55 protein-coding genes and 1 pseudogene are annotated in these 49,738 nt (G+C 63.3%); 26 read left to right on the forward strand and 30 right to left on the reverse strand.

Annotation, left to right across the window (positions count from 1 at the left end; all coding sequences use genetic code 11):
• Nucleotides 1-422: 422 nt before the first annotated feature.
• Nucleotides 423-1,355: a LysR family transcriptional regulator gene (locus PMN64_RS16975; protein WP_411781440.1), complete on the reverse strand. Its 933-nt coding sequence runs from the start codon at nt 1,353-1,355 to the stop codon at nt 423-425.
• A gap of 114 nt (nt 1,356-1,469) precedes the next feature.
• Here PMN64_RS16975 and PMN64_RS16980 point away from each other — a divergent pair, with 114 nt between their 5' ends.
• Together PMN64_RS16980 and PMN64_RS16985 are read left to right on the forward strand one after the other, a co-directional pair.
• Nucleotides 1,470-1,796 (forward strand): hypothetical protein, encoded by a 327-nt coding sequence (locus PMN64_RS16980; RefSeq protein ID WP_304496302.1) that lies wholly within the window; start codon nt 1,470-1,472, stop codon nt 1,794-1,796.
• Nucleotides 1,797-1,842: 46 nt separating this feature from the next.
• The gene (locus PMN64_RS16985; protein ID WP_304496303.1) at nt 1,843-2,316 is read left to right on the forward strand and encodes a hypothetical protein; all 474 of its coding nucleotides are present in this window, start codon (nt 1,843-1,845) and stop codon (nt 2,314-2,316) included.
• 69 nt (nt 2,317-2,385) lie between these two features.
• On the opposite strand, the gene PMN64_RS16990 is transcribed toward PMN64_RS16985, so the two are convergent.
• Nucleotides 2,386-2,775, reverse strand: a complete 390-nt coding sequence (locus PMN64_RS16990) for an invasion associated locus B family protein (protein WP_411781441.1) — start codon at nt 2,773-2,775, stop codon at nt 2,386-2,388.
• On the reverse strand, nt 2,685-3,017 hold the full coding sequence (locus PMN64_RS16995; RefSeq protein WP_411781442.1) for a hypothetical protein: 333 nt from the start codon (nt 3,015-3,017) through the stop codon (nt 2,685-2,687). The genes PMN64_RS16990 and PMN64_RS16995 overlap by 91 nt, the downstream gene beginning before the upstream one ends.
• A gap of 294 nt (nt 3,018-3,311) precedes the next feature.
• Here PMN64_RS16995 and PMN64_RS17000 point away from each other — a divergent pair, with 294 nt between their 5' ends.
• Nucleotides 3,312-3,776 (forward strand): GNAT family N-acetyltransferase, encoded by a 465-nt coding sequence (locus PMN64_RS17000; protein WP_069275393.1) that lies wholly within the window; start codon nt 3,312-3,314, stop codon nt 3,774-3,776.
• Nucleotides 3,777-3,861: 85 nt separating this feature from the next.
• Complete coding sequence (locus PMN64_RS17005) at nt 3,862-4,896, forward strand: AI-2E family transporter (protein WP_304496305.1); 1,035 nt, start codon at nt 3,862-3,864, stop codon at nt 4,894-4,896.
• Here PMN64_RS17005 and PMN64_RS17010 read toward each other — a convergent pair.
• The gene (locus PMN64_RS17010; protein WP_369525534.1) at nt 4,893-6,611 is read right to left on the reverse strand and encodes a metallophosphoesterase family protein; all 1,719 of its coding nucleotides are present in this window, start codon (nt 6,609-6,611) and stop codon (nt 4,893-4,895) included. The genes PMN64_RS17005 and PMN64_RS17010 overlap by 4 nt on opposite strands.
• 238 nt (nt 6,612-6,849) lie before the next feature.
• Nucleotides 6,850-7,989, reverse strand: coding sequence for an epoxide hydrolase family protein (locus PMN64_RS17015; RefSeq protein WP_411781443.1), 1,140 nt, complete (start codon nt 7,987-7,989; stop codon nt 6,850-6,852).
• Nucleotides 7,990-8,179: 190 nt separating this feature from the next.
• Here PMN64_RS17015 and PMN64_RS17020 point away from each other — a divergent pair, with 190 nt between their 5' ends.
• On the forward strand, nt 8,180-8,635 hold the full coding sequence (locus PMN64_RS17020; protein ID WP_304496308.1) for a hypothetical protein: 456 nt from the start codon (nt 8,180-8,182) through the stop codon (nt 8,633-8,635).
• A 9-nt stretch (nt 8,636-8,644) separates the two neighbouring features.
• On the opposite strand, the gene PMN64_RS17025 is transcribed toward PMN64_RS17020, so the two are convergent.
• The 5 genes from PMN64_RS17025 to xoxF5 all read right to left on the reverse strand — a co-directional run bounded on the left by PMN64_RS17025 (nt 8,645) and on the right by xoxF5 (nt 13,903).
• Nucleotides 8,645-9,598, reverse strand: a complete 954-nt coding sequence (locus PMN64_RS17025; RefSeq protein WP_411781444.1) for a hypothetical protein — start codon at nt 9,596-9,598, stop codon at nt 8,645-8,647.
• A gap of 137 nt (nt 9,599-9,735) precedes the next feature.
• Nucleotides 9,736-10,299 (reverse strand): S-(hydroxymethyl)glutathione synthase, encoded by a 564-nt coding sequence (gfa, locus tag PMN64_RS17030; RefSeq protein WP_018272871.1) that lies wholly within the window; start codon nt 10,297-10,299, stop codon nt 9,736-9,738.
• A 33-nt stretch (nt 10,300-10,332) separates the two neighbouring features.
• Complete coding sequence (locus tag PMN64_RS17035; RefSeq protein ID WP_411781445.1) at nt 10,333-11,442, reverse strand: S-(hydroxymethyl)glutathione dehydrogenase/class III alcohol dehydrogenase; 1,110 nt, start codon at nt 11,440-11,442, stop codon at nt 10,333-10,335.
• A gap of 50 nt (nt 11,443-11,492) precedes the next feature.
• Nucleotides 11,493-11,975: a c-type cytochrome, methanol metabolism-related gene (locus tag PMN64_RS17040; protein ID WP_411781466.1), complete on the reverse strand. Its 483-nt coding sequence runs from the start codon at nt 11,973-11,975 to the stop codon at nt 11,493-11,495.
• A 122-nt stretch (nt 11,976-12,097) separates the two neighbouring features.
• Nucleotides 12,098-13,903, reverse strand: coding sequence for a lanthanide-dependent methanol dehydrogenase XoxF5 (gene xoxF5, locus PMN64_RS17045; protein WP_304496310.1), 1,806 nt, complete (start codon nt 13,901-13,903; stop codon nt 12,098-12,100).
• A gap of 420 nt (nt 13,904-14,323) precedes the next feature.
• Here xoxF5 and PMN64_RS17050 point away from each other — a divergent pair, with 420 nt between their 5' ends.
• The gene (locus tag PMN64_RS17050) at nt 14,324-15,298 is read left to right on the forward strand and encodes a helix-turn-helix domain-containing protein (protein WP_016847804.1); all 975 of its coding nucleotides are present in this window, start codon (nt 14,324-14,326) and stop codon (nt 15,296-15,298) included.
• A 30-nt stretch (nt 15,299-15,328) separates the two neighbouring features.
• A complete protein-coding gene (locus PMN64_RS17055) occupies nt 15,329-15,742 on the forward strand; it encodes a YkvA family protein (protein WP_304496311.1) in 414 nt (137 codons plus the stop codon).
• On the opposite strand, the gene PMN64_RS17060 is transcribed toward PMN64_RS17055, so the two are convergent.
• Complete coding sequence (locus tag PMN64_RS17060; protein WP_411781446.1) at nt 15,739-17,103, reverse strand: histidine kinase; 1,365 nt, start codon at nt 17,101-17,103, stop codon at nt 15,739-15,741. The genes PMN64_RS17055 and PMN64_RS17060 overlap by 4 nt on opposite strands.
• Nucleotides 17,104-17,284: 181 nt before the next feature.
• Between PMN64_RS17060 and PMN64_RS17065 the strand changes: the two genes are divergently transcribed.
• A complete protein-coding gene (locus PMN64_RS17065) occupies nt 17,285-17,905 on the forward strand; it encodes a response regulator transcription factor (RefSeq protein WP_016847801.1) in 621 nt (206 codons plus the stop codon).
• Nucleotides 17,906-17,935: 30 nt separating this feature from the next.
• Nucleotides 17,936-18,775, forward strand: a complete 840-nt coding sequence (gene fghA, locus PMN64_RS17070; RefSeq protein WP_411781447.1) for an S-formylglutathione hydrolase — start codon at nt 17,936-17,938, stop codon at nt 18,773-18,775.
• Nucleotides 18,776-18,923: 148 nt separating this feature from the next.
• Here the strand turns inward: fghA and PMN64_RS17075 are convergent, their stop codons facing one another.
• Entirely contained in the window at nt 18,924-19,439 is a 516-nt protein-coding gene (locus tag PMN64_RS17075) for a DUF3280 domain-containing protein (protein WP_411781448.1), read from the reverse strand.
• 156 nt (nt 19,440-19,595) lie between these two features.
• On the opposite strand from PMN64_RS17075, the gene PMN64_RS17080 reads away from it, so the two are divergent.
• The 6 genes from PMN64_RS17080 (at nt 19,596) to PMN64_RS17105 (ending at nt 24,476) form a co-directional block, all read left to right on the forward strand.
• On the forward strand, nt 19,596-20,777 hold the full coding sequence (locus PMN64_RS17080) for an ABC transporter substrate-binding protein (protein ID WP_411781449.1): 1,182 nt from the start codon (nt 19,596-19,598) through the stop codon (nt 20,775-20,777).
• Nucleotides 20,778-20,782: 5 nt separating this feature from the next.
• The gene (locus PMN64_RS17085; protein ID WP_304496316.1) at nt 20,783-21,760 is read left to right on the forward strand and encodes a YVTN family beta-propeller repeat protein; all 978 of its coding nucleotides are present in this window, start codon (nt 20,783-20,785) and stop codon (nt 21,758-21,760) included.
• Nucleotides 21,757-22,578, forward strand: a complete 822-nt coding sequence (locus PMN64_RS17090; protein ID WP_028340101.1) for an ABC transporter ATP-binding protein — start codon at nt 21,757-21,759, stop codon at nt 22,576-22,578. The genes PMN64_RS17085 and PMN64_RS17090 overlap by 4 nt, the downstream gene beginning before the upstream one ends.
• The gene (locus PMN64_RS17095) at nt 22,575-23,423 is read left to right on the forward strand and encodes an ABC transporter permease (protein ID WP_411781450.1); all 849 of its coding nucleotides are present in this window, start codon (nt 22,575-22,577) and stop codon (nt 23,421-23,423) included. The genes PMN64_RS17090 and PMN64_RS17095 overlap by 4 nt, the downstream gene beginning before the upstream one ends.
• On the forward strand, nt 23,420-24,037 hold the full coding sequence (locus PMN64_RS17100; RefSeq protein WP_411781451.1) for a hypothetical protein: 618 nt from the start codon (nt 23,420-23,422) through the stop codon (nt 24,035-24,037). The genes PMN64_RS17095 and PMN64_RS17100 overlap by 4 nt, the downstream gene beginning before the upstream one ends.
• Nucleotides 24,038-24,179: 142 nt before the next feature.
• On the forward strand, nt 24,180-24,476 hold the full coding sequence (locus PMN64_RS17105; protein WP_411781452.1) for a copper-binding protein: 297 nt from the start codon (nt 24,180-24,182) through the stop codon (nt 24,474-24,476).
• Nucleotides 24,477-24,507: 31 nt separating this feature from the next.
• Here PMN64_RS17105 and PMN64_RS17110 read toward each other — a convergent pair whose 3' ends face one another.
• Together PMN64_RS17110 and PMN64_RS17115 are read right to left on the reverse strand one after the other, a co-directional pair.
• Nucleotides 24,508-25,062, reverse strand: coding sequence for a PQQ-dependent catabolism-associated CXXCW motif protein (locus PMN64_RS17110; RefSeq protein ID WP_411781453.1), 555 nt, complete (start codon nt 25,060-25,062; stop codon nt 24,508-24,510).
• Entirely contained in the window at nt 25,059-25,934 is an 876-nt protein-coding gene (locus PMN64_RS17115) for a substrate-binding domain-containing protein (RefSeq protein ID WP_411781454.1), read from the reverse strand. The genes PMN64_RS17110 and PMN64_RS17115 overlap by 4 nt, the downstream gene beginning before the upstream one ends.
• Before the next feature lie 167 nt (nt 25,935-26,101).
• Between PMN64_RS17115 and PMN64_RS17120 the strand changes: the two genes are divergently transcribed.
• Both PMN64_RS17120 and PMN64_RS17125 read left to right on the forward strand, forming a co-directional pair.
• Complete coding sequence (locus tag PMN64_RS17120; protein WP_028340095.1) at nt 26,102-27,028, forward strand: quinoprotein relay system zinc metallohydrolase 2; 927 nt, start codon at nt 26,102-26,104, stop codon at nt 27,026-27,028.
• A gap of 43 nt (nt 27,029-27,071) precedes the next feature.
• Nucleotides 27,072-27,896 (forward strand): quinoprotein dehydrogenase-associated SoxYZ-like carrier, encoded by an 825-nt coding sequence (locus tag PMN64_RS17125; RefSeq protein ID WP_028340094.1) that lies wholly within the window; start codon nt 27,072-27,074, stop codon nt 27,894-27,896.
• A 124-nt stretch (nt 27,897-28,020) separates the two neighbouring features.
• Here PMN64_RS17125 and PMN64_RS17130 read toward each other — a convergent pair whose 3' ends face one another.
• Entirely contained in the window at nt 28,021-28,362 is a 342-nt protein-coding gene (locus PMN64_RS17130; protein ID WP_371852187.1) for a hypothetical protein, read from the reverse strand.
• Between the two features lie 149 nt (nt 28,363-28,511).
• On the opposite strand from PMN64_RS17130, the gene PMN64_RS17135 reads away from it, so the two are divergent.
• From PMN64_RS17135 to PMN64_RS17150, 4 genes are read left to right on the forward strand one after another with little or no spacing between them, the layout of a single operon-like run.
• Nucleotides 28,512-29,444 (forward strand): ABC transporter substrate-binding protein, encoded by a 933-nt coding sequence (locus tag PMN64_RS17135; RefSeq protein WP_411781467.1) that lies wholly within the window; start codon nt 28,512-28,514, stop codon nt 29,442-29,444.
• A 2-nt stretch (nt 29,445-29,446) separates the two neighbouring features.
• Entirely contained in the window at nt 29,447-30,184 is a 738-nt protein-coding gene (locus PMN64_RS17140; RefSeq protein WP_028340091.1) for an ABC transporter permease, read from the forward strand.
• Nucleotides 30,174-30,884 carry an ABC transporter ATP-binding protein gene (locus PMN64_RS17145; protein WP_028340090.1) on the forward strand — a complete coding sequence of 237 codons (711 nt, stop codon included), beginning with the start codon at nt 30,174-30,176 and terminating at the stop codon, nt 30,882-30,884. Before PMN64_RS17140 ends, PMN64_RS17145 begins: the two co-directional genes overlap by 11 nt.
• Nucleotides 30,885-30,924: 40 nt before the next feature.
• Entirely contained in the window at nt 30,925-31,278 is a 354-nt protein-coding gene (locus PMN64_RS17150; protein WP_028340089.1) for a hypothetical protein, read from the forward strand.
• 5 nt (nt 31,279-31,283) lie between these two features.
• On the opposite strand, the gene PMN64_RS17155 is transcribed toward PMN64_RS17150, so the two are convergent.
• The 4 genes from PMN64_RS17155 to PMN64_RS17170 all read right to left on the reverse strand — a co-directional run bounded on the left by PMN64_RS17155 (nt 31,284) and on the right by PMN64_RS17170 (nt 33,563).
• Nucleotides 31,284-31,520 carry a hypothetical protein gene (locus PMN64_RS17155; RefSeq protein WP_411781455.1) on the reverse strand — a complete coding sequence of 79 codons (237 nt, stop codon included), beginning with the start codon at nt 31,518-31,520 and terminating at the stop codon, nt 31,284-31,286.
• Nucleotides 31,521-31,637: 117 nt separating this feature from the next.
• The gene (locus tag PMN64_RS17160) at nt 31,638-32,522 is read right to left on the reverse strand and encodes a hypothetical protein (protein ID WP_411781456.1); all 885 of its coding nucleotides are present in this window, start codon (nt 32,520-32,522) and stop codon (nt 31,638-31,640) included.
• Nucleotides 32,523-32,748: 226 nt separating this feature from the next.
• Nucleotides 32,749-32,829 (reverse strand): pyrroloquinoline quinone precursor peptide PqqA, encoded by an 81-nt coding sequence (pqqA, locus tag PMN64_RS17165; RefSeq protein ID WP_009031067.1) that lies wholly within the window; start codon nt 32,827-32,829, stop codon nt 32,749-32,751.
• Between the two features lie 335 nt (nt 32,830-33,164).
• Entirely contained in the window at nt 33,165-33,563 is a 399-nt protein-coding gene (locus tag PMN64_RS17170; RefSeq protein ID WP_028340086.1) for an EF-hand domain-containing protein, read from the reverse strand.
• 195 nt (nt 33,564-33,758) lie between these two features.
• Here PMN64_RS17170 and PMN64_RS17175 point away from each other — a divergent pair, with 195 nt between their 5' ends.
• The 4 genes from PMN64_RS17175 to PMN64_RS17190 all read left to right on the forward strand — a co-directional run bounded on the left by PMN64_RS17175 (nt 33,759) and on the right by PMN64_RS17190 (nt 37,191).
• Nucleotides 33,759-34,004, forward strand: coding sequence for a hypothetical protein (locus PMN64_RS17175; RefSeq protein WP_411781457.1), 246 nt, complete (start codon nt 33,759-33,761; stop codon nt 34,002-34,004).
• Between the two features lie 223 nt (nt 34,005-34,227).
• The gene (locus PMN64_RS17180) at nt 34,228-35,892 is read left to right on the forward strand and encodes a methanol/ethanol family PQQ-dependent dehydrogenase (RefSeq protein ID WP_038379118.1); all 1,665 of its coding nucleotides are present in this window, start codon (nt 34,228-34,230) and stop codon (nt 35,890-35,892) included.
• A gap of 76 nt (nt 35,893-35,968) precedes the next feature.
• Nucleotides 35,969-36,256 (forward strand): c-type cytochrome, encoded by a 288-nt coding sequence (locus PMN64_RS17185; protein WP_050999374.1) that lies wholly within the window; start codon nt 35,969-35,971, stop codon nt 36,254-36,256.
• Nucleotides 36,253-37,191: a substrate-binding periplasmic protein gene (locus tag PMN64_RS17190; protein ID WP_411781458.1), complete on the forward strand. Its 939-nt coding sequence runs from the start codon at nt 36,253-36,255 to the stop codon at nt 37,189-37,191. The genes PMN64_RS17185 and PMN64_RS17190 overlap by 4 nt, the downstream gene beginning before the upstream one ends.
• A 12-nt stretch (nt 37,192-37,203) precedes the next feature.
• Here PMN64_RS17190 and PMN64_RS17195 read toward each other — a convergent pair whose 3' ends face one another.
• The 11 genes and pseudogenes from PMN64_RS17195 to PMN64_RS17245 form a co-directional block, all read right to left on the reverse strand.
• Entirely contained in the window at nt 37,204-38,112 is a 909-nt protein-coding gene (locus PMN64_RS17195; protein ID WP_304496327.1) for a flagellin, read from the reverse strand.
• 16 nt (nt 38,113-38,128) lie between these two features.
• Nucleotides 38,129-39,904: a flagellar hook-associated protein FlgK gene (flgK, locus tag PMN64_RS17200; protein WP_411781459.1), complete on the reverse strand. Its 1,776-nt coding sequence runs from the start codon at nt 39,902-39,904 to the stop codon at nt 38,129-38,131.
• A gap of 27 nt (nt 39,905-39,931) precedes the next feature.
• Nucleotides 39,932-40,387, reverse strand: a complete 456-nt coding sequence (locus tag PMN64_RS17205) for a hypothetical protein (RefSeq protein ID WP_028340079.1) — start codon at nt 40,385-40,387, stop codon at nt 39,932-39,934.
• 19 nt (nt 40,388-40,406) lie between these two features.
• Nucleotides 40,407-40,658, reverse strand: a complete 252-nt coding sequence (locus tag PMN64_RS17210) for a hypothetical protein (protein WP_411781460.1) — start codon at nt 40,656-40,658, stop codon at nt 40,407-40,409.
• Nucleotides 40,658-41,940 (reverse strand): annotated as a pseudogene (gene flgE, locus PMN64_RS17215) (flagellar hook protein FlgE). The gene PMN64_RS17210 and the pseudogene flgE overlap by 1 nt, the downstream one beginning before the upstream one ends.
• A 19-nt stretch (nt 41,941-41,959) precedes the next feature.
• Entirely contained in the window at nt 41,960-42,619 is a 660-nt protein-coding gene (locus PMN64_RS17220; protein ID WP_411781461.1) for a flagellar hook assembly protein FlgD, read from the reverse strand.
• A 237-nt stretch (nt 42,620-42,856) separates the two neighbouring features.
• Nucleotides 42,857-43,363, reverse strand: coding sequence for a hypothetical protein (locus PMN64_RS17225; protein WP_411781462.1), 507 nt, complete (start codon nt 43,361-43,363; stop codon nt 42,857-42,859).
• A gap of 101 nt (nt 43,364-43,464) precedes the next feature.
• Nucleotides 43,465-43,908: a flagellar export chaperone FliS gene (gene fliS / locus PMN64_RS17230; RefSeq protein ID WP_028340075.1), complete on the reverse strand. Its 444-nt coding sequence runs from the start codon at nt 43,906-43,908 to the stop codon at nt 43,465-43,467.
• Nucleotides 43,908-45,605, reverse strand: a complete 1,698-nt coding sequence (fliD, locus tag PMN64_RS17235) for a flagellar filament capping protein FliD (protein WP_411781463.1) — start codon at nt 45,603-45,605, stop codon at nt 43,908-43,910. The genes fliS and fliD overlap by 1 nt, the downstream gene beginning before the upstream one ends.
• A gap of 63 nt (nt 45,606-45,668) precedes the next feature.
• The gene (locus PMN64_RS17240) at nt 45,669-46,493 is read right to left on the reverse strand and encodes a flagellin (RefSeq protein ID WP_028336954.1); all 825 of its coding nucleotides are present in this window, start codon (nt 46,491-46,493) and stop codon (nt 45,669-45,671) included.
• A gap of 140 nt (nt 46,494-46,633) precedes the next feature.
• Complete coding sequence (locus PMN64_RS17245) at nt 46,634-47,335, reverse strand: RNA polymerase sigma factor (protein WP_411781464.1); 702 nt, start codon at nt 47,333-47,335, stop codon at nt 46,634-46,636.
• Nucleotides 47,336-48,002: 667 nt separating this feature from the next.
• On the opposite strand from PMN64_RS17245, the gene PMN64_RS17250 reads away from it, so the two are divergent.
• Nucleotides 48,003-49,738 (forward strand): hypothetical protein (locus tag PMN64_RS17250; protein ID WP_411781465.1); only part of this gene is annotated, 1,736 nt, incomplete at its 3' end.

Below are 49,738 nucleotides of genomic sequence, written 5' to 3' on the forward strand. Positions count from 1 at the left end.
ACGGCGTCAAGCGCCAAGGACCCAACGGCTTCCCGCCCACCCTCATCCTGACAGACTTCCAAGACACAGGGACCCATAACCACAGGGTTGCGTTGTTGAGAGCAGACTGTGGCCCCAGCGTCGGGCAACAATTCGCATTCGTGGTAATGGGTCCCGGCCTTCGCCGGGACGACGCCGCGTGTGGTGTCGCCTGCGAGTCAAACATCCGCATTTTCACAACATGATTTGTCTGAGTTCCGCTCTTCGTCTCGCCCTCTCGTTGAAGAGGGCGCAAGGAAAGCCGGGTGCCGATCGCGCGATTTGGCCGTCGGGGTGATTTTTCGCAGGTCAATTGATCTGCGCCCGCCGCAATTGCGGGATCACCTCTTCGCCGAACAGCGCGAACGATTCGCACCAACGCGCCGCCGCCCAAGACGCGCCCCTCACATTTCGGCTGCCAGCTGGGCCACCTGGTTTCGCAACCAGGCATGGGCTGGATCGTGATCGTAGGAGGCGTGCCACAGCAACGTCACCGGCATCTCGCTCAGCTCCACCGGCGGCGGGCTGAGGCTGAGCCCGAGCTCGGCGGAGAACCGCGTGGCCAGGCGCGCTCCCATGGTGACGATAACGGGCGCAAGCGCCACCAGATGCGGGACGGTAAGGAAGCGCGGCGTGGTCAACGCAACGGTACGCTGCAGTCCCAGCTTGTCGAGCGCTTCGTCCACAATTCCGCGCACGCTGCGCGCCGGCCGCAGGCTGGTCAGCACATGCGGAAGCCGCACGTAATCCTCAAGCGAGATCGGCGGCGGGATACCGGTCTTCTCGGCATTGAACATGCACACGAAGCGCTCGGTCAGCAGCGTGCGCCGCTTGTGATGCAATTGTCCCTGCGGGAGCGGCCCGTGGGCGACGGCGAGGTCCAACTCGTCGGCGTCGAGGTCATCGAGCAGCCGGGACGCATCGACGTTGTAGAGCCGGAAGTGAACGCCGGGTGCGATCTCGCGCATGCGCGCCAGGAGAACGGGCATGATCAGGATTTCCATACTGTCCGATAGTCCGAGCCTGAACGTCCGCACTGCCGTGGCCGGGTCGAAGGTCTGATCGCGCAGGACCACCGCCTCGACATGTGCGAGCGCGGTGCGCACCGGCTCGCGCAGGGTTGCTGCACGCGGGGTGAGACGCATGCCGTCAGCCCCTCGCGTCAGAAGCTCGTCATCGAACAGCTCGCGCAGGCGGGCAAGGTTGTGACTCATCGCGGATTGGCCAATCCCGACGCAGGCGGCTGCCCTTGTCACGCTCCGTTCGGTCAGCAGGGCATCGAGATGAACCAGCAGATTCAAGTCGATACGACCTAAATTGACGGTATCGATGGCCATTATCGATCCTATCTGTTTGATCGATGATCATAGCCTGACCATCTCTTGCGGCAAGGGGCGGACGGGCCATCGCCCGCCGCCCAGGTCAACACCCTCAAGCCAATGGAGGATCTCATGTCGATCCGCAGCACAATTCTCGCCGCCGCCTTCACCCTGGCCTCACTGGGAGCCACGCACGCAAGCCCGCTCAGACCAATCGAAGGCCGAAGCATCCATCTCGGCGATCTGTCCGGCGTCGTCTACTACACGGTCGAGCCTGATGGATATCGCGTCGTGACCACACTCGCACAGGGCGATGCCGGAACGCCGGTCCGCTTCGTGTCGGTGCTGTCACCCGGTCAGCGTGCCCTGCTCTCGACGCCGAACCAGGCGGCCGCACTGGAGATCAGCCGCAACGGCGACAGCCTGACCCTGCGCAAGTCGGGCGCACTCTCCAACTAGTTCCGACGCCGCCGGTGCCTTTCGATTACCAGTGCAGGAGCCACAGATGTCCACGATCCGCCTTCATCGCACGACGAGCCTGACGCCCGAGCAGTACGTAGCCGGCCTCACCGACTTCGGGCCGGGCCGCTCGAAGCTCTTCGCCAACAGTGCCGACGCCGATCTCAAGGTGCATGATCGCGGACCTCTGCATGCCGACGTGACGGAAGGCTCGGGCGGCATCTGGGAACGCCTGCACTACGACTGGTCAGATCCCGACCATGTCGTCCTGACAACGGCCGATTCCAATGTGTGGGGCGGAGCGTCGGGCCACATCTACCACTTCACGCGCCGACCCGATGGCAGCACCGACATCGACGTGGTCGTGGTGCGCGACGGCAAGAACCTGAAGGGATGGATCGTCGGTCTCGTGCTCCGCACCGTCGGCAGAGGCGTCTTGGAGAAAGCGTTCGAAAACTCGGTCAAGGCGATGGAGGCCCGGAGTGCTGCCGCCAGCCGTCGCGATCGGGTCGCCGCATAGCGCCCACCCTGCACCCGCCGCGCGACTGAAGTTCGGCCCCGCGGCCTCGCAGCGCGAGACCTGCGCGTGTCAGCTTCCGAGTTGAATGGTGCGCTCCAGCGCCGCGGCGAAGCCGTTGAGAGGGACGTTAAAGACGACCGCCTGCCCGTTGCTGATGTTCTGGGCGGCAACGGTGAGCGTTTTGGCCCTGCTGATGGTGTCGGTCACGACCGTGGGAAAGGATACCGGCAGCAGGCAGCCTTGCGCCGTGCAGGTGGAAAAGCGCGTCTGCTCCAGATCCTTGCCGTCCAGCCTGAGGACGGCGCCGGCGTCGAACTTCAGCCCGAACGGCATCAATATGTTGCCTTCGGCCTTTCCGTCCCTGGGAATCAGTTCGATGGCGAAGATTGCTGATTGGTTTCCTTGGCGAGCTGTGTCTGCCCGAGGGTACACAGCTTGGCCCCGCCGTCGAGCTGGCATTTGACGATCCAGTCTCCGTAGGTCTCGCTGATCGCGGAAGCGCCCTTGGGAAGCTGGACGGCGCGGACCACGCCATCCATCGCGGACGTCTGGCTCCGTGTGTCGATCGGCATGGAGGCGGTGCTCCCACTGGCATCCGACACATCGGGAGTTCGGGCGGCTTGCGCCGCACCGACGCCGGCCATGACGACGAGAACGACGATCGCCCGAAAACGCCTGTCTGCTGCGCTGACCGTCACCATTGCATTCGCTCCGCCACGTTACGTCCCGAAACCGACCTGCCTTTTCGTCGGCATATTTGTGGGTATAATTCCCACGTACTCGAGGTACGAATACTTGGAGAACCGCTGATATGCAAGAGCTGATCGCTGCCGGTGTAATTGTCGCGATTGTTGCATTCTGCAGCGGGTATTTCTGGGCAATTGCACGTGAAGTCAGGACGACCGCGAACAAGCGACAACGCAAATGGTAGTCCGGCGCCGTCACCTTGCTCCCGTGATTTGCCCGCGGGACGCGTTTTCAACTAAGCTCGCCGGATGGACATGCTCGTCAAGCTCTACGCCCTGCCCGATTCCCGGCCCGCCTATGATCGATTGCTCAAGGCCGGAATTGCGATGCGCCGCGCGCTCGCGCCTGAAAAGCACAAGGTCGTGGCCTGGGTGCGGGAGACATTCAGCGAGGCGTGGGCCAGCGAAGCCGAGGTCGCATTCAGCCGCCAACCGGTTTCCTGCTTCATCGCGATCCAGCAAAAGAAGATCGTGGGATTTGCCTGCCACGACGCGGCATGTCGCAACTTCTTCGGCCCGACCGGTGTTGCGCCGAAGGCGCAGCAGGGCGGAATCGGCAAGGCGCTGCTGTTCGCCTGCCTCGAGGACATGAAACACCAGGGCTTTGGCTATGCCATCATCGGCGGCGTCGGGCCGGCAGAATTCTATTCGAAGGCCGTCGGCGCCGTAGCCATCGAAGGCTCCGCGCCGGGAATCTATCGAGGATTGCTGTAGCTGCGCCGCAAGTCCCTTTCCGGTCTTGTCGCGCTACGAGACAGACTGACAATCTCTGCGTTCACGGAGGTCGGACAATTCAAGGATGGCGGGCGGGTTGAAGATCACGACCGGCATCATCGCCGCGGTGCTGCTCATTGCGGCGGTGGCTCAGGCGCGCAGCGTGCTCGCCCCGCTTGCGGCCGCCCTGTTCATCATCGCGATCGTCTGGCCCGTTCAGCAACGGCTCCAGTCGTGGATTCCGAAACTCCTCGCGCTCGCGGTTACCGTCGTCGTTACGACCGCAACCTGCGTCGCATTTGCCTCGCTGGCGGCGTGGGGGTTCGGTCGCGTCGGGCGATCATTGATTACAGATGCGGCGCGGTATCAAGCCTTCTACGATACCGCGGTGATCTGGCTCGACGGCCATGGCGTCTCGTTCGCCGGCCTTTGGGCGGAGCATTTTAATGTCGGCTGGCTGCTGCGCACCACGCAATACGTCACCGGCCGCGTCAATACCACGTTGAGTTTCTGGCTCGTCGCGCTGGTCTATGTCGTGCTGGGACTTCTCGAGGTCGAAGGAGCTGGTCGACGAATCCAGCGGTTGGAGAATCGCACCGCTGCGCGCGTCCTGCTCAAGGGCAGCAAAGCGACGGCCGCCAAGTTTCGCAAATATATGCTGGTGCGGACGCAGATGAGCGCGGTCACGGGTCTCTTGGTCGGCCTGTTCGCCGCCGTGACCGGACTGCCATTCGCATTCGAATGGGGCGTGATCGCCTTTGTCCTCAACTACATTCCTTTCGTCGGCCCTTTCATCGCGACGCTGTTCCCCACGCTGCTGGCTATGACGCAGTTCGAGAGCTGGCCCGCGGTGTTTGGTGTGTTCGCCTGTCTCAACGTCATCCAGTTCGTGGTAGGCAGCTATATCGAACCGCGGGTGGCCGGCTCGACATTGTCGATCTCGCCGTTCCTGGTGCTGTTTGCGATCTTCTTCTGGAGCTCGCTTTGGGGCCTGTTCGGGACCTTCATCGGCGTGCCGATCACGCTCGCTATTCTGACGTTCTGTGCCGAGAGTCCGTCGGCCGCCTGGATCGCTGATCTGTTCGGCGGATCGCACGAAGATAAGCCGGAAGCGTCCTAGCTTCTGGCAATCTCAACCCGCTCGGGCTCGGCGAGGCAGAGCTTCCGGTCCGGGCCGACCATCATTCTGTGGATATAAAAATAACTGACTGCATCGTCAGCTCCCATCACCGGCGACGGGGCCGAGACGACCTTCGACGCACCACACGTACCGATCCAATCGATATGCCGGTGACCGTGCATCACCACCGAGCGATCGGAAAACCTTTGCAACCTGCGTACAAACCAGCTGCCGTTGATCAAGGCCGTCCCGATGCGCTCGGCAAATGTCTTCACCGGCATGGGATATTCCATCAAGTGATGATGGAGCGCGATGGTCCAGCATGCCGTCGGGAAATGACGGATCGCAGCCTCCAACCGCCCCGTTTGCGCTTCCGAAACCAAACCGAGCGCGTTGGTGAAGGAGAAGTGGGTTTCGGCGTTGGAGTTGAGAATGGCGATCCCGAGGCCACCGTCCTGGTCCGGCGGTAGGATCATTGGGAATTGATCATCGAACAGGCCGCGGAGCGCCGCCGCGCGGCGCACGCCCCCGTGCTGCGCAAATTGCGTTATCCGATCATGATAAGGGGCCAGCGCCTGGTTCAACGTGGCCGACGGTTTGCCGTAACCGTCGATGACGCGCATGCGATCGCCCTGAACGGCCGCAATCGCCGACAGGGTACGCATCTGCCGGAGCCGCTTGCCTGGGCTGAACGGCAGGTCGAGGCGCGCAGGATTGGCACGATCCACGACGTTAACATCATGATTGCCCGGAAGCATGATGATGCGTGCTGCGAGCTCGGGATGACCTGCCAATGCATCGAGAAATTCCGCCCATTCGCCGGGCCGGCCGGCGTCCGTCATGTCGCCGCTGATCAGCACATGGTCGAGCGGATCAATGGTATGAATTTCGGCAAGGCGAGCCAACACGCGATTGAAGCGTTCGTTTCCCCGCGGACCGGCGGTCCCGCTTTCGATGCGGAAGCCGTATCGCTCGCCGACCACGTGGAGATCGGACAGATGCGCAACGCGCCAGCAGCGCGCTCCGGACGGCGCCGCGTCGAATCCGGCCAGGTCGGCCGGTTGTTCCGTACTGGCGTCGGCCACGCTCCAGGCCAGTGATGCGATCGCAAGATAGCAGGACACCAGCACCACGGCGTTCGCGAAGGTTGGCAGCACAAGACGATGGATCAGAACCAGGTCATTGATGGTCGCGGTCCATTGCGAAGCAGGCCAGGCCAGGGCCGCGATCGATGCCGCCCCCACAGAGAGCAGTATGCCGGCGCCGACCGAGCACCTGCGCCGCAGCGTAGTGCGAGAGGCAGGAGTTGGGCCGGTGCGCCAGAGCAGCTCCGCCAGATGGCCCAGCGCCTCGCGTGTGAAGGCATAACTCGGTTGGACCGCGAGCGCGTTCAGTGACCAGAAGCTTGTTTCCGCGACTTGTAACAGCGGTCGTCCGCCGAGCCATCCCAACGCCGCGATCACAACCAGCGCCAGCACGGCGCCCACTTCGGACAGGGCAAGGGCGTGCTGCGAAAGGCTCGAAATCCAGGCAGACGCGACCAGTGGCGCAAGGCCGAGCAGCACGCCCGGAAGCAGAAGCGAAATCGTCCAGGCGAACAACAGTTTCGCCGGGCTTATCTCAACCAGAAGGCTACCCACGATCGCCAACAACGAACGCTGTTCCGGGCTGGCGGCATTGTCCTCAAAGTCGCCGTGGCGGGGATCAAGCAGCACGCCGACGTCCTCCGTTGCACGGCGCATTCTGTCACAAACCGCTTCAGACCAACATACGCGCTCCCGGCCCTGGTGGGTTGCGTCGTTGACACCATGCTTACCTGGAGGTTTCGCCAGGGCCTTGATCGGGAGGCTGAGGCGATCGAGAGCGGATGGTTACAGCGGTCTCGAGGCGTGCCGCAGCTTGCTTGAGCATGATCTGTTCGGAAAACCGCTTCGCACTTTTCCGGATCATGCTTCAGCGCAGCTTGCCGAAGAATTCGCGCACCTCGCCGATGAACAGCTCGGGCTGCTCGAATGCCGAGAAATGTCCGCCTTTCGGCATCTCGCTCCAGTGCTGGATGTTGCTGAAGTTCGTCTCCATCCATTTGCGGACCGGCGTGACGATCTCCTTGGGGAACGCGGCAACGCCGGTCGGCACGCTCACCTTGTGCGGGGTTCGCTTGCCCGGCCCAAAACTTTCCCAATAGAGCCGCGCCGACGACGCGGCCGTTGCGGTGACCCAGTACAGCATGACGTTGTCGAGCAGTTCGTCGCGGCTGAGGATGTTTTCCGGATGGCCGTCGCAATCGGTCCAGGCCCAGAACTTTTCGAGAATCCAGGCCGCCTGCCCGCTGGGCGAATCCGTCAGGCCATAGCCGAGCGTCTGCGGCCGCGTGGACTGCTGCTTGGAATAGCCGGAATCCCAGTCGGCATAATATTTGATGCCGTTGAGCGCCCTCGTCTCCTCCGGCGTCGGCTGCCCCTCGACATTGGGCCGGGTCGACATCGCAAGCGTGATGTGAATGCCGGCGCAATGTGCAGCATCCTGCCCGCCGATCGCAGTCGTGACCGCGGAGCCCCAGTCGCCGCCTTGCGCGAAATAGCTGGCGTAGCCGAGCCGCTGCATCAGGACGGCCCAGGCCGTCGCGATCCGGTCGACGCCCCAGCCCGTCGCTATAGGCTTGGCCGAGAAGCCGAAACCCGGCAGTGACGGGCACACCACGTGGAAGGCATCGGCAGCACGGCCGCCATGCGCCACAGGATCGGTCAGCGGCTCTATCACCTTGTGGAATTCGACCATCGATCCCGGCCAGCCATGGGTGATGATCAAGGGCCGCGCCTCCGGATGCTTCGAGCGGACATGGATGAAGTGGATGTCGAGCCCGTCGATTTCGGTGGTGAACTGACTGAAGCGGTTGAGCCGCGCCTCGCGCTGCCGCCAGTCATAGGTCTCGGCCCAATAGTGGCAGATGTCCTTGATCCAGCGCAGCGGCGCGCCCTGGCTCCAGTCGTCGACCAGCTCGGCTTCCGGCCAGCGGGTCCGGCGCAGCCGGCCGCGCAGATCCTCGAGGACATCGTCGCTGACGGCGATGCGGAACGGGCTGATGGCGGTCATGGCGTCTCCCCGGGGATGCTGAACTTTCAGGGAAAGATAGGCTGGCGCGGGTCGCCGATCAAACCCCACGCCGCAAACCTCGCCTGCACGACAAACCGCGAAGTCTGCACGACAATATCCATTATCGGCACCGCGATCTTGCTAAGACAGCAGCTGCGATGGATCGACATCAAACGCGATCGAAGCGCTGATGTCGCAGGAGATGGAGCGCGTGGTGGTAAGCTATCTGATCAGCATCCATGACAGGCAAGATGCGGTGTTGAAGTTGGGATTGCCGCTGGTCATCGCATTCTTGTCCGCCTGGATCATGATCAGGAGATGGGTGAAAAAACCCGGAATCGATTCGACCGAGTTTTCACCGGCAGTCACGTCCGCCCTGTTTGCGCCCGTGCTCCTCGTCACCTACTTCTTCGTGCTGCAATCCATCCTGGAGACAGGCGTTACCGGTCACGCGTCGCTCGTCATCTCCTATGGCGTGCTTTTCGCACCGACATTTCTTCTGCTGGTTCCATTTGGGGTAGCCTCCCTCGTGAACGTGCGCCGAGGTCGGAAGGCGCTGCCCAATTGGCTGTTGAGTGCCGTATTTGCTGCCTGGCCGATCATGCAGGTGACGTGGGCGTTATGGCTGTTCGGCGAGTGGGAATAGCTCGCTGAGCTATTTGCCGATCGCCGCGTCGAGCAGCGCCTGGGCCTGCTTGGTGGCCGCGGCGAAGGCCGGCTGTTGCGGCGCGCGCTCGGTGAAGCAGCGCTTGAACGCGTCCTCGCCCTGCTGACGCAGGTCGCCGAGCTTGTCATAGGCCTGCTTCGTGATCTGCTTGCGCTGGAGCTTGTCGGCCGCTGCGTCGGCCTTCTTGTTGTAGTCGGTGCGGATCGCGGTGCAGGCCGGCGCTTGCACCGCCGGCTCGATCTCGCCATAGGCGACATACATCTTGCCGCCGGCGAGCGCCGCCACGAACACCTCGTCGGCCTTGTCGGGGAACGAATCCTGGGTGCGGCCGGCCAGGAAGCCGTAAGCCAGCGCGACGGACTCCGGCTTGGCGATCGGCAGCTCGTCGAAATTGACCACCGCGGCATCGGTCGAGATCGCCTGGGTGTAGAGGCCCTCGAACTTCAGCGCAGCATCGACCTGCTGCGGCACGTTCTTGCTGCCCTTGTCCCACCACGTCTTGTGTTCGTGCAGCCAGCGCGTGAACAGAGGCTCGGTGGTGACGATGATATGGGCTTTCGGCTCGACGAAGCTGCCGTCGGCGCGCTTTTCTCCGATCTTTGCCCCGTCCCTGCCGGTCTCGGCATCGAAGCGCAGGCCGTCCAGCATGCCGAACCCCATGTCGCCCTTATATAGAGTATCGAGGTTGAGCTGGGCGGGAGCAAAGCCCGGCCGGGCGGGCTGGGACAGGATGGCCGTCAGCTGCCCCTTCAGTTCGTCGCGCGCGGCCGCCTCAGCCTTGTCGACGGCCTCGTTGATCTTGTTGTCGCTCGACAGCTTGGCGAATTTGGCGATCGCGGCGTCACGCGCGGCGATATAGCGGTCTTCCGGCGACGCGGCGCGGGCCGGCGAAAGCAGCAGGATCGGGGAAATGACGAGGGCAAGGCGGAAAATAAAATGCATGCCCTGTGGTCGTCCGCAGGGCATGCAAGGTTCAAGGTCACGGGTACTACCAGCATATCCCTCGCCGGCAGATCCTCTGCCGGCGCAGGATCTCGTCAAGGCGAGCCGGTCAGGCCGCCCTTGTCACGGTGCCGTCGTCAGGCCGCTTTGGACTTCGCCACGTGGGTGGCGATCGCATCCATCAGCGGCGGCGACAGGCAATCATAGGGCTCGAGCCCAAGCTCCTTGAGCCGCGACCTGATCCCGGCCATATCGGACGGTTTGACGCCGGACTCGATCACCGATGACACGAAGGCGGCAAATCCGGGCGCAGCCGAGCCGGACTCCTGGAACAGCTCGGGATGGATGAAGTCGAGGCCATAGAACGGATGGCCCTTGTTCTCGATCCGGCCGTACATATGGGTGCCGCATCCGGTGCAGGCATGGCGCTGGATCACCGCCGCAGCGTCAACGATCTTCAGCTTGTCGCCGTTCTCCAGCACGGTGACGTTCTCGCGCGGAACCACCGCGACCACCGAGAAGGTGGCGCCCGAGGGCTTCCAGCACTTGGTGCAGCCGCAGGCATGGTTGTGGGCGACGTCGCCCTTGATGCCGACCTTGACCGGCTTGTCCGCGCATTTGCAGACCAGCGTGCCGCCGGCAAAACTGCCGGAGCCTTGCTTGACGCCATTGTCGACCGACGGGTGGATATGAACAGTCATTGACCTATCCTCCTAGTGCTTGGTGTTTTGATTTCAGAATACGACGACCGAACGGATCGATTTTCCCTCGTGCATCAGGTCGAAGCCCTTGTTGATCTCGTCGAGTTTCAGCACGTGGGTGATCATCGGATCGATCTGGATCTTTCTGTCCATGTACCAGTCGACGATCTTCGGCACGTCGGTGCGGCCGCGCGCGCCGCCGAACGCGGTGCCCTTCCAGACCCGTCCGGTGACGAGCTGGAACGGCCGGGTCGCGATCTCCTTGCCGGATTCCGCGACGCCGATCACCACCGAGACGCCCCAGCCGCGATGACAGGCTTCCAGCGCCTGCCGCATCACGTTGGTATTGCCGGTGCAGTCAAAGGTGTAGTCGGCGCCACCATCGGTGAGCCCAACCAGGTGCTGCACGATGTCGCCCGACACCTTGGTCGGGTTGACGAAATGCGTCATGCCGAACTGTTTGCCCCAGGCTTCCTTGGAGTCATTGATATCGACGCCGATGATCTTGTCGGCACCGACCATCTTGGCGCCCTGGATCACGTTAAGGCCGATGCCGCCGAGGCCGAACACGACCACGTTGGAGCCCGGCGTCACCTTGGCGGTGTTGACGACCGCGCCGACACCGGTGGTGACGCCGCAGCCGATGTAGCAGCTCTTGTCGAACGGCGCGTCCTCGCGAATCTTGGCCACCGCGATCTCGGGCAGCACGGTGAAGTTCGAGAAGGTCGAGCAGCCCATATAGTGGAAGACCGTCTTGCCCTTGTAGCTGAACCGCGAGGTGCCGTCGGGCATCACGCCCTTGCCCTGGGTGGCGCGGATCGCGGTGCAGAGATTGGTCTTCTGGCTCAGGCAGCTTTTGCACTGCCGGCATTCCGGCGTGTAGAGCGGGATCACATGATCGCCCGGCTTGACCGACGTCACGCCGGCGCCGACCTCGCGAACGATGCCAGCACCTTCGTGCCCGAGGATCGAGGGAAAGATGCCCTCGCTATCGAAGCCGTCGAGCGTATAGGCATCGGTGTGACAGATGCCCGTCGCCTTGATCTCGACCAGGACCTCGCCGGCCTTGGGGCCCTCCAGATCGAGTTCGACGATCTCAAGCGGCTTCTTTGCTTCAAATGCGACTGCGGCGCGGGTCTTCATCTTGGTCTCCACAAAACATCAAACAGGTTTCTCATTCGCGCCGGACACGCTCACTTCTTGTCGTCGTGACCCATGCAGGCGTCTTCCGCCTTTCCATAGGCTTCCGACTTGTCTTCGTGCTTGGCCGGCCGAACACGCCCAACCGCATCATTGGCGCGGGCGCGCAGGTAGACATAGAGGTCGTCCATGTAGCAGGCAACGTTCGGGTTATCGCCGAATGCCGGCATGACGTTTTCCTGCGCCGTCGAGACGTTCTTGCGCCCGCTCGCGACCACGCCCATGAAATCCGGATAGGTCATGGTCTTCAGCGAATTCGCCAGCGCCGGAGCGTAGGTCGATCCCATTCCGTCGGGACCGTGGCAGACGTGGCACTCCGAATGATAGCGGCGGTAGCCGGAGTAGGTGTACCAGTCCGTCGTGCCGTCAGGCGCGACCTTGAACGTCGGGTTTCCATCCTTGTCGAGATACTTGCCGTCCTCGGACTTGACGGCGGTCGGGTCGCCAGCGTCCTCGGCGGAGGCGACTCCACCCATTGCCACGACAAAGATCGCAGCACTCACAAACCAGATCTTACGCAAAAGCATATCCTCGCGTGCAGATTGAAGACGGACCGGCGCATGGAGATCGCCCATGCGCCGGAACGAGGTTGCTCAGCTCACTGCTGCGGCAGCGAGAACACGGTGAGCGTTCCGCCGAGCGCGGTGTAGTTGCTCAGCGCGGCATAGCCGCCGACTGCGCCGAGACCGGCCGTCGGATCAGTCAGACCGGCCGCAAGGCCGATGCCTGCCCAACCGCCAACACCCGACAGAATGGCGACGTACTGCTTGCCGGCATGCTCATAGGTGGTGACGTTGCCGATGATGCCGGACGGGGTCTTGAACTTGTAGAGCTCCTTGCCCGTCTTGGCATCGACAGCCTTCAGGTAGCCTTCCAGCGTGCCGTAGAACACCACGCCGCCGGCGGTCGCGAGCGCACCCGACCAGACCGAGAACTGCTCCTTGTTCGACCACACGATCTTGCCGGTCTTGCCGTCCCAGGCGATGAAGTTGCCCATGTTGGTCTCACCGGGAGGCGGATACATCGACAGCGTCGCGCCGACATAGGGCTGACCTGCGGTGTAGCTCACCTTGAACGGCTCGTAGTCCATGCAGACGTGGTTGGTCGGCACGTAGAACAGTTGCGTGTCCGGCGAGTAGGCTGCCGGCTGCTCGTCCTTCGAGCCGAGCGCGGCCGGGCAGATGCCCTTGACGTTGACGTCCTCACCGGCCTTGTCGGTCGACGCGGCATCAAGAACCTTCGGACGACCATAGGTCGGCGAGTCCTTCTTCATGTCGACGCCGGAGGTCCAGTTCACCTTCGGATCGTACTTCTCGGCGACCAGCAGTTCGCCGGTGGTGCGATCGAGGGTGTAGCCGAGGCCGTTACGGTCGAAGTGGGTCAGCAGCTTGCGCGCCTTGCCGTCGATCGACTGATCCGAGAGGATCATCTCGTTGACGCCGTCATAGTCCCATTCGTCATGGGGCGTCATCTGGTAGACCCACTTGGCAACGCCGGTATCCGGGTTACGCGCCCAGATCGTCATCGACCACTTGTTGTCGCCGGGACGCTGCTTCGGATTCCAGGTCGAGGGATTGCCCGACCCGTAATAGACGAGGTTCAGTTCGGGATCATAGGAGATCCAGCCCCAGGTCGCGCCGCCGCCGATCTTCCATTGATCGCCCTGCCAAGTCTTCAGGCTCGAATCCTTGCCGATCGGCTTGCCAAGCTCGGTGGTCTTGTCGTCGACCAGAAGCTGGTCATCCGGACCTTCCGAGTAGCCGCGCCAGACCTGCTTGCCGGTCTTGATGTCGTAAGCGGTCACATGAGCCTGGACGCCGAACTCACCGCCGGAAATGCCGAGCAGCACCTTGTCCTTGACCACCAGCGGCGCGGAGGTGCCGGTCGAGCCCTTGCTGGGATCGCCGTTCTTCACCGTCCATTCCACCTTGCCGGTCTTGGCATCGAGCGCAACCAGCGTGGTGTCGGCCTGGTGCAGGAAGATCTTGCCGTCGCCATAGGCAACGCCGCGGTTGACCGTGTCGCAGCACATCACCGGAATGACGTTCGGATCCTGCTTCGGTTCGTACTTCCAGACGATCTTGTTGTCCTGCGAAAGGTCAAGAGCATAGACCTTGTTTGGGAACGGGGTGTGGACGTACATGATGTTGCCGATGATCAGCGGGCCGCCCTCGTGGCCGCGCAGCACGCCGGTCGAGAACGTCCAGGCGACTTGCAACTTTCCGACGTTCGAGGCGTTGATCTGATTCAGCTTGGAGTAACGCTGATTGGCGTAGTCCCCGGCCGGCATCACCCAGTCTTTCGGGTTCTGCGACATCTTGTGGAGTTCGTCATTGGCGTTGGCAGCTCCGACGGCAAATACCGCCATTGCCCCAAGGCCGGTCGCGTAAAGCATCTTGCGCATCGTGGATTTCCTCCCAGGTTCAAGAACTCAAGGGTTTCCGCCGAAACGGCCCCACTTCTTCCATTTTGGTACCCCAGTCGTAGTCCTCTCGAAGCACGCTGACTTGCCCAAAAGAGAAGAGCCGTTTGCTCAAAAGCGAAGCTTCGTCAGATTTTTGTCGACCGGCCCTGAATTAGCTGGAAAGCTTGCTTCATGTTGCAGGGCATCAATCGCGGCCGGCGCGATCCGGATGCCAGATTGACGCGTGCTAAGGTTGCGCTTGACGAGCCCAGAACTAAGTCGGAGGATCACCCGACATTAACCGGGAAGAAATCCCGCCGCCTCCCTAAGCTATTCAGAATCAGGGAGAAGGCGCATCATCCCGGGCCAGACTTAAGCTCGGTGAGCAGTCACGTGGGGATCGAATCGGTGGCTGGAAAGATGTCCGATACAGTCCATTCTCTCAGCACGAACGGATTGACGCCCAAGCGGCAGATCCAGCGCTGGTCGGATGCGCTCACTGACCTTTGCGGCCAGTTCGACGTCGATGCGCTGGAAGGATCCTCGCTCGAAGCCCGGGTCAATTTCACGACAGTATCGCGATTGAAGCTGTGCCAGATCGAGGCAAGCCAGCACCGCATCGCGCACACCATCTCGCGCATCAAGCTGAGCGAGCACCCCTACATCAAGATCGTGTTCCAGACCCACGGCGTCTCGCATTTCGAGCAGGACGGCCTGCACTTCGACATCATGCCGGGCGACTGCTTCGCCTACGACGTGTCGTGTCCGCACACCATCATCAGCCCGTCGCTGACGCGGCACGAGGTTGTCATCGTTCCAAAGGACCTGCTCAAGGAGCGCGGCTTCCAGCTCTCCAAGATGGCACCGTGCAAGCTGTCGGCGCGCAACGGCACCGGCCGCATCGCCTATGATTTCGTCCATGCCGCCTTCGGCGAGGCACCGACGCTGACGCCGGTCAACGCCGTCGGCGTGGCCGATGCGCTGATCGACTTGCTGCTGTTGCCGCTGCGCGAGACCGGCGCCATGTTCGACCGCGGCAGCGCCGAGGCTACGTACGTGCGGGCCCAGGGCTTCATTCGCGAGCATCTACGCGATCCGGACCTCTGCATCGACCGCATTTCGGCGGCGCTCGGCTGTTCGAAGCGCTATCTGCACATGCTGTTCAGTGATCGCGGCATGACGGTCAGCGACTACATCTGGAAAGCCAGGCTGCAGAATTGCCGGCAGGAGCTGGAGTCCCAGAACGGCAAGACCATCACGGACGTCGCGTTCTCCTGGGGCTTCTCGAGCTCGTCGCATTTCAGCCGCGTCTTCCGGAAGTATTTCGGCATCGCGCCCTCCTCCGTCCACAAGGGCCTGCACGGCGGTATGCCGGCCGATGTGGTGCTGGAATAGCGGTTCCAGCCGACGTGCAGGCGTTGAGCCATGCCGTCCGCACTTTCCCCAATCAAGCTGTCCTCGATCAAGGTTTGGGCACGCAACCTCAAACGGGACAGCGTTGCGTTGTATCTCGCATCGCGTGATCCGCGTGTGCCCTGGTATGCCAAGGCCCTTGCCGTCGCCGTTGCGGCCTATGCACTGTCTCCCATCGATCTGATCCCGGATTTCATTCCGGTGATCGGCTATCTCGACGATCTGATCCTGCTGCCGCTCGGCATCTGGCTCGCGATCTCGCTCGTGCCGGACGAGGTGATGACGGAATGCCGTGCCAAGGCGAGCGCCGTCTTGCAGCGTCCGACCAGCCGGGCGGGAATGATCGCGATCGTCGTGCTCTGGATCGCCGGCGCAGCGGCGCTGGCTTGGGCGGCTTTCAGATACTGGCGACTGCCAATCGTCTAGGACCGTGCGGCCTTTGGCACGAGCGCCTCGACCGTCACGCCGTCATCGCTGGAACTGATGTTAAGCGTGCCGCCGAGCGCGAGGATCCGCTCCTGCATCCCGGTCAAACCGCGACCAAGCCTGTGATCCCTCAGCAGGCCGCGGCCGTTGTCACGAACCCGCACCAGCGCACAGTCGCGGCTGCCGCGGAGGCCTGCCTGCCGTTCCGCCGGTTCGATCGTGATATCGACCGCCGTTGCGCCAGCATGGCGGAACACGTTGGTGAGCGCTTCCTGGACGATGCGATAGATCGTGAGGTCGGCCATCTCGCCGGTATCGCCGAGCGCCGGCGAGATGCGGCTCTCGATCTCCACCTCCGGGTGGGTTTCGCTCCATAGCCGAACCAGCGCGCCGAGCGCTTCCGCAAGCCCGAGCTCGGCCAGTCCGACCGGCCGCAATCGCTCCAGAATCCGGCGCGTGAACTGCTGGAGCGCGTTGACCTGCTCGAGGATGGCGTTGCCGTGCTTGCGCAATGCCGCAGGGTCCGGCCGTTCGACTTCCGACAGCCGGGTCAGCGCGCCGGCATGCGCGCGCAGGGCAAACAGATAGGGCCCGAACTCATCGTGCAATTCGCGCGCGATCTCCTTGCGTTCGGAATCCTGCACCGAGACCGCGCGCTCGGCGAGCTGCCGCTTGCCCTCCACGGCGTCGCCAAGGGTCGCCGCCAAATGGTTCAGTTTGGCACAGATCGCGGCCAATTCCGGCGATCCGCCGGGCTCGACGCGTGCATCGTAGTCCCCGGCCTCGATGCCGGTCATGGCCTGCGACAATGCCTCCAGCGGCGCCAGCGCGCGGCCGACCACCAGCATGGTGACCAGAAGCAGCGCGACTGCGATTGCGGAGCCGACCTCGAGCTGGGTGACGATGCCGTCCCAGATCTCGGCGATTTCGTCGTCGGGATGCGAGGTGATGACCAGCGATTGCGGCTTGCCGTGCACCGAGATCGGCACCCGCACCGAAGTCTGCTCGGGATGGACCAGCGCGACGAACCACTGCGGCGGAGCGCGCGGATCGCCGGCGTCCTCGGGGCGATCAGGAGATTTTGCGGCCGCGCCATGCTGCCGCGTGATGCTGACATGACGCAGCCGGCTCAGATCCTGGACGATCTGGTCGAGCCTCGCATCGGGATCCGGCGCCTCGTCGAGACCGGCCACAATCGTCGCAACGAACTCGCGCGCCAGGCGGATCACGCTCTGGTCCTCGGCCTGGACACGCGGTCCCGCTTCCAGCACGAGCCGCGCAATATTGATGCCGAGGCCAAGCGCCAGGATCAGCGCCAGCAGCAGGTTGATCCGCGCGCGCAAGGATAGCTTTTGCCACATGACGTTGCCCCCGACCGCGATCCCTCCTCCGAGAGGATCGTTGACAGCCAAATTTGCCCGGCTATCTAATCGCACCCTATCGCAATCTCGCACGAGGTGCACAACCGGTCGGAACCGACCTGTCCTTCGCGCAAACCGATGTGATGACGAGTGAATCGAAGCAGGTCGCCGGAACAACGCCATGCGCATTCTGATCGTTGACGATCATCCCATCGTTGCCTCCGGCTGCCGCACGGTGTTTGCCGACGATCCCGAGATCACGTTGCTGGAAGCCGCCGATGCCGAAAGCGGCGAGCGGGCGTTCGTCGCGGAAAAGCCCGATCTCTGCGTGATCGACATCAACCTGCCGACGGTCTCCGGCTTCGAGCTGGCGCGACGCATCCTGACGCATGATGCATCTGCGCGCCTCATCATGTTCAGCATGAACGACGACCCGGTGTTCGCCGCCCGCGCCATCGACATCGGCGCCAAGGGCTACGTTTCGAAGACCGGCGATCCCAACGATCTGGTGGAAGCGGTGCGCGAGGTCGGCAATGGCGGCGTCTATCTGCCGCCGGCGATCGCGCGCAACGTGGCGTTTGCGCGGCCGGGTTTTGCGCAAAATCCACTCTCCAAGCTCACTTCGCGCGAGATGGAGATCCTGCGCCTGCTCAGTTCAGGCAAGAGCCTGTCGGAGATCGCCTGGCTGGTGCATTCGTCATACAAGACGGTCGCAAACACGTCATCGATCATGCGCCAGAAGCTTGGCGTTCGCACTTCGGCAGAGCTGGTGCGGCTGGCGATCGAGAGCGGCGTCGCCTGACGCAGCGCTCAAACCAAGAGGAATACGACAATGCAGACGGTTTCCCAGAACAAGTCGCATGGCGGCACGCAAGGCGTCTATCGGCATCCGAGCCGCGAGACCAAGACCGACATGACCTTCTCGGTGTTCGTCCCTGACCATGCGGCCGGCACCAAGCTGCCCGTCGTCACCTATCTGTCGGGCCTGACTTGCACCCACGCCAACGTCACCGAGAAGGGCGAATTCCGCCAGGCATGCGCCGAGCTCGGCCTGATCTTCGTCGCACCCGACACCAGTCCGCGCGGCGAAGGCGTCCCCGGCGATCCCGCCAATTCATACGATTTCGGGCTAGGCGCGGGCTTCTATGTCGATGCGACAGAGCAGCCGTTCGCGACCAACTACCGGATGTGGAGCTACGTCACCGAGGAATTGCCGAAGCTGATCGCCGAGCAGTTCCCGGTCGACACGATGCGGCAGTCGATCCTTGGCCACTCCATGGGCGGCCATGGCGCGCTGACGGTGGCGCTGCGCTATCCCGATCGTTATCGGGCGGCGAGTGCTTTTGCGCCGATCGTGGCGCCGTCGCAGGTGCCATGGGGCAACAAGGCGCTCGGCGGCTATCTCGGCAGCAACAAGCAGGCGTGGCGAAAGCACGACGCGGTAGCGCTGATCGAGGACGGCGCCCGCTTCTCCGATCTGCTGGTCGATTACGGCGATGCCGACGGCTTTCTCACCGAACAGCTGCGGCCCGAATTGCTGAAGGCCGCCTGCGAGAAAGCCAACATCCCCCTCACCCTGCGGCGTCAGCCGGGCTACGACCACAGCTATTACTTCATCTCGACCTTCATGGCCGATCATCTGCAGTGGCACGCCGCGCGGCTGAAGGCGTGATGCTTTCCCCAGCCAAGGCGGCGTGATACCAAAATATCGAAAACAACCCCATGCAAAGTAGCCGGCGGCGTTCAACCAGACGAGTTGACACGTCAGGCAACTCAGGGTTACTATTCTAATATTCCGAAATCATCCAAACGCCCGTCGCTCATCGTGCCTGCGGCGCGCCGTAATTCGGCGCGAGCAGGCGGTTGCGCACGAGGTAATCGGTGGCACGCGACCAGGATTCATCGGTGTTGCCGCGCATGTCGGCGCTCGCTGCCGCCACCAACTGCCCGCTATGCACGTCGCGCAGATAGAGATTGATGTTGAGGATCAGGTTGGAGACCTTCTGCACGACGCCCGTCATCGCGAGATCGGCGCCGAGTTCGCCGGCCAGCTTCACGTCGCATCCGCCGCAGGCCTGAAGATTGCTGCCGTGCGCCGCAGCATTGACGGGTGCGATATCGAGCACGAGGAACCTGCCTGATTCCGCAAGCTCCTTGCGCACCTGATCGCCGGTCCGGAGCAGCCGCGCCTGTTCGTCGGCACGCAGCCCTTCCACCTCCCCTTGAAGGCTAGTGTCGATCATCTCGAGGTCGAACACCGCGAGCTTGGGCGGTTCGGCGCCCGCCGCCGCAGACATCAGCAGTAAAGCTACGACGAAGACGAACGCTGATCTCATGATTGTGAACCAATCCAAATTTGGTACCACGCAACGACAAAAAGCGGGGTTGCAAGCCGGGCCAATTCCGGCATCTTGCATATCAACGCATGGCCAGAAAAGCGGTAGCTTCTCGAAAATGCCAATGCCGAATGAAGAAAGACTACGGGAGGAGTTATGTTGCGATGGCTGATCGGCACGATCGCGCTCAGCATGGTAGCGACCGGCGCGCTGGCGGCTGATCCCGTCGAAATCCATATCGGCTATCTCGGCCATGCCGGCATCAAATCGACGCTTTCGCTGCTCGAACAGCCGGCCGACAATGACGGCATCGCCGGCGCACGCCTTGCGATCGAGGACAACAATACGACCGGCAAATTCCTCAACCAACGCTTCGTACTTGATGAAGTGAAGGTCAAGGACAGCGACGATGTCGCCAAGGTTGCGACCGATCTCGCCGGCCGCAACGACTATATCATCACCGACCTGCCCGCCGACGCCCTGCTCAAGGTCGCCGACGCGCTACGCGACCGCGGCACCGTGCTGCTGAATGCCGGCGCGATCGACGATCGGCTGCGCGAGCAGGACTGCCGCGCCAACGTCATCCATGTCGCACCGACCCGCTCGATGCTGGCGGACGCGCTCGGCCAATACCTGGTGTGGAAGCAGTGGAAGCGCTGGCTGCTGGTGACTGGCTCGCATGATCAGGACAAGCTCTACGCCGACGCGCTGCGCCGCGCCGCCACGCGCTTCGGCGCCAAGATCGTGCAGGAACGGACATTCGAGGACACCGGCGGCGCGCGCCGCACCGATTCTGGCGTGACGCTGATCCAGCGTCAGATGCCGGTGTTCACGCAGCAGGCGCCGGCCTACGACGTGCTGGTCGCCGCCGACGAGAGCCAGGTGTTCGCGAACTATCTGCCCTACCGGACCTGGGACCCGCGTCCCGTGGCGGGCTCGGCGGGCCTGGTGCCGACCAGCTGGGACGCCGCGCACGACCAATGGGGCGCGGTCCAGATCCAGAACCGCTTCGTCAAGCTGAACATGCGCCGCATGACGGCACTCGACATGCAGGCCTGGACCGCTGCGCGCATGATCGGGGAAGCCACGTCCCGCACCAATTCGGGCGATCCCAGAACGGTCGTCGCCTTCCTCAGGGGCAAGGATTTCTCGATCGCCGCCTTCAAGGGCACGCGATTGACCCTGCGCGACTGGAATCTGCAGCTCCGTCAGCCGATCCTGCTGGCCGATGGTCGTATGGTCGTTTCGGTCTCGCCGCAGGAAGGTTTCCTGCATCAGGTCTCCGAGCTCGACACGCTCGGTGTTGACCGGCCTGAAACGAAGTGCAAGCTGCAGTGAGGGAGATGAAACGCATGTGGCGCCGCTGTCTGTTGACCGGGATGCTCGTCTGGCTTGCCGCGACACCGGCGTCCGCCTTCGTTGCCTACGTCTCCAACGAGAAGGGCAACACCGTCACGGTGATCGACACCAACAGCTGGACGGTGACCAAAACCATCAAGGTCGGCCAGCGGCCGCGCGGCATCGAGTTCTCGCGCGACGGCAAGTTCGTGATGGTCGCGGTCGGCGACGACGACACGATTCAGGTGATCGATACCAAGACCCAGGAGATCGTCGACACCCTGCCCTCCGGTCCCGACCCTGAATTGTTCACCCAGGATGCCGCCGGCAAGACCATGTATGTCGCCAACGAGAACGACAACACGGTCACCGTGATCGATCTCGAAAAGCGCGCCCGGATCGGCGACATCCAGGTCGGCGTCGAGCCCGAGGGCATGACGATCAGCCCGGACGGCAAGATCCTGATCAACACCTCCGAAACCACCAACATGGCGCATTTCATCGACACATCGACGCGCCAGATCGTCGCCAATGTGCTGGTGGATTCGCGGCCGCGCTTCGCCCAGTTCAAGCGCGACGGCTCCGAATTGTGGGTGTCCTCCGAGATCGGCGGCACGGTGTCGATCATCGATCCGGTCAAGCGCGAGGTGACCGGCAAGATCACCTTTGAAATTCCGGGTCTGCGCAACGAGGCAATCCAGCCCGTCGGCATCGGCATGACCAAGGACGGCAAGACCGCATTCATTGCGCTGGGCCCCGCCAACCGCGTCGCGGTCGTCGACGGGGTGACCCACAAGGTCCTCAAATATCTGCTGGTCGGCCAGCGGGTCTGGCACATGGATTTCACCCCGGACGAAAAATATCTGCTGGTCACCAACGGCGTCTCCAACGACGTCTCGGTGATCGACGTTGCATCCCAGAAGGTGATCAAGACCATTCAGGTCGGCGAACTGCCCTGGGGGATCACGATCGCGCAGCCATGACCGCAACCGACGCCCATATCGCGAGCCAGCCCTCGCCGGATGCAGGCCCTGCAACCGACGCGGCCGTGCAGCCGGCGCTGTCGATCGGCAATGTCAGCCACAGCTACGGTCCGCGCCGCGCCCTGATCGATGTCAGTTTCACGGTCCAGCCTGCGAGCTTCACCGCGCTGCTGGGCCTCAATGGCGCCGGCAAGAGCACGCTGTTCTCGCTGGTGACGCGGTTGTTCGGCATCCAGAACGGCCAGATCAAGATCTTTGGCCACGACATCAGCCGGACGCCGGGTGAAGCGCTGCGGCTCATGGGCGTGGTGTTCCAGCCGCGCACGCTCGATCTCGACCTCTCGCTGACGCAGAACCTGCTGTATCACGCCGCGCTGCACGGCATTTCGCGGCGCGAGGCGCGGCTACGCAGCGCCGAGGTGCTCGGCCGCATCGGGCTTGCCGACCGCGCCGCCAGCAAGGTGCGCGATCTCTCGGGCGGCCAGATGCGAAGGCTTGAGATCGCCCGCGCGCTGCTGCACCGGCCCCGGCTGCTGCTGCTCGACGAGGCCACGGTCGGGCTCGACGTCAAGGCGCGCGCCGACATCCTCGACCATGTCCGGCAGCTCGTCACCGAACAGGGCATTGGCGTGCTCTGGGCGACGCATCTGTTCGACGAGATCATGCCAAACGACGACCTCGTCGTGCTGCATCAGGGCCGAATGCTGGCGCACGGCCCGGTGTCGCGCGTGATCGCGGACGCAGGCGCCCAGGACGTCAATACCGCGTTCATGCGGCTGACCGGAACGGCAACACTCGCGGGGAGACCGCCGTCATGACCAGCACGACGGTCACGCCTGAGCGAAGCGGCTTCTCGCTGTCGGAATATATCGTCTGCCTAAACGGCATCGTGTGGCGCGAGGCGCTGCGCTTCCTGCATCAGCGCGAGCGCTTCGTGTCGGCGCTGGTCAGGCCGCTGGTCTGGCTGTTCATCTTCGCGGCCGGATTCCGGCAGGTGCTCGGCATCTCGATCATCCCGCCCTACGAGACCTACATCCTCTACGAGGTCTACATCGCGCCCGGGCTGATGGCGATGATCCAGCTCTTCAACGGCATGCAATCCTCGCTGTCGATGGTCTACGACCGTGAGATGGGCAACATGCGCACGCTGCTGGTCAGCCCGCTGCCGCGCGGCTATCTCCTGTTCTGCAAGCTGCTCGCCGGCACGGCGGTGTCGCTGCTGCAGGTTTATGCTTTCCTTGTCATCGCGTGGTTCTGGGACATCGCGCCGCCGCCGTTCGGCTACCTCACCGTGCTTCCGGCGCTGGTACTGTCGGGCCTGATGCTCGGCGCACTGGGCATGCTGATCTCGGCCAGCATCAAGCAGCTGGAAAATTTCGCCGGCGTGATGAACTTTGTGATCTTCCCGATGTTCTTCGCATCGTCGGCGCTCTACCCGCTGTGGCGCGTGCAGGAAGGCAGCCCGATGCTGTATTATATCTGCCAGTGCAATCCGTTCACGCATGCGGTGGAGCTGATCCGGTTTGCGCTGTACGGCAAGATGAACTGGGTTTCGCTCGCGGTGGTCGGCGGCTGCACGGTCGTCTTCATGATCGGCGCGATCCTGGCTTACGATCCATCGCGCGGCCTGGTGCGCCGCGGACCCGGTGGAGGCGAGGCATGACAGGCTGGCGAACAGGACTGGGCGCGCTGCTCGCGATGGTTCTGTCGAACCAGGTCGCATCGGCTGCCGACCCGCGCTATCCGGACTGGCCCTGCCAGCAGGCCAAGGTGCCCGAGATCTCGCTCGCCGCGGTCTGGGCCGGGCCGCCGCTCGGCGATGCCGAGACCAAGTGGAAAGACGACCCGAAAGTCAGCGCGCTCGCGATCAGGCTCGCGGCGCGCCGCGTCCCGCTGGAGGAGGCGCAGAAGGAGATCACCGAATTCCTGTCAGCTGCTGCGGCCGACAAGGCCAATGCGGGAAAGCTGCTGTTCGCGGGCCTGTTCGATACGCTCAACGGACAACGCGCCTCGGTCATGAACGGGCTCGAGCGCGTGATGCGCAAGCAGCGCGAGGCGGCGGAGAAGATCCGCGACGACACGCTCAAGCTGCAGGCGCTGCAGGACGCGACACCGCCGGACCAGGCCAAGGTCGATGATCTCGGCAATCAGTTGGTCTGGGAGACCCGCATCTTCGAGGACCGCGGGCGGGTGGTGAAATTCGTCTGCGAGGTGCCGACCGCCATCGATCAGCGCCTGTTCGCGCTCGGCCGCACCATCCAGCAGGAGCTCGATTGAGGCCTGCGACTGATCGCCCCGGGATCGTTAACGCGCCGCTTTGACGGTCTCTTCGGTAACAATCTCTTGGGCCACGCCGATCCGGAACAAACTGCGCTGCCCGCTCGTTGTCTCCAACTATATCTGAAGTTGGGAGACCTCCATGAAAGCAGCCAAGATCGTCATGACCAGCCTTGCCGCCGCGAGCCTGGTCACTTCAGCGGCTTTGGCCCAGCAATCCATGTCGGGAATGGTCACCAAGATTGACCGACTGAGTGGAACCATCTCGATCCAGCAGGCGCAAAGCGGCACGGTGGGCGCGTCCGGCGGCGCGATTCAGGAATACAAGGTGCCCAAGGGACAGTCGCTGGAGGCCTTCCACGCCGGTGACAAGGTCACGTTCACCACAACGGACAGCGACGGCGGCAAGACCATCAACAAGCTCGACAAGCAGAAGTAACGCCCGCGTGGCGCGTTTGGGGGCGGGTTCATCATTGCTCGCCCCCGCGCGGCTCGGGATCGGCATCCGCCAGCGGCAATTTGGCACGTCCCCATCCGTCGGTTCCCTCCGGATACCACGCCACGTTGCGGTAGCCGTAGGACAGCACGCGCTTGGCGACGTTCCACGACATCCAGCAATTCTCCTGGCAGTAGATCACGAGCAATCTGGTCGCCTCGCCGCCTGAGGCGCGGACGAGCCCGCGTCGCAGATAATCCTCCGTGGGCGCAGCGAGCTTGCCGTAGCCGGTGTCGGGCAGCCAGATGCTGCCGGGAATGTTGAGGTGCGGCCGTTCGCGCCACACCGTGCCGGCGGGCAGATTTGGCTTCGGCGCACGCGGCAGCACGTCAACGAAGGCGGCGGACTTGTCGCGCCAGATCGCTTCCGCTTCCGCGGTCGTAAGCACACGTGCGCCGGCAAGCGTCACCGGCACCGGCGCGCGGTAGTCCTCGGTGCGATAGCCCTCCGGCTCTGCGGATGGATCCTGCGCGCGGACAGGCGAAGCGGCGACGAACATCACCGCAAGCATGGCCGCGAGCCTGATCATGGTGATTTGGTTGCAGTCTCCGGCCCGATTGGACGGTCGTTCTCGTCGAGCAGCGGGACCCCGTAGTCAAGCAGGATCTTGTTGATCTCGGGCTGGTTCTCCTGGATCAGGCGATTGAGCTGGCGCTTCCAGTTCTGGTCGGACGCCCGCACGCCCATGCCGATGCGGTAGATCAGCTTCGGTCCCGTGGTCTCCTTGACCAGCGGCGTGATGTGCAGCGGCGGGTTGGCCTTCTTGGCGTAAAAGCCCGCCATCGGCCCCCACAGGATGCCGGCATCGATCTCACCCTTGGCGAGATCGTTCATCATCGCCTCGGCCGACGAATCGTAGCGCGTATCGATCATCAGCGGATAAGGCTTCGCATTGGTCATCAGGCCGTTGATGGCCATGTTGGTCGCGGGCGGCGTTCCCGCCACGATGCCGATATGCTTGCCCTTCAGCCGCTCGTCCTCGAGCGTCGTGACCTCATCGAGCCCAGTGCCCGGCTTGGCGACGATCGCATAGGCCGTGCGGTAATAGGGATTGGTGCCTTGCGCGAGGTCATCGCCTTGCGGAAAACCCATGATCACGTCGCAGCGATGCGCGCCGAGCGTCATCCGCACGAACCCGGTCGCCTGCGGAAAGAACATGTAGTCGAGCTTCTTTTGCAGTTTCCCGGCCAGCAGTTCGCCGATCTTGTTCTCAAATCCCTCGCCCTTGTCGTTCGAGAACGGCAGGTTGCGGGGATCGGCGCAGATGCGCAGCACGCGGGCATCGATGAGCTCGATGGAAAGTTCGCCCTGATCGTTGACCTGCGCGCGCGCAGTGCCGGCCAGACAGGTGATGAAGCCGACAAGCGCGAGCAGAACAGGACGGCATCCGACAATTCTCATTACGCGGTCTCCTCTTGATCGGATCGATCGCCGCCATCCAGCAATTGCCCGGCGCACCATGACGTGCAACAGGAATAATGATCGCGACCACGCCGCGTTGCTTGCTGCAGCGCAAACTGGAACGCGACGACATCGATCGCGCGTCCCGGAGTAACTGAGGCGGAAACATGGCTCATGGCGGTTCGGTGCTTGCGCTGCTCCTGATGCTTTGGGCGCCGACCATAGCGCGGGCGCAAGAGGTGGAATTGCCTGTAAGCGAAGTCGCTCCCGGAATATTCGTTCACACCGGGGTCACCGCGTTGATGACGCGCGAGAACGAAGGCGCCATCGCCAATGTGGGATTCGTGATCGGCGGCAGCGCCGTCGCCGTCATCGACACCGGCGGCAGCGTCCGCGAAGGACGACAACTGCTCGCCGCGGTCCGCAGCCGTACCGACAAGCCGATCCGCTACGTGATCAACACCCACGCGCATCCGGATCACAGCTTCGGCAATGCGGCTTTCGTCGGCGACGGGACCAGCTTCGTCGGCCACAAGTCGCTGCCGCGCGCGCTGGCCGCGCGCGGGCAATTCTACCTCGACGGGTTTCGCCGGACCATGGGCGATGAGCTGATCGACGAGGTGAAGATCGTCCCCCCGACCGTGCTGGTCGCGGACACGCTGAAGCTCGACCTCGGCGGACGGGCCCTCACCCTGAAGGCGTGGCCGCCCGCCCATAGCGACAACGACCTCACGGTCCTCGACGAGCAAACCAGGACCTTGTTCGCCGGCGACATGGTGTTTCTCATCCATATTCCTGTAGTCGACGGCAGCCTCAAGGGCTGGCTGCGTGCGCTCGACGAGCTCGCGGCGATCTCCGCCGAGCGCGTGGTTCCCGGTCACGGACCCGTGAGCGCGTGGCCGGCAGCGCTTGCCGACGAGCGCCGTTATCTTGCGGTGCTGGCCGCGGATGTGCGCGCACTGGTCGCAAGCGGCAAGCCGATTACGGCCGCGGCAGAGCACGCCGCAGCCGCCGAGCGGCCGCGCTGGCAATTGTTCGACGATTACAACGCCCGCAACGCAACTGCAGCATTCTCGGAAATTGAATGGGAATAGCTGTTCGTCCTATAGTGACGCGGCTGCATAGGATTTCGCGACCATGACCGGACATCGCGCCCGCCTGATTTGCATCGCAAGCTTGCTCACGATCGCGCTGGGCACACCGGCTGCGCCCGCGGCGGAGGCCTATGATCCCTGGCCGGGTCTCGTCCAGGACATCTTCAGCAACCGTCCGATGAATGACGGCAATGATGTCATCGGCATCGAGATGCCGATGCGCGCGGAAGACGCCGCGATCGTGCCGGTGACGCTGCGCACCAAGCTGCAGCCGAGCGACAGCCGCCGCGTCGTCGCGATCACGCTTGTGATCGACGAGAATCCGGCGCCGATGGCCGCGAAGTTCACGCTGGGGCCGGCCGCCAACGTCACCGAGATCTCGACCCGCGTCCGCGTCAACAACTACACCAATGTGCACGCCGTCGCGGAGCTCAGCGACGGCAAGCTCTATGTCAGCAAGGTCTATGTCAAAGCCTCCGGCGGCTGCTCGGCGCCGGCCGGCAAGAACGTCGAGGAAGCCAAGAACCGCCTTGGCCAGATGCGCTACCGGCAATTCACCAAGTCCGAACAGGGACCTGCGACCAGCACGCGGGAAGCCCAGATCATGATCGGGCATCCGAATAATTCAGGCCTGCAGATGGACCAGGTCACGCAGCTCTATATCCCGGCCTTCTTCGTCAACGAGCTGCACATCTGGCAGGACGACAGTCCGGTGCTGGCGATGGAGGGCGGAATCTCGATTTCCGAGGATCCCAATATCCGCTTCACCTACGTCTCGAATGGCGCCAAGCGCTTCCGTGCCGAAGCCAAGGACACCGAAGGGCACATCTTCGAACACGAATGGAAGGTCGAGAATCCCGGCACCTGACGCGCCGGCGATTCTCACGATCAACGCTGGAGTCCCGGTCCGATTGAATCGGAACGGGGCTCTAGATTTTTGTTTTGACGCGTTTTCTTCACGCGAACCGGGGTCCACTTCGCTCGAAAGCGCTCTAGAAGCACCTGACTTCGGCTTCGGCCTGGGCGCGCCTGAGGTCGTTGAGCGCATTCGCGGCCTGCTCGGACGAGCGGAACTGGCCGCCCAAATTGCCGCGCACCTGCGCCATGCTCAGCACGGTCTCGGCGGTGACGTAGCGGTCATAGGGGATGATCGAGGCGACGACGTCGATCGAGCAGGAACATTGCTCGATTGACTGCCGGGATTCGCCATTGGCCTTCATGCAACCGAACACATATTCCGCCCGCGCCGAGGTCGGATAGTCGTTGATCTCCTGGGCCCGCACGCTGACGGCCGTCCCGGCGAGCACCAGGATGGCGACAATCGGTCGTAGCATGCCAGCTCCTGCCATGGTCCTGCTTCCTCTTCTCTTTCCGCAAGCTATGCTATGGATGTTGATCAGAAAAGAAAACATTCGGGGAAGTGGCTCAAGAAGCGATGATCATCTCTGTACGCACGGTGTTGGCTGCGGCAGTTCTGGCGGTCATGCAGTTCGGCACCTCGTGCTACGCGCAGACCATCCGCGTTGCAGCGCAGAAGACCGGAACGCTGGCCTGGGAACTGGCCGTCATTCGCTCCCATGGTCTCGACAAGAAGGCCAATCTGTCGATCGACGTCGTCGAGCTGGCCAGCCCCGAGGCCGGCAAGATCGCGCTGCGCGCCGGCACGGCCGACGTGATGGTATCGGACTGGCCCTGGGTGTCGCGCGAGCGGTCGCTCGGCGCCAAACTGCAATTCTATCCCTATTCGAGCGCGCTGGGTGCCGTGATGGTCCCGGCCTCCTCGCCGGCCAAGACGCTCGCGGACCTCAAGGGACGCAAGCTTGCCATTGCCGGCGGGGCGATCGACAAGAACTGGCTGTTGCTACAGGCCGCATCGAAGCAGGACGGCGTCGACCTGAAGTCGCAGGCGACCATCGTCTATGGCGCACCGCCGCTGCTGGCCGCCAAGACGCTCGGCGGCGAGATGGACGCGACGCTCAATTACTGGAATTTCTGCGCCGCGCTCGAAGCCAAGGGCTTTCGCCGGCTCGCCGGCATGGAAGAGATCCTGCAAAAGCTCGGCAGCAAGGGCCGCATCGCCATGATCGGCTACGTGTTCGACGAGGCCTGGGCCAACGCCAACAAGGATCTGGTGGCCCGCTTCATCGCCGTGACGCGCGCCGCGAAAGAGCTTCTGGCGACCTCGGATGCCGAATGGGACGCGATCGCGCCGCTCACCGGTGCGCAGGATGCCGCAACCCTGCATGCCTTTCGTGAGCGCTACCGCGAAGGCATCCCGCGCCGTCCGATCGCCGAAGAGGAAGCGGATGCGCGCGTGCTCTACCGCGTGCTGGCGCAGCTCGGCGGCCGCGATCTGGTCGGCACGGCAACCGAGCTCGATCCCGGCACCTTCTATCAAGCGATCCCGGGAGACTAGCGGTGCTGCGTCTCCTCTCATTCGCGCTGTTCATCGCGACCTGGTGGATTGCCTCGCTGCTGATCGGTGATGCGAAGCTGCCGGCACCGCCGGCAGTGCTGTCGGTGCTCGTCGCCGAGGCCCGATCGGGCGCGCTGTTCGTCAATCTCGGCGCGACGTTGGCCCGCGTCGCGCTGGCCTTCACTCTTGCGATGGCGCTCGGCTCGGCGATCGGCTATTTGATGGGCCGCGTCTCGCTTGCCAATCGCCTTGGCGATCCCTGGCTGATCCTGCTGCTCAACCTGCCGGCGCTCGTCGTCATCGTGCTCGCTTACATCTGGGCCGGCCTGACCGAGGTCGCCGCGATCGCCGCGATCGCCATCAACAAGCTGCCGACCGCCGTCGTCACCCTGCGCGAAGGCGCGCGCGCGCTCGATCCTGCGCTCGACGAAATGGCGACGGCGTTTTCTTTTCCGCGCGGCCGCGCCTTTCGTCATGTGATCCTGCCGCAGCTTGCGCCCTACATCGCGGCCGCTGCGCGCTCCGGGCTCTCGCTGGTCTGGAAGATCGTGCTGGTCGCTGAATATCTCGGACGGCCGAACGGTGTCGGCTTCGAGATCGGCGTCGCCTTCCAGCTGTTCGATATCCCCTTGCTGCTCGCCTATTCGCTGAGCTTTGCGGGTGTCGTGCTCGTCATCGAAACCCTGCTGGTGCAGCCGTTTGAAACCAGGCTAACGCGGTGGCGGCTCCGTGCAGCTTGAGGTCAATATCACGGGCAAGAGTTTTGAGAGCGCGGCCGGGAAGCGGCACGACGTGCTCGACAACGTCACCTTCACGTTGAACGCTGGCGAGGTCGGCGTGCTGTTCGGCCCGTCAGGCTGCGGCAAGAGCACCCTGCTCCGGATCCTCGCCGGGCTCGACGGCAACTACCAGGGCCATGTCACGCGATCGCCGGGCATGCGCCTCGGCATGGTATTCCAGGAGCCGCGGCTGTTGCCCTGGCGTACGGTCGAGGAGAATGTGCGGCTGGCCGCGCCGCATGTCGGCGACAGCACGCTCTCTGCGCTGTTCGAGGTGCTCGAACTGGGCGCGCACCGCAACCATTTTCCCGCGGAGCTGTCACTCGGCCTCGCCCGCCGCGTCGCGCTGGCCCGCGCCTTCGCCATCGAGCCCGATTTCCTGATCCTCGATGAGCCGCTGGCCTCGCTCGACAATGCGCTCGCGGGACGGCTGCGCGACCAGGTCGCGACGCTGGTGGCCAGCCGGAAAATGATGACCTTGCTCGTCACCCACGATCTCGACGACGCCGTTCGCCTCGGCGATCGCCTGTTCTTCCTGTCGTCGCGGCCGGCCCGAATCCTTCACGTCGAGACCATTGCCGCACCACGCGCGACGCGCGGCGAGCCCGAGATCGACGAAATCAAGCGGCAACTCTCACAGTTGGACCTTGCAAATATGTGAGACGCCGTCATCCTTGGACGAAGCATAAGGGAGAGGCTGGATGTCGCGCGCGTTGATCGCTGTTGGTGTTGCGTTGCTTGTGCTGCCGGCGACAGTGCTCGCCCAAAGCAAGGGCAAAGGCATTCGGCTGTGGAATCTGACCAGCGCCACGATTTCGAGCTTTGAGCTGTCGCCGGCAGGCAAGAACGAGTGGGGTCCCAACCAGACGCTCAACGACAAGGACAAGGAGGTCGACCACGACGAGCGGCTGCGGATCACCGGCGTCGAACCCGGTCGCTACGACGCCAAGGTCGGCTACAGCGGCGCCAGGCAGTGCTTCGTTCGCGACATCGAGATCAAGGCCGACGCGGTGTTTTCGGTATCCGACAAGGACCTGAAGGACTGCAACAAATAGGAAGGCTAACCCGCCGGCGGCTCGCCGCCCGTGCCGGCCCGATCGTTGCTGTGCGGATATTCGCAACGCCAGCGCACCGCAGTCCATTTCGGATGTTCGCCGACCCATCGCGCGATGTAAGGCGGCGCGGCCATGGCGCATTGCTGCAGCGAGCCGTTCCAGTTGAACACCAGATGCTGCTCCTCGCAGGTGGCGGGCGACAGCACGGCACATACAGTGACGATCAGATCAATCGGGTTCATGCGCGATCCCCAAGCGTGCTCATGCAATAGATAACACGACGAAATACGTAATCCGCCAAGTCCGGGTTTCACAGCCCCGTGAAAAGTTGGGGAACCCGGTGCCAGAGGCTTCACGCTCTAGAAGTTCAAACCGTACACCAGCCGCGCCTGGTGGCGCTCGAAATTGACGAGGTCGAGGGCAGCGTTGCTCCCGGCCCGCTGCCCCCAGGCCTGGACGCTCCAGGTCGCGGTCAGGCGTGAACGTTCGGAGAGCTGGAAATAGGCGGTGGGCCCGATGAACAGCGCCTGCCCTGACAGTTCATCCAGGCCGATTCCTTCATACTTCCTGAAATAGCGCGCTTCGCCGCCGATCAGGATATCCGGCTTAACCCTGGCCATCAGGCCGAATGCCGCACCGATGGTTGCATCCTGATCCGCAGCGCCGGTGCGCGGCGTGCGCGTCCATTCCGGCTCATAGCTTAGGTTAAGGGCCGCGATGACAAAATTCGGGATCACCTCGCGGTCGAACGCGACCGTGAGTTCGGTGCCATAACTGCGGACCGCCGCGGCCGTCGTCTCGTCGACGCGATCGGCTCGCGTCTCCAGCGCGACCGTCATGCCAAAAGGTGCCGCCTCGCGATTCAGAAAGCGATAGCGGAAATCGACCGAGACGCTCTGCCACGACAGCTGGCGCCGATCGTCAAGACCGGGAACGCGGCTGATGTCGTATGCGCTGAATGACGTTCCGAGCTCGACGCGAAAATTCGGCGCGGGCACGAGCTCGAGCTCCATTTCCTGATTGAGCGTGCGATACCGGCCGCCGTCCTTGGCGAAGCGCCCGGTGGTCTGGCTCTGGAATTCACGCTCGCCGACATTGCCCACGTCGGAGCCGATCATGAAGCCGAAGATGTGCTCGGTATCAAAGTCCTCGGCATAGGCGCGAGGCGGCAGCACCGCCGCGATGCCGGCAACCACCGCGCACAGCATCCCCGCCCAACGCCCGGTCTTGATCTTTGGATTCATCGTCCCCGCACCACCGCCTCAGGCCACACTGTAGGACAAAGCAGCAAGGCCCGCCAATCGCGCAGGTGGTGTCGGTCTCAAGGTCTTGTGGGAAGGGTATGAGGGAAGCTGTCCGAGCGGCCGCATCAGGGCCCGCGAAAGACACTTTCCACAAAAGACGCCTGCCCGGCTCGATGCAGCGCGCTGCACGAGCCGGGCAGGCTGTCTCGCGTTACTTGTCTTAAGATTATTTGCGCGCTGCGCAGGCGTACATGTTGATTTCCATGCCCACCGGCACTTCGACGATCTTCGGTGTTTTCCAGGCCATTTCCTTCTCCCAAGTCATAAGTTGGCGCAAGCCTCGCGCCGCGCGGCAAGCTAGGGCTGCCTTTTCCAGGGCGCAAGCCGGCCGGGTAAGGACCCGACTTCGCTGCTGGACATGCCGAAGCGGACGACGGTTCGCTGACGTCTACCCGGCGTCGGGAACTCCGACACTGATCTGTCGGGCATTTTCCGGCTGCCGGGCGGCGACGCGCGGGTAAGGAGACCCGATTCATCCAGCCGCGTCTTGCCCAAGAGCGAAATCGCAACTTTTTTTGTTATGCGCGGAATCCTGCGTCAATATCCGGCAATCCGCCCCGGCAAAGTTCACCGGCTCGTAAGCTATTTGAGCAGGCGCAGCAGGGCCCGGCCGGCACGCGACTTCAACTCTTTCGCGTCCAGCGTTCCGTCATTGTCGGGATCGGCGGCCTTGAAGCGCTGCTCGACGACCGCAAGGTATTCGTCGAGCGTCAGGGTGCCGTCGTGATCCGGATCGGCAGCGGCCAGTTCTTTCGCGGTCAGCCGTCCGCGCAATTCGCGCGCGTCGAGCGTGCCGTCATGGTCGGGATCAAGCTTCGCGAACAGGTCGGCGGCAGCCTTCTTGGCTTCGGCAAGGTCGACCGTGCCGTCATTATCGGGGTCGAGCATCCTGAGCGCACTGCGACCGCCCGATGCGGCCAACGCGGGACCTGACAGGACAACCATAGCCAAACTCAGCGCAAGCGATCGGCGCGAAATCATCGTTCGTCTCCCGTAAGTGCCGCTCCGGCGAAGACACGGAGCGCCTGCGATCGGACCCTACCATAGCAGCTTCTTCAGCGGAGCTTCCCACGGTTCGTGTACGCGGCGAAATCCTGTCGGAATTCGGGTGGAAAGCGATTGCCTCACAGGCCATCTGTGGCGCTCTCGATTGCACCACAACGAGCGAGGTGACCCATGACCAGTATTTGCAGGAACGCATTGGGCTGCCTCGTTGCATTCGGTCTGATCGCGCCCGTGTCCGCGCAGACCCAGCACCCTGCCCCATCGGCGGAGGCAGTCCCGCAGCGCGTGCTCACCGGCAAGGAGCGGCTCGGCCGCAAGTGGACCGACGAGCAGCGTATCGATAATTGCAATGTGCCGCCGGACAAGCGGGGCGCGAAAGCGCGGCCGAGTGTCTGTCCCCCCACACCGTCAAGCTGACCGTTCGCGCTGCGGCATAACGGCGGGCTGCACTGGTGTAGCGTATTCCACGCGACGGTAAGCCACGGGCGCGTTTGCCAAAACCTGACGCCTTCGACCGGCCTCGCGCGGTTAGCGGGCGCTCGTTCACGTTTTCGTATTGACCCGTTTTGGTTTCAGGGGGATGGTTCCGTCCGCAACGTCAGGAATAGGCGTGCGGAAAAAGGTTCATTGGGAGGATATGATGAGACGTATTGCGCTGGCCGCGAGCCTCGTAATTCTTGCATCCTATGGGGCAAGCGCCCAGACCAGCGAGCAGTTGGTCAAGGGTGCGACTGATACATCGAACGTTCTCAATTATGGAATGGGCTACAATCTTCAGCGCTTCTCGACGCTGAACCAGATCAACAAGGACACCGTCAAAAATCTGGTGCCGGTCTGGAATTACAGTTTGAACGACGACCGCAGCGAGGAATCGCAGCCGCTCGTCTACCAGGGCGTCATTTACGTCACCACGCACAACGCCACGATCGCGATCGACGCCAAATCCGGCAAGCAGATCTGGAAGACCAAGGTCGAGTATCCCGCCGAGACGCCGCGTATCGTTTGCTGCGGCATCATCAATCGCGGTGCTGCTCTCTATGACGGCAAGGTGTTCCGCACCACGCTCGACGCCAATGTGATCGCGCTCGATGCCAAGACCGGCAAGGAGCTGTGGCGCCAGAAGGCTGCGGATATCAAGGAAGGCTACTCGATGACTGTAGCCCCGCTGGTCGCCGACGGCGTCGTGATCACCGGCATCTCGGGCGCCGAATTCGGCACCCGCGGCTTCATCGATGGCTGGGATCCTGCCACCGGCAAGAAGCTCTGGCGGACCTACTCGATCCCGACCCCGGACGAGCCCGGTGGCGACACCTGGAAGGGCGACACCTGGAAGCTCGGCGGCGGCTCGACCTGGATCACCGGCTCCTACGATCCCGAACTGAACACGGTGTATTGGGGCATCGGCAATCCCGGACCGTTCAATTCGGCGGTGCGTCCCGGCGACAACCTCTACACCTGCTCGGTGCTGGCGCTCGATCCGAAGACCGGCAAGATCAAGTGGCACTACCAGTTCTCGCCGAACAATCCGTTCGACTACGACTCGGTGGCCGAGATGGTGCTCGCCGACATGAACGTCGAGGGCAAGCCGACCAAGGTGCTGATGGACGCCAACCGCAACGGTTTCTTCTACGTGCTCGATCGCACCAACGGAAAGCTGCTCGCGGCCAATCCCTATGTGAACGTCAACTGGGCCACCGGCATCGACATGAAGACCGGACGGCCGATCGAGACCGACATCACCAAGGATGCGCGTGAAGGCAAGAAGGTCACGGTCTACCCGTCGATCCTCGGCGGCAAGAACTGGGAGCCGATGTCGTTCAATCCGCAGACCGGCCTCGCCTACGCCAACACGCTCGCCTTCGGCGGCAAGTACAAGGCCGAGCCGGTGACGTTCAAGCAGGGCGAATGGTATCTCGGCATGGATCTCACCGATCCCTGGGAATGGGGCACCGGACCGCGCGGCCATCTGAAGGCGATCGATCCGATGACCGGCAAGGCGAAGTGGGAAGCGCCGAGCGATATTCCGCGCTTCTCCGGCGTGCTCTCCACCGGCGGCGGCGTGGTGTTCTCCGGTCAGCTGACCGGCGAGTTCGAGGCGTTCGATGCCGATACCGGCAAGAAGCTCTGGCAGTTCCAGACCGGCTCGGGCATCGAAGGACAACCCGTCACCTGGCAGCAGGACGGCGTGCAGTATGTCGCCGTTACCTCCGGCTATGGCGGCGTCTATTCGCTGTTCTCGGGCGACGAGCGGCTTGCCAAGGTCCCACCCGGCGGCTCGCTGTGGGTTTTCGCGGTCAAGAACTGAGCGCGGAGCACACGTGACTGAACGAGTAACCCTGTTGACGGCGGCGATCTTCGCCGCCGTCGCGACAGCCTTGATCATGTTGATCCCGGCTGCCGCACAGCAAACCACCGCAATCGACCTTCAGGGTCAGGCCGACCAGGGCAAGGTCACCTACGCCAAGAACTGCTCGCATTGCCATGGGCCCAACATGGTCAACTCCGGCACCATCACGCCGGACTTGCGCGCGTTTCCCGACGACAAGACGCGCTTCGTGACCACCGTGAAGCAAGGCAAGAACGGCAAGATGCCGCCCTGGGTCGACATCCTGAACGAGCAGGAGATCGCCGACGTCTGGGCCTTCGTGTCGAGCCGGAGGACCCCATGAGGGCCCTGCTTGCGGGCGCCGCGACGGCTCTGCTTCTTGCCATGCCGGCGGCAGCACACGCTGCCGACGACCCGCTCAAAGTATGCCTCGACGAGGATCTGCCGCCGCTGTCGGCGCATCATCGCGGCAAACCGGATGCCGGCTTCGACGTGGCGCTCGCGCAGGCCATTGCCGAGCGGCTTGGACGGCCGCTCAAGATCCAGTGGTTCGAGAGCAAGCTCGATGAAGATTCGAGCCCCGCGCTCGAAGCCAATGCGCTGCTGTCGGACGGGCGCTGCTCGCTGGTCGGCGGCTACGCCCTCACCAAGGACTCGCTGAAGGCGCCCGGCGTCACGACGGCCAAGCTGCCGGACTTCGACGGCGCCACCCGCGAGGATCGCCGCCGGCGGATTCCGATCGGGGTGCTGGCGCCAAGCCAACCCTACATCTATTCACCGATGACCGTCGTCCTCGGTCCCAAGGCCAAGGACAAGATCAAGGAGCGCAAGATCACCGATATCGGCGATCTCGCCGGCCTTCGCCTGACGATCGAAAGCGGCACACTGGGCGATGCCATTCTGATGACCTTCGACAAGGGAAGGCTGATCGACGACATCACGCACCTCGTTCCGGGGCGCAGCGACCTGTTAGGCGAACTGGAACGCGGCGAATTCGACGCCACGCTGCTCGACCTGCGCCGCTTCGACGCCTACCGCGCTGAACATCCCGACACCAGGATCACGGCCTCGGGCTACTATTATCCGATCGGCGCCAACCGCGGTTACGTTGCGCTCGAAACCGACAAGGCGCTGCTGGAATCCGTCAACAAGGTCCTCGCCGATCTGCAGGCCAAGGGCACCATCGCCGAGTTCGGAAAAGCCGCCGGCCTCACCTGGCTTCCGCCGCGCGAGCCGATCATCCTCGGCGATGTCTGGCTGAAGATCCTGAACCGGTGATGCCGGCGATGGCTATCGCAAATAGCTCGCCAGATTCATGCTCTGGATCTTGGAGATCGCCGAATAGGACGCCGTCAGCTGCGCCTGATAGGTCGAAAGCTGCGCCGTCACGGCCGCAACGTCGACGCTGGTGAGGTCCGTCGACAGCGTCTTCGCAAAATTTTGGTAGTCGCTCTGATTCGTGCTGGCGGTCTCGATCTGCGACGCCGCGGTCGACAGCTTTGCCTGCACGGTGGACGTCGCATCCAGCGCATTGCTGGCGAGGTCGAGTGCCTGCGAGACATCGCTCGACGACAAATTCGAGCTGTTGCCGACGTATTTCAAGAGCCGCATCACCTGCTCGAACGCCGGATTGTCGGCGGTGATGCCGTAGGAGATCGACTGGCTGTCCGACACGCGCACGGACGCGATCTCGCCGTCGCCCTTGTAGTAGCTGGTGTCTGATGTCGTCAGCGATCCGGTGCCCGTCCCATAGCTCGACAGGTCGGCCGGCGCGGTGTCGGTGCGGGCGCCGCTGAAGACATATTCGCCGTCATACTGAGTGTTGAGCAGCCCCTGCATCTGCGCCATGGCCTGCTGCGCATAGTTGATCACCGATGCCGTCGCCGTGCTGCTGCCGGTGGTGGCTGCGCTGAGCTGGGTCCGCAGCTGCGTGATGATGTCGGTCACCGAGCCGACCGCCGAATACATCACCTGCACCTTGTTGTCGGCGAGTTGGCTGGCATCGATATAGGACTGCGCGCGCGTCACCGACACCTGCAAATTGATGACGCGTCCGGCGCCGGAACCGTAGCCGCCGAAATCCTCGGACTGCAGCCCGGAGGACTCCTGCACCTGCTCGTTGGCCATCACCGCCTGAACCCGCAGCGCGTTTGAGATCATCTGGTCCGACTGTGCAAAGGTGGCAACACGCATCATCATGACGACGGCCTCGGGCTCAGCTGGCGCTCATCGCGGTCATCAGCGCCGAAAACATGGCGTTGATGGCGGTAATGATCTGGGACGCGGCAGCATATTTGTTCTGCAACGCACTCAGATTTGCGGATTCCTCGTCAATGTTGACGCCGGACTGCGACGACAGCGAATTCGCATAGGTCGACTGCGCCGTCTGCTTTGCGGTATACGCCGCCGATGCCTGGGTCGCCTTGCCGGCGACGTTAGCAACGATCGCGGCCGCGTAGTCCGTAAAAGAGCCGGTGGTCGCGCCGAGGCCGCCGGCCATGCCGAAATTGGTCGACCCCGTCAGCGCGCTCGAGAGCGCGTTCACCACCGTCGCCGAGCCCGGCGACAGCACCGAGTTTCCGGCCGTCAGCGTGGACGACGCATCGAGCGTCGCCGTCGGCAGCGCCGCCGTGCCGTTCAGAATGTCGCTGCGAACGGCGATGTCGGACGCGCCGGTCCCTGTGATCAGGTCGTTGAACCCGAAGTAATCCGAAAAGCCCTCACTCGAACTGCCGACCGAGCTCGTCATCTCGTTGATCGCAACGCCGTTGCCGGATGTGGTCGCCGAGATCGACAAGTGTCCATTGGCATCGACCGAAGCTGACAGCCCCGAGATACCGTTGATCGCAGTGGCGAGATCACCGACCGTGGCGTAGGATGACAGATCGAGGTCTTGGTACGACACCAGGTTGCCGCTCTTGTCCGCAACCGCGATGCGCACCGTGCCGGTTGCCGAGAACGGTGTCGTGCTGCTCACGGGGGCAGTTCCGGTCAGGCTGGCCGGCGGCGGCACCGATGTGCCCTGGTTGGACACAGCGTTGACGGTCGCGGTCAATTGCTGAGCCAACTCGTCGAGCTGCGACTGCGCCGCCGGCAGCGTCTGGTCGCGCAGCGTGATCAGCGCACTGACCTTGCCTGAGGAGATCTGCGAGGTGATGTCGACCCCGTTGACGGTGATACCGCTGAAACCGCTCGACGATCCCGCGCTATACGTCGTCGACGCCGTGACGCTGGGCAGCGCCGTATAGCTCAGCGGATGCGCCGTGCTATCGACCAGCGCCTGCCCCGAGCCAGTATAGACCTGCAGATCGCCGCTCGACGTGGTGAAGTAGCTCACATTCATCATCGACGCGAGATCCTGCAGCGCGCTGTTGCGCTGGTCCTCCAGATCGGCCGTCGACTGCCCGGCTGCCGCCTGCTGCCTGATCTGCTTGTTGAGGTCGGAGATCTGCTGCAGGTCGGAATTGATGTCGGTAACCGACGATGCGATGTCCTGGTCGGCATTGGAGCGCAGCGTCTGGATGCCGCTCGAGGTCTGCTGCAATTGCGTCGTCACCGCCGCAAGCGCGCTGACGGCGTTCGATTGCAGCGACGCACTGCTCGGCGTGCTCGCCAGCGACGACAACGCCGACTCGAATGCCGCGATCGTGTTGGCCAGCGAGGTGCCCGTCGTGGAGCTGTCCGAGCTCGATGTGCTGCCATAGAGCTGCTGGAGCTCGGTCAGAAAGCTGTTGGTGGTGTCGGCGGCGCCGAGATCGGAATCGGCCCCGACCAGCGACTTCAGGAGCAGCTTGTCGACCGCGCTGCTGATCCCTGTGATCGTGACGCCGGTACCGACACCGGAGGTGACGCTGCTGCTCTGGTTGGCGGTCTTCTCGGTATAGCCCTTGGTGTCGGCATTGGAAATATTGGCCGAGGCTACGCTGATCTGCACCTGCGTGGCTGACAGCCCGCTGAATGCGATGCTTCGTGCAATATCGAGCGACGACACGACCCACTCCCTCCGGCGTCGGCCCGATCAGGCCCGCACATTGGTGCCGTAGGACATCGCCGGCGTGACGCGACGGCCGCCGGCGCCATAAGGCGATACGTTGGCGATCTGCTCGCGGATCGCCTGCATGATGGCCTCGATCCTGCGATTGCTGGCATCGATCGCCGCGCGCAGCCGCATCACGTTCTCGTCCATCGCCATGCGCAGCTTCAGGATCCGGTCCATCAGCTGCTCGCGCAGCACGCGATCCTGAACGTGGAGATTTGCCGTCTTGCCGACCGCCTCCGCCACACACTGCTCGAACAGGGTGGCAAGGCGGTGCTTCTCGTCGACCTCCTTCAACCGCGAGGCCGGCAAGCCCTTGGCGAGCTCGACATTCTCCTCGTTCACGATCGCGATCAGATTGTCGATCAGCGCGATCAACGACCTTGCGCGCTCGTCATTGCCCGCGGGATTGATCTTGATGTTGCGTTCCGGTGTCATGTCATCGCTCCCGTTCAAGCTAGTGTCCGCGACGCAGGGCGCGAACCGATTGTGCGCTGCGCCCGTACGCGGTGATTGCCGTTACCCGGACCGCGGCCCGGTTGAGTTCCCGGTCGAGCCGCGCGCATTCGTGCATCAACTGGTCCCGCAACGTTCCGACATCGTCGAGCAGCGCACGGAGCTGCGCCCGATCGTCCGACCGGACCGAAGCGGCCCTCGCCTTCAGCCGCTGAAGCCTGACCAGCAAGCGGTCATTTTCCTTTTCGGTCATCACCGCGACACCGCCGAGATCAACGTATCGAACATCTTGTCGACGGTGGTGATCACCTGCGACGCCGCCGAATAGGCCTGCTGCGCCGAGATCATGTTGGAGAACTGGCCGCTGGTGTCGGTGGTGCTCGACTCCAGTTCGCTGCCGTAGATCGTTCCGGCACCGTTGGTGCCCGACGTCTGCAGCGTGGCGTTGCCGGAGGCGGCCGTCGCGGAGTACATGCCGTCGCTGGCCGCGCTCAATCCGTTGGGGTCGCTGAAGGTCGCGACCGCAATCTTGTAGATCGCGATCGTCTGCCCGTTGGAGTAGGTCGCGTCGACCACGCCACCCTTGCCGATCGAAATGCTGCTCAGCTTGCCATAGGGCAGACCGTCCGACGTGATGCTGGTGAGATCGACGGCCGGCGTGGTCTCGCCTGACGAATACTGCGTGAGGCCGTCGGTCTTGCCGGCCGTGCCGAGATTGAGCGTGATGGCGTTGGTGCCAGAGCTGTCGGCCGCGCCATCCTTCCAACCGGTCACCGAGATTGTTGGCGGACTCGGGGTGGTTGAGGCGAGCGAGCCGTCGCTGTTGAAGGTGATATCCACCGTATCGGTGATCGCGTCGGCGCTGTCTGTCGTGGAGTCCGACGCCAGCTTCGGCGTCTCGAAGCTAGCTTGCCAGCTGTTGTCGGCGGTCTTTTTCCAGTCGATCTGGATCGTGCTTGCTGTGCCAAGCGAATCGTAGACCGTCATCGGCTATTGAAGGTCGCACCGACGGCGGCATCGGCCGGCAGGTTCGCCGCGACCGTGGTCTTGGTGGTGGCGCTGCCGCTGGTGGAGGCAACCTGCGTGTTGATTGGCCCGAGGCTCGCGGCGGAGGCATTGCCGATGATGTTGCCGTCAGCGTCGGTGCGCCAGCCCTCGAGGTAATTGCCGTTGTTGACGAGATAGCCCAGATTGTCGGTGGTGAACGCACCGTTGCGCGTATAGGAGGTGGTGCCGCCAGACGTCGCGTTGGTGGTGACGAAGAAACCGCTGCCCTGGATCGCAACGTCGGTGGCGTTGGTGGTCGCGGACAGCAAGCCCTGCTGGGTGATGTTGGCGCGGCCGGACACCGTGACGCCGCCGGACGTATATGAGGTGGCGCTGTTCGACGCGGTCACCAGATCCTGGAACATCGCCGACGTGGTCTTGTAGCCCGTGGTATCGGCGTTGGAAATGTTGTCGGAAATCATTGCCAGCGACTGGCTCTGCGCATTGAGCGCCGAGATCGCCGAGGAAAGAGCACCAGTGAGACTCATGATATTACTCCGGTAGCAATCAGGACGTGACGCCGATGATGTTGGCGGCGCTGACGGGCACGCCGTTCACGAGCAGCGAGGGCGTCGAGCCGGAGGCATCGATGCCGGTCACCGTTCCCGTCATCGTGGTGTAGCTGAGCAGCGAGTTTCCGGCGGAGTCGGTCGCAGTGACCTGAATCGTGTACTGGCCGCCGTCCTTGAGCTGGGTGCCGTCGGAGGTCTGGCCGTTCCAGGTGAAGGTGTTGGAGCCCGCGTTTCCGGTCCCCTTGCCGCTCCACACCGTATTGCCCGAGGAGTCCTGGATCGTAATCGCAACGTTGGAGGCGGCCGAGGTGAGCGTGTAGCCGAAGGTCGCCGAGCCGTTGGTCAGCTCCGACGTGTTCGTCTTCGCCTCGACGGTGTGGCCGATATAGTTGACCGAGTTGAGCGTCACGAGACTCGAGAACGAGCTCGCCAGCGACGTCATGCTGGCGTTGGTCGACTGCTGCTCGGTGAAGTTGGCGTAGGAGGTGAGCTGGTTGATGAAGTCGGTCGTGCTGGTGGCGTTCAGCGGATCCTGATTTTGCAGCTCGCTGACGAGAAGGTTGAGGAAATCGGTCGAACTCATCCCCATCGACGCGCTCGACGACGAGCTCGACGTGGTAGAGGTTGCAGCAGAGGTTGCCGAGGAGACGGTCATGACAAGGCTCTCTTCGCCGCGGGATGCGCGACGGAACGCGGTGGAACATTCGGGTCGTGATGTCGTTCGCAGATAAAACGGATGACGCGCCGATTTCAGGCGCGGATTCATCCGCCCGGAATAACTTGATGAATCGGCAGAATTTGCCGTGTCCGTTGCGGGCTCATGGCTCGCAGGCGTGCGCAAGCATCTCGCCGCGAAGGCACGCGGATAGCTGCAACGGCAATGCGGAACGTCTTAGAGCGAGTGGCTGATCGGCAGATCCGGCTCGCCGAGCATCAATGCCGGCGGCGTCATTGCGGGCAACAGGCAGAGGGCCAGCAGCAGCGCAGGCAGCACCTTGCCTTGCGGTGCGGATCGGCCCGGCGGTTGTGCATCGTTCGGCTGATCGTCAGCCGGGGCCGGCCCCGAAATAGGCTTCTGGGGCAATTTCGCCGCCGCGGTCACGATGCGGTCGGCAAGGCCCTTGGGTGCGCGAACCGGCGGCGCCGCGAGCGCGCGGCGTACCGCTCCCGCCTCCTCGTAGAGTGTCCGCGCCTCAGCCGAGGATGCAAGGAGCTGGACGGCGGCAAGACGTTGATCGTCGGGCCAGCGGGACAGATCCTCCCCCAGCCGGTCGATCAGGTCTTCGAATGTCGCAACATCCATCGCGCGCGCAGATCCAGCCTCGTCGCCAAGGCTGTCATAAAGCATTCGCGGGATGGCGGAAATCAATTTCCGCCGCTGTCGCGTCAGGTCCAGCATGGTGCTCGCCGGGCGGCTATTTTCCTCAACCAGGGCGCCGCCCAAGCCCCTGCTGCGCCGGCTAAACGCCCTCGCCGGGTGATTCGCGGCTCTCTCCGGGCTCAGCGGCCGGCGGCTGATTCGAGCGTCCTGTCGAGTGCCCTGGCCTTGGCGGCCTTGCCGGCGGTCGCCTCGACGAACTTCCAGGCGTCGCGCAATTCCACCAGGCTTGCGATGATGCGCCGGAAATTGTCCCTGGCCTGCGGCCGGCCATAGGAGCGCAGGCACGCCATGATCAGGGCGTTATAGGTGCGGTAGAGACGATCGGCCATCGCGCCGCCGCGGGTGAAGTCGAGATTGTGGCTCAGCCCGCGCAGGATCGCGGTCGCCCGCGTCAGATAGATGTGCCCTTCCTCGAATCGTTTCGCCTCGTGCGCGTCCAGCGCCTTCTGCAACAGCGTGATCGCGCCGTCGCACAGCATCACGACCGCCTTCAACGGCGGCACCGCCACCGCGGCGGATCGATAGGCATTGTTGGCTTGGTAGGCGGTCGCGTTCTGGGTCATTAGTTACTCGATGATGCGTCTAGGAGTGCTTTCAGGTAGCCCAGCGTGTTGTTCGCGCTTTCGATGGCCGCCTGGTAATTGGCGTATTGAACCTGCAGCTGGGCCTTGAACGTCGCCGCATTGCTCTGAATGTCGCTGACCTGGGACTGCAGGTCGGTATCGCGCGACTGCAAGTTGGTGATCAGCGTCTGCAGCTGACCGCTGGTGCCGGAACTGGTGTGCGCGAGCTGGTAGAGTTCCGTCGCGAGGCCGGACGACGATGTCACCGTGATCGACTGCGAGGTCGAGCCCGTATAGGTGAAGGCCATGCCAGCGTAGATCGTGCCCGAATTGCCGATGATGGTGTTACCGACCACCGAAAAGCCGGAGCTGTCGCCGCCGACCGAGGCTCCGGTCAGCATACCGGTGGAGTCCACCGTGAGGTCGAGCGTGAAGGATTGCGGCGATGTGCCGGTATTGACCACACTGAGCTGGCTGGAGGAAGTGTTGGTCTGCGCCGACAGCAATTGGGTGACGCCGGCGAGATTTTGCGTCAGCACCGTCGACAGCGTGCCGGTATCGAACTGGATCTCGTTGTTCTCGTTGAAGGACAGGCCGAGATCGGCCATCGTCATGCCGCCGACCGTCCCGCTGAGCACCTGCTGCAGCTGCGTCATGATATCGCGCATCGTGCTGTCGCCGAACAGCACCGCGCTTGATGCGGCCGTGCCGTCGGAGTTCTGCGCCGACTGCGCGATCACCTGGTCGCGAAATGCGTTGTAGTTGGTGACGAAGGTCTGCAGCGCGGACGTGATCTGGCTGGTGTCGGTCTCGATGCTGATGTTCAGGCTGGTGCCGCTCGGCGTCGGCTGCAGCAGGTCGAACGTGACGCCGGACAGGACGTCGGAAATGTCGTTGGTGTTCCGCGTGAGCGCGATGCCGTCGAGGGTGAACTCCGCGGACTGCGACTTCTGCAGCACGTCGGTGAACGCTCCGGACGTGTCGGTGACGCCGAGCTTGTTCAGGATGTCGTCGCCCGACGTCGACGAATAGGTGATGTCGGCGGCGTCCTGTGTCCCCGTCAGCACCATCTCATAGGACCCGCTCGACACCTGGACGATCGAGGCCTGGACGTTGGTGGTCGAGGTCTGGGCGTTGATGGTGTCGACGACATCCTGCATCGACATGCCGCTGGTGATCGAGATCGCCGTGCTGGTGCCGCCGGACAGGCCGAGCGAAAAAGTGCCGGACAGGCCCAGCGCCGTCGAGCTGCTCGACTGTGAGGCACCGATCACCTTCTGCGCGGTCGCGAGCTGGGTGATCTGGAGCGTGTGATCGCCGGTCGCCGAGCCGCTGTTGACGCTCATGTTGAGCGCCGACGAGGCGCTGACGTCACCGGTGGACGAGATCGTCGCCGCCCGCGTGGCGAACGCGTTGGTGGCAATCGAATTGATGATCGAGGTGCTGAGCGACGACAGACCCGTGGCCAGCGTGGACAGCTCGGTCTGGAGGGATTGGTAGGCGGTGATCTTGGCCTGGTTCGCGGTGATCGTCGCGGTGATCGAGGTCGCCGCTGTGAGCTTGGCATTGACCTCGGCCTCGATCAGGGCATCCCAATCGATGCTGGTCGAATTGGTCGTGCCGGTCGTTGTCACCGTACTGGCAGAACTGGTCGACGTGGTGCCCGATGTGCTCGAGGTGGCGCTGCTAACCGTCATGTCGACACTTCCGCCGCGATAGGAATCGGGCCGGCATCATGCCGGCCCGACCGGTCTTTCGAATTAGCCGAGCAGCTTCAGCAGGTACTGCGGCATCTGGTTCGCCGCGGTTTCTGCCGAAACCGCGGCCTGGGTCTTCACCTCGGCCGAGGACAGCGTCGCCTGCTCGGAGGCGATATCGACGTCCTTGATCGCCGAGTTGGCCGATTGCAGGTTCTGGGTCTGGGTCGAGATCGAGTCGGCGCTGAAGTTGAAGCGGGATTCCTGAGCACCGATCTCGGCACGTGCGGACGAAACCTTGTCGATCGCGGTGTCGAGAGCCGTCATCGCGCTGGTGGCGCTCGACAGGCTGGAGACGTCGAGCGACGTCACGGACAGCGACGAGGCCGTGAGGCTCGTCAGCGTGATCGTGATGGTGTCGGCCGAGGTCGAACCGACCAGCACAGAGACGCCGGAGGAGAACACGCTCGAACCGTCGAGCAAGCTCTGGCTGCTGTAGCGGGTGCCACTGGCGATCGAGTCGATTTCGCCCTTGAGCTGTGTGAATTCCGAATTGATGTAGGCGCGGCTGGAATCCGCCACGGTGCCCGAGGCGGACTCGGAAGCCAGCGACTTCATGCGGGCCAGGATGTCCGAGATGTTGGAGGCGCCGCCGTCGGCGGTCTGCAGGATCGAGGTCGCCTGCGCCGCGTTGGTGGCGGCCTGCTGCAGCGTCGTGATGTCGGAGGAGATGCGGGTCGAGATCGCTAGGCCCGCCGCGTCGTCGGAGGCCGAGGTGATGCGCGAGCCGCTCGACAGCTTCGACAGCGCGCTGGTTTCCTGCTGCGAGTTGATGTTGAGGTAACGGACCGCGGAGTTCGCGGCGGTGTTGGTGGAGATTGCCGGCATGAGTAGCTCCTGTGCTGATGGGGCATGGCATGCCGCATCGTGAAATAGAGAGGTGACGCGGATCCAGCCCCCGTCCGCCCGATCAAACGGGTCGGCCGCCGGTGGTCAGGCGCAAAATCTTCAGAAGCCGGAATTTATGGTTAGCAGTCGGTAAACGCGCCGCGCAGCTCGCGCTCGTGCCGCTTCAGCATCTCGCGCAGCTGCTGCCGTCCTCGCTTCAACAGCGACTCCACCGCGGCCACAGTCGTGTCCATGACCTCGGCGATCTCGCCGTTGCTCATGTTCTCATGATAGGACAGGATCACCGCGACGCGCTGCTGCTCGGGCAGCCGCTGCATCGCGACCTCCAGCAGATTGCCGATCTCGTTGCGCTCGATGACGGCGGAGGCATCAAGCTGAGTGTCGGCGACCTCGGGCACGACATCGACATTCTCGGTGCGCGGCTTGCGGCGCAGATCGATGCAGCGGTTGCTGACGACGCGATAGAGCCAGGTCGAAAACTTGGCGCGGCCATGCTGCCAACGGCCGCGATGCGTCCACACCTTCAGCATCGTGTCCTGCACGACGTCTTCGGCGTCGGCGGCGTTGCCGACGATGCGCAGCGCGATCGCGTAGGCGCGATCGACATGACGTTCGACCAGAGCGCGAAACGCCGTCTCGTCGCCGGCGGCGAGGCGGTCGAGCAATTCCTTGTCTTCGTCGTGGATCTCGACGGTGTCGAGCGGGCCCGCATCGGCAACGGTGGGGACGTTGCTCCACGGAGCAGCCGCCTCGGCCGGCGCAACCGCGGCCGGCGTGGCCTCCACTTCGGCCGGTGCCCTCATATCAAGCGCGTAACTCATCCGCCGCTCTCCAACCAACGCCGCTGGCACACATTCCATGCGGCTTCTGAGCGTTGAACGAAGGGGGCCCGCAAACCAGGCGAACTTTTTTCGTTATTTTTCAAGTGCTTAGCTGGATGTTTTTGCCGACCGCCCGGCAAAAGCTGCCGCTGCGCGGAGGCGCAGGGAAAAATTCGACGGAGTTTGGAGCAGTCGTTCAGCATCGCCTCGCATTTCCGCGGGAGAGATCGTCGCGTCGGAAAACGCTGTTGTCACACCAACTAACGCCACGCGAACAATTGCATGCGCGGAGCATGCGAGTGATTCATCGCCGTTGGTCGCCATCCTGCATTCGACGATTGCGACTAGGCAATTTTTTCCGAATCACTGTTTCGACGTTATCGGATTTTTTGAATCTGTCAGTCGCGAAGCGCGCGTTTTCGAATCCCGCATCAACTTTTTTGAACTGTCGCGCCTGATTTGTCTCATGCGCGCGTTCAACGCATGAGGACTGGCGGGAATTTTGCGCATGACGATCATGACGGTCGACGCGACGCGTCGAGCGCAGAATGTTTCTGCATGTTCATTCGATGTTTTCGATACATTTCTGTTGCGCGCCTGCACGACGCCGGATGGCGTATTTGAAAGGGTTTTTCAGCGTTCCTGCATTGCTGAAAAATTTCCGAACATGTCCGCCGGTTTCGTTCAGCATCGAATCCAGGCGGAGGCGCGGGCGCGCAAGGTATCGCAGGAGCGGTGCGGCTCAACTGAAGTGCGCATCGCCGACATCTACAAATACTTTCCGTTCAGGCTGTTCGGCCTGAGCCGCGATGCGCTGCACGATCTCGCGCAGATCGAGTTCGAGACCGAACTCGAACTGTGCCGCGTCAATCTCGAAATGCTCGAGCAATATCTGGACATGAAGCGCGGCGGTTTTCGCGTCGGCTTCATTTCCGACACCTACTGGAGCACCGACCAGCTCGCGCAGCTGCTGCATTCCTGCAGTCCCGGGCTGAGCTGGGATTTCCTCTATGCGTCCTGCGATCACGGTAGTAGCAAGAGCGAAGCGCTGTTTAAGGCCTATCTTGCCGAGCAAGGCATCGAAGCGGCAAGCTCGTTCCATGTCGGCGACAACCACACCGCCGATATCAAGGGGGCGCGCCGTCACGGCATCCGTCCGCGCTACTATCCGCAGGCCGGCGCGGCATTGGCCTCCAAGTTTCAGCGCGAGACATCGATCTTCGAATTGCTGTGTCCCGATCAGCCGTCGCGGCTCGATTGCGGCGCCCGCACGCTTCGGCGCGCTGTGACGGCGAAGGGCGCGGAGCATTCTCCCGCTTTCGACCTCGGCGTGACCGTTCTCGGCCCCGTGATGGCGGCGTTCGATGCATTCATTGCCGCCCGGCGCACTGCGCTTGCTCGCGACGGCGCGCGCGTTGCGGTCGGATTCCTCGGTCGCGACGGTCTGCTGCCGTATCGGGTCTGGCAGGCAAACCACGGCGAGACCGGCGCCTATATCGAGATCAATCGTCGCGTCAGCCTGGTCGGGTCTGCTGACACGCTCGAACCGCTCTGTGAGCTGCTGAACCGGGTCGTCAAGATCGACGCGGCGACCTTTGTCGACATCGTCAAGGTGCAGCCGCCCGCCGTGATGAAGTTCTTCGCGCAGTATCCCGACGGCATTGCGAGCGGCCGCGAACTCGCCGACGCCCTGCCCGATCTGATGGACCCGCGCGAAATCACCGATATCGCTGCCGGCGTCCGGACCCGTCTGCTTACCTACCTTCGCGCGAAGATGCGGGATTTCGACGGCTGCACCGATCTGATCCTGGTCGACCTCGGCTATTCCGCAAGCGTGCAGAAATCGCTGCGGCGCATCTTCGATCGCGAGGGCATCCGCATCCGCCTGCACGGCGCCTATCTGCTGACGCTTGACGATGCCTTCGACGACATCGCCGATGACGATACCGCGGAGGGACTGGTCTCGGATCGCATCGTCACGCCGCACGTCAAGCGCATGCTGATCCGCAACGTCGCATTGCTGGAACAGCTGTGCTGTTCCAGTGAAGGATCGGCGCGGGATTATCGTGACGGTGACGTGTTGCGCGAGGGTGATCAGCGCCCGGCCGCCCAGCTGGCGCTCGCGAGCGAGGTGCAATCCGGGACGCTGGCCTATGTTTCGCGCGCCCGCGAGCTGGCATCACGCTACGGATTGCAGCCCGATGCCGACCCCGCGGTCGCGGCGCGCTGGGCCGCCGCCGTGCTGGGACGCCTCCTGCTGCTGCCGGACGACGATGAGCTCGCGTTGCTCGGCGGCATCAAGCATGACGTCAATCTCGGCACCCAGGCGCTGGCGCCATTGCTCGATGCCGACTTCATCAATGATTGCATCATCGCCGGCGGCCTCATGACCGCCTGCACGGC

The organism is Bradyrhizobium sp. UFLA01-814, from assembly GCF_046718885.1.
GTDB lineage: Bacteria > Pseudomonadota > Alphaproteobacteria > Rhizobiales > Xanthobacteraceae > Bradyrhizobium > Bradyrhizobium elkanii.

Coding starts and splice junctions, on each gene's coding strand:
- PMN64_RS16975 (WP_411781440.1), bottom strand. CDS start 1,355: ATGGCCATCGATACCGTCAATTTAGGTCGTATCGACTTGAATCTGCTG.
- PMN64_RS16980 (WP_304496302.1), top strand. CDS start 1,470: ATGTCGATCCGCAGCACAATTCTCGCCGCCGCCTTCACCCTGGCCTCA.
- PMN64_RS16985 (WP_304496303.1), top strand. CDS start 1,843: ATGTCCACGATCCGCCTTCATCGCACGACGAGCCTGACGCCCGAGCAG.
- PMN64_RS16990 (WP_411781441.1), bottom strand. CDS start 2,775: ATGCCAGCTCGACGGCGGGGCCAAGCTGTGTACCCTCGGGCAGACACA.
- PMN64_RS16995 (WP_411781442.1), bottom strand. CDS start 3,017: ATGGTGACGGTCAGCGCAGCAGACAGGCGTTTTCGGGCGATCGTCGTT.
- PMN64_RS17000 (WP_069275393.1), top strand. CDS start 3,312: ATGGACATGCTCGTCAAGCTCTACGCCCTGCCCGATTCCCGGCCCGCC.
- PMN64_RS17005 (WP_304496305.1), top strand. CDS start 3,862: ATGGCGGGCGGGTTGAAGATCACGACCGGCATCATCGCCGCGGTGCTG.
- PMN64_RS17015 (WP_411781443.1), bottom strand. CDS start 7,989: ATGACCGCCATCAGCCCGTTCCGCATCGCCGTCAGCGACGATGTCCTC.
- PMN64_RS17020 (WP_304496308.1), top strand. CDS start 8,180: ATGTCGCAGGAGATGGAGCGCGTGGTGGTAAGCTATCTGATCAGCATC.
- PMN64_RS17025 (WP_411781444.1), bottom strand. CDS start 9,598: ATGCATTTTATTTTCCGCCTTGCCCTCGTCATTTCCCCGATCCTGCTG.
- gfa (WP_018272871.1), bottom strand. CDS start 10,299: ATGACTGTTCATATCCACCCGTCGGTCGACAATGGCGTCAAGCAAGGC.
- PMN64_RS17035 (WP_411781445.1), bottom strand. CDS start 11,442: ATGAAGACCCGCGCCGCAGTCGCATTTGAAGCAAAGAAGCCGCTTGAG.
- PMN64_RS17040 (WP_411781466.1), bottom strand. CDS start 11,975: ATGGGTGGAGTCGCCTCCGCCGAGGACGCTGGCGACCCGACCGCCGTC.
- xoxF5 (WP_304496310.1), bottom strand. CDS start 13,903: ATGCGCAAGATGCTTTACGCGACCGGCCTTGGGGCAATGGCGGTATTT.
- PMN64_RS17050 (WP_016847804.1), top strand. CDS start 14,324: ATGTCCGATACAGTCCATTCTCTCAGCACGAACGGATTGACGCCCAAG.
- PMN64_RS17055 (WP_304496311.1), top strand. CDS start 15,329: ATGCCGTCCGCACTTTCCCCAATCAAGCTGTCCTCGATCAAGGTTTGG.
- PMN64_RS17060 (WP_411781446.1), bottom strand. CDS start 17,103: ATGTGGCAAAAGCTATCCTTGCGCGCGCGGATCAACCTGCTGCTGGCG.
- PMN64_RS17065 (WP_016847801.1), top strand. CDS start 17,285: ATGCGCATTCTGATCGTTGACGATCATCCCATCGTTGCCTCCGGCTGC.
- fghA (WP_411781447.1), top strand. CDS start 17,936: ATGCAGACGGTTTCCCAGAACAAGTCGCATGGCGGCACGCAAGGCGTC.
- PMN64_RS17075 (WP_411781448.1), bottom strand. CDS start 19,439: ATGAGATCAGCGTTCGTCTTCGTCGTAGCTTTACTGCTGATGTCTGCG.
- PMN64_RS17080 (WP_411781449.1), top strand. CDS start 19,596: ATGTTGCGATGGCTGATCGGCACGATCGCGCTCAGCATGGTAGCGACC.
- PMN64_RS17085 (WP_304496316.1), top strand. CDS start 20,783: ATGAAACGCATGTGGCGCCGCTGTCTGTTGACCGGGATGCTCGTCTGG.
- PMN64_RS17090 (WP_028340101.1), top strand. CDS start 21,757: ATGACCGCAACCGACGCCCATATCGCGAGCCAGCCCTCGCCGGATGCA.
- PMN64_RS17095 (WP_411781450.1), top strand. CDS start 22,575: ATGACCAGCACGACGGTCACGCCTGAGCGAAGCGGCTTCTCGCTGTCG.
- PMN64_RS17100 (WP_411781451.1), top strand. CDS start 23,420: ATGACAGGCTGGCGAACAGGACTGGGCGCGCTGCTCGCGATGGTTCTG.
- PMN64_RS17105 (WP_411781452.1), top strand. CDS start 24,180: ATGAAAGCAGCCAAGATCGTCATGACCAGCCTTGCCGCCGCGAGCCTG.
- PMN64_RS17110 (WP_411781453.1), bottom strand. CDS start 25,062: ATGATCAGGCTCGCGGCCATGCTTGCGGTGATGTTCGTCGCCGCTTCG.
- PMN64_RS17115 (WP_411781454.1), bottom strand. CDS start 25,934: ATGAGAATTGTCGGATGCCGTCCTGTTCTGCTCGCGCTTGTCGGCTTC.
- PMN64_RS17120 (WP_028340095.1), top strand. CDS start 26,102: ATGGCTCATGGCGGTTCGGTGCTTGCGCTGCTCCTGATGCTTTGGGCG.
- PMN64_RS17125 (WP_028340094.1), top strand. CDS start 27,072: ATGACCGGACATCGCGCCCGCCTGATTTGCATCGCAAGCTTGCTCACG.
- PMN64_RS17130 (WP_371852187.1), bottom strand. CDS start 28,362: ATGCTACGACCGATTGTCGCCATCCTGGTGCTCGCCGGGACGGCCGTC.
- PMN64_RS17135 (WP_411781467.1), top strand. CDS start 28,512: ATGCAGTTCGGCACCTCGTGCTACGCGCAGACCATCCGCGTTGCAGCG.
- PMN64_RS17150 (WP_028340089.1), top strand. CDS start 30,925: ATGTCGCGCGCGTTGATCGCTGTTGGTGTTGCGTTGCTTGTGCTGCCG.
- PMN64_RS17155 (WP_411781455.1), bottom strand. CDS start 31,520: ATGAACCCGATTGATCTGATCGTCACTGTATGTGCCGTGCTGTCGCCC.
- PMN64_RS17160 (WP_411781456.1), bottom strand. CDS start 32,522: ATGAATCCAAAGATCAAGACCGGGCGTTGGGCGGGGATGCTGTGCGCG.
- pqqA (WP_009031067.1), bottom strand. CDS start 32,829: ATGGCCTGGAAAACACCGAAGATCGTCGAAGTGCCGGTGGGCATGGAA.
- PMN64_RS17170 (WP_028340086.1), bottom strand. CDS start 33,563: ATGATTTCGCGCCGATCGCTTGCGCTGAGTTTGGCTATGGTTGTCCTG.
- PMN64_RS17175 (WP_411781457.1), top strand. CDS start 33,759: ATGACCAGTATTTGCAGGAACGCATTGGGCTGCCTCGTTGCATTCGGT.
- PMN64_RS17180 (WP_038379118.1), top strand. CDS start 34,228: ATGAGACGTATTGCGCTGGCCGCGAGCCTCGTAATTCTTGCATCCTAT.
- PMN64_RS17185 (WP_050999374.1), top strand. CDS start 35,969: ATGTTGATCCCGGCTGCCGCACAGCAAACCACCGCAATCGACCTTCAG.
- PMN64_RS17190 (WP_411781458.1), top strand. CDS start 36,253: ATGAGGGCCCTGCTTGCGGGCGCCGCGACGGCTCTGCTTCTTGCCATG.
- PMN64_RS17195 (WP_304496327.1), bottom strand. CDS start 38,112: ATGATGATGCGTGTTGCCACCTTTGCACAGTCGGACCAGATGATCTCA.
- PMN64_RS17205 (WP_028340079.1), bottom strand. CDS start 40,387: ATGACACCGGAACGCAACATCAAGATCAATCCCGCGGGCAATGACGAG.
- PMN64_RS17210 (WP_411781460.1), bottom strand. CDS start 40,658: ATGACCGAAAAGGAAAATGACCGCTTGCTGGTCAGGCTTCAGCGGCTG.
- PMN64_RS17220 (WP_411781461.1), bottom strand. CDS start 42,619: ATGACCGTCTCCTCGGCAACCTCTGCTGCAACCTCTACCACGTCGAGC.
- PMN64_RS17225 (WP_411781462.1), bottom strand. CDS start 43,363: ATGCTGGACCTGACGCGACAGCGGCGGAAATTGATTTCCGCCATCCCG.
- fliS (WP_028340075.1), bottom strand. CDS start 43,908: ATGACCCAGAACGCGACCGCCTACCAAGCCAACAATGCCTATCGATCC.
- fliD (WP_411781463.1), bottom strand. CDS start 45,605: ATGACGGTTAGCAGCGCCACCTCGAGCACATCGGGCACCACGTCGACC.
- PMN64_RS17240 (WP_028336954.1), bottom strand. CDS start 46,493: ATGCCGGCAATCTCCACCAACACCGCCGCGAACTCCGCGGTCCGTTAC.
- PMN64_RS17245 (WP_411781464.1), bottom strand. CDS start 47,335: ATGAGTTACGCGCTTGATATGAGGGCACCGGCCGAAGTGGAGGCCACG.